Origin of the sequence: Arthrobacter sp. Leaf234 (assembly GCF_001422665.1) — a bacterium.
In the GTDB taxonomy this organism is placed as follows: domain Bacteria; phylum Actinomycetota; class Actinomycetes; order Actinomycetales; family Micrococcaceae; genus Arthrobacter_D.
In genome coordinates this window covers 1-55926 of sequence record NZ_LMLU01000011.1, presented here as the reverse complement: position 1 = coordinate 55926, position 55926 = coordinate 1, and the positions used below count along the sequence as shown (strand labels likewise).

Genomic DNA, 55926 nt, shown 5'->3' with positions numbered 1-55926 from the left:
TCCGACTGCTGGTGCCGGTCGAGGTACGCCTGGACCGAGAGGTAACCGTTCGCGGGGATGGCCGCGAGGAGTGCCTCGAGCGCCTCCGCGAGGGTGCTGGACGACCCCAGCAGTCCGGCGTCGCCGCGCACGTCGACGGCGCCGTCGGTGAAGGCGGCCGGCGTGGGCTCGGGCTGGGCGTCGAGCAGGCCGCGGGCGGCCTTCTTCGCGGCCTCGACGTCCGGCTGGTCGAAGGGGTTGATGCCGAGCAGCCGGCCCGCCACGGCGACCGCGTACTCCCAGACGAACATCTGGCTGCCCAGGTTCCCGCTGACGGTCACCCGCGTCCCGGTCGTCGACTCGTCACTCGGCGCCTCGTCGAACGGGGCGAGGACCACCGGGAGCACGTCGTCGGCGACATCGGCCAGTTCCGGAGCGTCCATCGACGCGACGACGGGCAGGAGTCCCGTGCCGAGCTTGCCGGTGGATTCCGCGATGAGCTGCTCCGCCCAGTCGGCGAAGCCGGGGAGCCCGGAACCTGCATCGGCGAACACGATCTTGTCACGCAGGGGAGCGGTACCCCCGAGGACGGCACCCAGCTGGAGCCCGACGTTGCCGGCGTCGTCGTCACCGAGGAACTCGGCGCTGTCCTCGGCATCGTTGAGCAGCGTCTCGATATCCGCACCTGCGAGCCCCGAGGGCACGAGGCCGAACGCGGTCAGCGCGGAGTACCGGCCGCCCACCTCGGGGTTGGCCGTGAAGACCCTGCGGTATCCGGCAGCCCTCGAGGCCTCCTCCAGGGGCGAGCCCGGGTCGGTGACGACGATGATGCGCGATGCGGCGTCGATACCCGCGTCCGTGAAGGCCTGCTCGAACACGCGGCGCTGGGAGTCGGTTTCCACCGTGGATCCCGACTTGGACGACACGACGATGGCGGTGCGCTGCAGCCCCTCCTCGAGGGCGGCCCGGACCTGCTCCGGATCGGTGGCGTCGAGGACGACGAGCTCGACTCCGGCCTCCTTGGTGATGACCTCGGGCGCGAGTGACGAGCCGCCCATGCCGCACAGGACGATCCGGTCCACGCCCTCGCCGTCGAGGTCCGCGCGCAGCCCGGCGATCTCGGGCAGGAGCGCGCGGGAACCGTCGAACAGATCGATCCAGCCGAGGCGGATCGACGCCTCTGGCTCGGCGTCGGCGCCCCACAGGGTGGCGTCCTTGGCCATCAGCCGGGAGGCGAAACGATCGGCGACGAGCGTGGGTACCGCGGCGTCGACGGCGGCGAGCGCATCGCCGGAGGCGGTCAGAGCGAAGGAGCCCATGGGGGTCAGCCCTTCGCTGCGTCGAGCGCGGTCTGGACGGTCTCGAGGAGCTCCGACCAGCTGGTCACGAACTTGTCGAGGCCTTCTGTCTCCAGCTTCTCGACGACCTCCTGGTAGGACACGCCGAGGGCGTCGAGCGCGTCGAGCACGTCGGCGGCCTCCGCGTAGGAGCCGGTGATGGTGTCGCCCTCGACCACGCCGTGGTCGGCCATCGCGTCGAGCGTCTTCTCGGGCATGGTGTTCACGACGTTCGCAGCGACGAGTCCCGCGACGTAGAGCGTGTCGGGGAGGTTCGGATCCTTGACGCCGGTCGAGGCCCAGAGCGGGCGCTGGGCATTCGCCCCGGCCGCTTCGAGGACCTGCCAGCGCTCGGACGAGAACTGCTCCTGGAAGACCTGGTAGGCGAGGCGTGCATTGGCGAGACCCGCCTTGCCCTTGAGCGCCGTGGCCTCGTCGCTGCCGACGGCGTCGAGCCGCGCGTCGATCTCCGCGTCGACGCGCGAGACGAAGAAGGAGGCGACCGAGTGGATCGTGGCGAGGTCGTGCCCGTTCTCCTTCGCCTGCTCGAGACCGATCATGAAGGCGTTGATCACCGCCCGGTAGCGCTCGAGGGAGAAGATCAGGGTGACGTTGACGCTGATGCCGGCGGCGAGCGTCTCGGAGATGGCCTCCAGGCCCTCGACCGTCGCGGGGATCTTGATGAGCACGTTGGTGCGCTGCACCTTGGCGTGCAGGCGCTTGGCCTCGGCGATGGTTCCCGCCGTGTCGCGGGACAGGCGGGGGTCCACCTCGATGGAGACGCGACCGTCGGCGCCGTCGGTGCGCTTGGCCTCCGCGGCGAAGAGGTCGCAGGCCTGGGCGACGTCGTGGGTCGTGATGTCGAAGACGGCCCGGTCGACGTCGGCTCCGGCCTCGGCGAGGGCGCCGACCTGGGTGGCGTACGAGTCGCCGTTCTTGAGGGCGGCGGCGAAGATGCTCGGGTTCGTGGTCACGCCGACCACGTTCAGGTCCTCGATGAGGCGCTTGAAGCCTCCCGAGTTGAGGCGTTCCCGCGAGAGGTCGTCGAGCCAGATGGAGACGCCGGCGGCCGAGAGGTCGGCGGTGGGTGTTGTGGTCATGATGTGCTCCTTGTCCGCTGCTGCGGATGAGTGCTGGTGGGTGCTGGTGCAGGACGTGCGGTGCGGGCTACTGCTGGTCGCCGGTCTCGGTGGACTGGTGGCCCGAGGCCATGGCGGCGGTGCCGTTCGGTGCGAGGGGGTCGGCGGCGACGGCCTCGAGGGAGTCCTTCGCGGCGGCCACGACGGCGTCGCTGGTGATGCCGAACTCCCGGTACAGCGTCTTGTAGTCGGCGGACGCGCCGAAGTGCTCCAGGGAGACGCTGCGCCCGGCGTCGCCGACGATGCCGTGCCAGCTCTGGGACACCCCGGCTTCGACGGAGACACGGGCACGGACGGTGCGCGGCAGGACGCTGTCGCGGTAGGCGGCATCCTGGGCGTTGAACCACTCGAGGCACGGCATGGAGACGACGCGTGCAGAGATGCCCTGCGACTCGAGCTGCTCGCGCGCCTCGACGGCCAGCTGCACCTCGGAGCCCGTACCGATCAGGATGACGTCGGGGGCGCCGCCCTTTGCTTCCGCGAGGACGTACCCGCCCTTGGCCACACCCTCCGCCGAGCCGAACGTGTCGCCCGATGCGACGCCGTCGCCCCGCTCGTAGGTGGGGATGTTCTGGCGCGTGAGCACGATCCCGGCGGGGTTCTCGGTGTTCTCGAGGATGGTGCGCCAGGCGATGGCGACCTCGTTCGCGTCACCGGGGCGGACGACGTCGAGACCGGGGATGGTGCGCAGCGAGGAGAGCTGCTCCACGGGCTGGTGGGTGGGGCCGTCCTCCCCGAGGCCGATGGAATCGTGGGTCCACACGTAGATCGCGGGGACGCCCATGAGCGCTCCGAGGCGGACGGCGGGCCGCTGGTAGTCGCTGAAGATGAGGAAGGTGCCGGAGAAGGCGCGCGTGCTGCTGTGCATCACGATGCCGTTGACGATCGCGGCCGCCGCGTGCTCGCGGATCCCGAAGTGGAGGACCCGGCCGTACGGGTTCCCCGACCAGGCGTTCGTCTGGCGGCTCTCGGGGATGAACGACGGCGACCCCTCGATGGTCGTGTTGTTCGACTCGGCGAGGTCCGCACTGCCGCCCCAGAGTTCGGGGAGCACGGGACCGATCGCGGTGAGGACCTTGCCCGAGGCTGCGCGGGTCGAGACGTCCTTGCCCGCCTCGAAGCTGGGCAGGCTCGCCTCCCAGCCCTCGGGGAGCGTGCGGGCCTGGATGCGCTCCAGCAGGGCCGCCTGGTCGGCGTTGGCGGCTGCCCACGCGTCGAAGCCCTGCTGCCACTCGGCGTGGGCCTCCGCGCCGCGCTGCACGACGCCACGGGCGTGCTCGAGGACCTCCGGGTCGACGTCGAAGTGCTTCTCCGGGTCGAAGCCGAGGGCTTCCTTCACCGCCGCGACCTCGTCCTTGCCGAGGGCGGACCCGTGGATCTTGCCCGTGTTCTGCTTGTTCGGCGCGGGGTACCCGATGATCGTGCGGAGGGCGACGATCGAGGGCTTGGAGGTCTCGTTCTTGGCCTCGACCAGCGCGGAGTACAGCTCGGCGACGTCCTCGACGTACTCACCGGTCTTCGTCCAGTCGACGCGCTGGACGTGCCAGCCGTAGGCCTCGTACCGCTTGAGGACGTCCTCGGAGAACGCGATGTCGGTGTCGTCCTCGATGGAGATGTGGTTCTGGTCGTAGATGACCACGAGGTTGCCGAGCTCCTGGTGACCGGCGAGCGAGGACGCTTCCGCCGTGACACCCTCCTGGAGGTCACCGTCCGAGGCGATGACCCAGATGGTGTGGTCGAACGGGCTGGCGCCGGCAGGGGCGTCGGCGTCGAACATGCCGCGCTGGCGGCGCTGGCCGTAGGCGAACCCGACGGACGTCGCAAGGCCCTGACCCAGCGGGCCGGTGGTGATCTCCACGCCCTTGGTGTGGCGGTACTCGGGGTGCCCGGGCGTGAGTGAACCCCAGGTGCGCAGCGCCTTGAGGTCGTCGAGCTCCAGTCCGTACCCGGAGAGGAACAGCTGGATGTAGAGGGTCAGTGAGGTGTGGCCGGGGGAGAGGACGAAGCGGTCGCGTCCGGTCCACTCGGGGTCCGAGGGGTCGTGCCGCATGAGCTTCTGGAAGAGGAGGTAGGCCGCCGGTGCGAGGCTCATCGCCGTCCCCGGGTGTCCGTTGCCCACCTTCTCCACGGCGTCCGCCGCGAGAATGCGGACGGTGTCGACCGCCTTCTGGTCCAGCTCGGTCCAGGTCAGTTCCTGCTCTTGCGTCTGTGGCACGTTTCCGGGCCCCTCTCTGTCCGGAACGGCCGCTCAGCTGATGACGGGCATTTCTGCTGGCATGCCGTCGGACTGGCCGTTCACCGTTGAATACTGCATGTAAGGCTCCGCACGGCGACAGCACTGTGCCCCGGCAATCTATTCCGGGCGCGCATCCGCGGCGGGCTTTCGAACCCACACTATCCCTTCAGCTCCGCTCACGTCCGTGGGAGTCCAAGAATGTCGTTGCTCACATCCGACAGTTGCATCCGGCGCCGGAGGAGGGGTCTACGCGGCGAGGACGGTAGGCGTCCGTAACGCCCGACCCGCGGGGAGGATCGCCACGGTCCCGCAACCGCCCGCCGTTCCCACCGCCCACCGATTTCTACACAGCGTAAAAGGGTATGATGGGCCTTGTCTTTTACTCCGGAAGAAACGAAAGTGTTGCCTTGTGAAGACCCAGCAGGCTCCTGCTCCGGCACGTTCCCCGCAGGCCCGTCAGGGTTTCGGTCGCAAAGCGAAGGCCTACCTCGCGCTGACGAAGCCCCGCGTGATCGAGCTGCTCCTGGTCACCACACTTCCCACCATGATCTTCGCCCAGGGCGGGTTCCCTCCCCTCGGGCTGATCCTCGCCACGATGGTCGGCGGGGCCCTCGCAGCCGGTAGCGCCGGCGCCTTCAACTGCTACATCGACCGCGACATCGACAAGCTGATGCACCGCACGGAGAACCGGCCCCTCGTCACGGGGGAGGTCACCCCGCGCGAGGCACTCGTGTTCTCCTGGGTCCTCGGCATCGTGGCGATCGCCGTGCTCTGGTTCGGCGCGAACCCGCTCGCGGGCATGCTCGGTGTCGCAGCCATCTTCCTCTACGTGGTCGTGTACACGCTGGTCCTGAAGCGTCGCACCTCCCAGAACATCGTCTGGGGTGGAGCAGCGGGCTGCATGCCCGTGCTCATCGCGTGGGCCGCGGTCACCGGTTCCGTGGACTGGCCCGCCGTCGTGCTGTTCCTCATCATCTTCCTGTGGACCCCGCCGCACTACTGGCCCCTGTCCATGAAGTACAGCGACGACTACAACGCCGCCAGCGTACCGATGCTCGGAGCCATCGCCGGGGCCCGCACGGTGTCCGTCCAGGTGGTCCTCTACGCCTGGGCCATGGTCGCGTGCTCGCTCCTGCTGATCCCCGCCGGTGCCGGCTGGGTGTACTCGGTCGCGGCCCTCGTCGGCGGTGCCTGGTTCATCCGCGAATCCCACCGCCTCCACTCCCTGGCACAGCAGGGTGAGCTCAGCAACAAGGCCGCGATGAAGGTCTTCCACGGGTCGATCAGCTACCTGACGGTTCTCTTCCTCGCCCTCGCCGTCGATCCGTTCGTCGGATCGGCCGTCCTGCCCTGATCTTCTGCCGGCCGATCCGCCCGCACGGTCGAGGACCGGTGGGGCGAGCCCCTAGGCTGTCGGCATGGACTTCACCGGCCTGATCGCCTACCCACTCACGCCCTTCGACCCGGACGGCGGCGTGGCCCACGCGGACCTCCGCTCCCTCCTCGACGGCCTGGCGGCGTCGGACGTCGACGCGATCACGGTCCTCGGATCCTCGGGGAGCTTCGCCTACCTCGACCGCACCGAACGGGCCGAGGTGGCACGCACCGCCATCGACGCGGTGGGCGGCAGGAGACCCGTCGCCGTGGGCATCAGCTCGGTCGGCACGCGGGAGGTCCTCGAGTCCGCGGTCGACGCCGAGCGGGCCGGTGCCGCCGGACTCGTCCTCTCCCCGGTCTCCTACGTGCCGCTCACGGATGACGAGGTGGTGGCGCAGGTGCATGCGGTGTGCGCAGCCACCGACCTGCCGATCTGCCTCTACAACAACCCCGGTACCACCCAGTTCGACTACTCGCTCGACGTGGTCGCCGAGGTGGCCGCGCTCCCTCAGGTCGTCGCGTTCAAGGACACCGCGCCCGACGCCGCGACCTTCAACGCGCGGCACCGTGCACTGCGGTCGCTGGTCGGCGGATCCTTCAGCCACGGCGTCAGCGGGGATGTCCTGATGATGTCCGGCGAGGTCGCTGCGGACGCGTGGCACAGTGGTCCGGCAGCACTGCTGCCCACCGTCTACGCCCGCCTCAGGTCTGCCGTGGTGGACGGCGAGCAGAGGGAGATCGACCGGGTGCGGCACGTCCTCGCCCCCCTGGTCGACCATGTGGCCGGCCTCCGGAAGATCAGCGGGCTCCACCTCCTGGCACGGGCGTGCGGGGTGGCCGCCGGTGATCCGCGGCCGCCCCTGCTGCCGAGCCCGGGGTCCGAGCTGCGCGAACTCGGCCGGCTGCTCGACGTGCTCGAGGGCGAGTTCGACGACGACTGACGCGGACCGTCCGTCCGGCGTGGCCGCCGACGTGGCCGCCGGACTCGCGCATCACCTCGTGATGGGGGCGGTCGCGCTATGCGACGGGCTGCCGGACCCTCGTCGCCGCGACCGTCCCCGGGAGGGTGCGTCGGGTCGTCCCGGTGTAGTGCGCGTGCACCGCAGCTGCCATCAGCAGCGACGCGCCGAGCATGTGCAGCGCCACGAGCACGACCGGCAGATGCAGGAAGTGCTGGGTGTAGCCGATGGCTCCCTGGACGAGCACGACGGCGGTCAGCAGGACGAGCGCCTTGCGGAGCTTCGCGTGGACGTCCGTGCGGTAGGCGACGACGACGGCGAGTGCCACCGTGGCGACCAGCAGGTACACCGGGACCGCATGGAGACGCGTCATGAGGTCGGAGTCGAGGCCGTTGCGCGCGGCACCGTGGTCCCCCGCGTGCGGCCCCGAACCCGTCACGATCACGCCGAGGACGACGGCTACCGAGGTCAGCACGGTCGAGGTGACGAGGAGCTGCCGCAGGAGTGCCGGGGCTGCCGCGGGCCTGCGGATCGCGTACTGCTCCGTCGTCAGCCGTGCGCGGTTGACGAGGACGGTCGCGAGCGCCACCAGGACCATCGAGACGATGAAGTGCAGTCCCACGATCCAGGGGTTCAGCCCCGTCCATACCGTGATGCCGCCGATCACGGCCTGCGCCGGGATGCCCAGGAACAGTCCCACGGAGAGCCTGAACAGGTCCTTGCGCTCCCGCCGCATCCCGAGCACGGCCACGATCATGGCGACGGCGATGATGACGAGCACGAAGGTCAGGAGGCGGTTGCCGAACTCGATGACCCCGTGGAAGCCCATCTCGGGCGTGGTGACGATCGACTCCGGCGTGCAGCGCGGCCACTCGGGGCACCCGAGCCCCGAGGCCGTCAGGCGGACAGCCCCGCCGGTGACGACGATGGCGATCTGGGACACGAGGGATGCGATCGCGAGGCGGCGCACCAGCGGTGTGGTGGTCCTCGGCAGGCGGCCGGTGAGGCGGGTGAGTGCGGGGAAGGTCATGAGATCAGCTCCATTTGAACCAGCGGATGGCCGCCAGGCCGGCGAGGGTGGCCCAGGCGAGGAGCACCAGGCACGCGAGAGGGTCGAGGGCGCCGTCCACGAGGGCGTTCCGCAGGCCGTCGCCGAGCGCGGAGGACGGCAGGATCGAGACGAACGGTTCGACGGCGGCGGGGAGGCCCGTGGCCGGGATGATCACGCCGCCGGCGGCGGCGAGGAGGATCCAGACGAGATTGGTGACCGCGAGGGTCGCCTCGGGCCGCAGCGTGCCGGCGACGAGGAGTCCGAGGGAGGTGAACGCCGCGGAGCCGACGAGCAGCAGGAGGGCGGCGGGGAGGATCCCCTCCGGCCGGGGAGACCATCCCAGCAGCAGCGCGGCTCCGCCGATCACCACGAGCTGTACGGCGAGGACGGCGGCCACGGCGACGGCTTTGCCGAGGATGAGGCCCGATCGACCGAGCGGAGTGGTCGAGAGGAAGCGGAGCACCCCGTACCGCCGGTCGAAGCCCGTGGCGATTCCCTGGCCCGTGAAGGCCGTCGACATGGTGCAGAGGGCCAGGACTCCCGGGGCGGCGACGTCGATGCGGCTCGGCCCGTAGGCGTCCAGCAGCGGGGTGACGACCAGGGCCACGAGGGCGAGCAGCGGCAGCACGATCGCGAGCACCAGCTGCTCCCCGTTGCGCAGCATCGCCAGCGCCTCGTAGCCGCCGTGCCGGAGCACCCGCGCGGACAGCGGCGCGGCCGTCCCCGACGTCGTCCTGCCGCGGGGGAGGGGCGCGGCAGGAAGGCCGGAGGCCGTGTCGGGGCTGCTCATCGGATGCTCCGTCCGGAGATGTCCAGGAAGACGTCCTCGAGGGATCGGGGCGCCAGGGAGATGGCCGTGGGCATGACGCCGCAGGAGGCCCACCAGGTGGCGAGGTATGCGACGTCCTCCGCCGTGAGCGTGCCCCGGAGGACGTACTGCCCGGGTTCGGATTCGAGCTGGTGCAGATGGGGGAGGAGGCCGGGCGGGAGTGTGAGCCCGGGGACGGTCTCGAAGCGCAGCTCGCGTATCCCGTCCGTCTCGCTGTCGGCCGTGAGCTCCGCGACGGTCCCTTCGGCGACGGTCCGGCCGCCCTCGACGATGTAGACGTAGTCGGCCAGCTTCTGGGCGTCGTCGAGCAGGTGCGTGGTCAGGACGACCGCGAGGCCGTCCGCACGCAGTTCCCTGATGAGATCGAACACGATGGTCCGCGACTGGGGGTCCAGACCTGCACTGGGTTCGTCGAGGAACACCACCTCGGGTCGACCCACCAGGGCGCAGGCGAGGGCCAGGCGCTGCTTCTGCCCGCCCGAGAGCCGGCGGATCGAGACGGCGCCGAATTCGTCGAGCCCGAGGCGCCCGGCGAGGTCGTCGACCGGCAGGGGATCGCTGTACATCGAGGCGACGTGACGGAGCAGTGCCAGCGGCCGCACCGACGGAGGCAATCCGCCGTCCTGCAACATCACGCCGACCCGGGCGCGCAGGTCCGGCGATGCACGGTACGGGTCCTGGCCGAGGAGTCGCACCACGCCGCCGTCGGCGCGCTGGAGTCCCTGCGCGCACTCGAGAGTGGTGGTCTTGCCTGCTCCGTTCGCGCCGAGGAGCACGGTCACCGCCCCGTGCGACGCCCGGAGGTGCACGCCGTCCAGCACGCGGACCATGCGGCCGTCGAGGGAGCCGACCGGACCGAAGTCCTTGATCAGGCCGTCGATCTCGAGGGCGGGGGCAGTAGTCGGCACCCTCATATTCTACGACAGGTAGTAGTGCTGCGGAGGGTCCTCGATGGGTAGCCTCGCCTAAGTGGTCGGCCGGAATACATTAGGTCATGCTTGTGTTGTGTATTTTGTCGCCGACGGGAGGAATGGACTGTGACCGTATCGCCACGCGCCGCCCTCTCCACTCCGGATCCCGCGGCGGCGGCCGGCCCGCGCAGTGCGCAACGGACCGCCCAGATCGTCTCCCCGGATCCCGACGAGCGCACCAGGGACCGGGTCCTGTCCGCGGTCCTCGAGCGCGGCCCCGTGAGCGCCGCCGAACTCGGTGACAGTCTCGGATTCACCCCCGCAGCCATGCGGCGGCACCTGGACGCACTGTCGCAGGACGGCCTGATCGAGGTGAAGCGCGCGCGGAGCTCCGCCACCGGCGCGGGACGCCCCGCACGCCGCTACGTGCTCAGCCGGCGTGGCCAGACCGAGATGGGCGACGACTACCTCGATATCGCCACCGCTGCGCTGGCGCAGCTCGGTGCGGCCGCGGGCCCGGAGGCCATCGAGGAGTTCGCCCGTGCGCGCTTCTCCGGGATGGAGGAGCGTTACCGGCCCGTCGTCGAGGCCGCGGGCCCGGACCTCGAGGCACGGGCGCGGGCGCTGTCCGGTGCGCTGACCGCAGACGGCTTCGTCGGGTCGACCAAGACCGTCGGACGGCCGCAGCTTCGGGGCTCCCGCCCCGTCGCGTCCTCGGCCAGGCCGGTGATGCTGAGCGTGCAGCTCTGCCAGGGCCACTGTCCCATCCAGGGGCTGGCTTCGGCCTTCCCCGCCTTCTGCGAGCAGGAGACCGGCGTGTTCTCCCGGCTGCTCGGTGTCGACGTTCGGCGCCTCTCCACCCTGGCGGCAGGCGGCCACGTCTGCACCACCCACATTCCCCTGGGACGGACGACGGCGGCACCTGCCGCGCCGGCCAGCCCGGATGCTCCCGGCGCCGCCGAATCCACGGCGGCTGCGGAAGCCGCGCCGCCCAGCAATCCAGCAACCCCTTCTATCCATCAGCAAGGAAGGCCGTGATGACGGATCAAGTAGACCGCAAGCCAGCCGCGTCGGCAGTGCCGGAGTCGGTGATCAGCGACATCCTGGAGAAGAACCCGGAGCTCGAGGGCATCGGTACCTACCAGTACGGGTGGGCCGACAAGAACGAAGTGAGCGACAACGCCCGCCGCGGCCTGAGCGAGGAGGTCGTCCGCGACATCTCCGCGAAGAAGAACGAGCCCCAGTGGATGCTCGACCTCCGCCTCAAGGGCCTGAAGTACTTCGACCGCAAGCCCATGCCCGCCTGGGGTGCAGATCTCTCCGGCATCGACTTCGACAACATCAAGTACTTCGTGCGGTCCACGGAGAAGCAGGCGAACACGTGGGAAGACCTCCCCGAGGACATCCGCAACACGTACGAGAAGCTCGGCATCCCCGAGGCGGAGCGTGCACGCCTCGTGTCCGGCGTCGCTGCCCAGTACGAGTCCGAGGTGGTGTACCACCAGCTCCGTGAGGACCTGGAGCGCCAGGGTGTCCTGTTCCTCGACACCGACACCGCGCTGCGCGAGCACCCCGAGATCTTCAAGGAGTACTTCGGCACGATCATCCCCGTCGGGGACAACAAGTTCGCGTCGCTCAACACGGCCGTGTGGTCGGGCGGTTCCTTCGTCTACGTCCCCAAGGGCGTCCACGTGGAGATCCCCCTCCAGGCCTACTTCCGCATCAACACCGAGAACATGGGCCAGTTCGAGCGCACGCTGATCATCGCGGACGAGGACTCCTACGTGCACTACATCGAGGGCTGCACCGCCCCGATCTACACCTCGGACTCCCTGCACTCGGCCGTCGTCGAGATCGTGGTCAAGAAGGGCGCGCGCGTCCGGTACACGACCATCCAGAACTGGTCGAACAACGTGTACAACCTCGTGACCAAGCGCGCCATCGCGCACGAGGGCGCCACCATGGAGTGGATCGACGGCAACATCGGGTCGAAGGTCACCATGAAGTACCCGGCCGTCTACCTGGTCGGCGAGCACGCCAAGGGTGAGACGCTCTCGATTGCCTTCGCCGGCGAGGGCCAGCACCAGGACACCGGGTCGAAGATGGTGCACATCGCGCCGAACACGAAGTCCTCGATCATCTCGAAGTCCGTCGCCCGTGGCGGTGGCCGCGCCGCCTACCGCGGTCTGGTCCAGGTCCGCGAGGGAGCCAAGCACTCCGCGAACACGGTGCGGTGCGACGCCCTCCTGGTGGACACCATCTCGCGGTCGGACACGTACCCGTACGTCGACATCCGCGAGGACGACGTCACCATGGGCCACGAGGCGACGGTGTCGCGCGTCAGCGAGGAGCAGCTGTTCTACCTGATGTCCCGCGGCCTGCCGGAGGACGAGGCCATGGCCATGATCGTGCGCGGGTTCATCGAGCCCATCGCACGCGAGCTGCCCATGGAGTACGCGCTCGAGCTCAACCGGCTGATCGAACTGCAGATGGAAGGGGCTGTAGGCTAGTAATGGCTGAGACCACCCACACGGAATCCACACCCGACACCGCGCCTGACGCCGAGGTCACCGATCTCGGCGACCTCGACGAGAAGGCGCGCCTCGGCGCTCCCGCAGGCGCCGTCGACCGCTCGAGAGCGATCGACGGCTTCACCGAGGAGGGCGAGTCCCTCTCGACCGGGGACACCGGCAGCGAGCAGCTCGGCCTGAAGAAGCACAGCCACGGCAATGCCCCGGTGATCCCGGAGGCGTCTCGCGGTGAGCGTCGCAGGTCCTTCGACATCGCGGACTTCCCGACCCTCACGGGGCTCGAGGAGGACTGGCGTTTCACCCCGCTGAAGCGCCTGCGCGGCCTGCACACGGAGGCGCTGTCCGCCTCTGCGCCGGCGGTCGAGGTCACCGGGGCCGGCAACGTGACCGTCGAGACGGTCGGTCGCGACGACGTCCGGCTCGGCGCCTCGGCGACCCCCGAGGACCGCGTGTCCGCCGCCGCGTGGAACGCCTTCGGTGACGCCACCGTCATCACCGTCCCGCAGGAGACCGTGGCCGACGGCGAGGTCATGGTCAGCGTCCGGGGGACGCACGCCGAAGCCTCGGCGCAGCACATCCTCATCGACGCGAAGGCCTTCTCGAAGGCCGTCGTCGTCCTCGACCACCAGGGCTCGGCGACGCTCGCGCAGAACGTCGAGATCGTGGTCGGCGACGGCGCGGAGCTCACCGTCGTCAGCGTCCAGGAATGGGACGACGACGCCGTGCACGTCTCCTCGCAGCAGGCGAAGGTGGGCCGCGACGCGCGCTACAAGCACGTCGTCGTCAGCCTCGGCGGCGACCTCGTGCGGCTGACGCCGTCGTCGATCTTCACCGCGCCCGGCGCGGAGGTCGAGATGTACGGGCTGTACTTCGCCGACGCCGGCCAGCACCTCGAGCAGCGCCTCCTGGTGGACCACGCCGTACCCAACTGCAAGTCCCGCGTCACCTACAAGGGCGCCCTGCAGGGCGACGACGCGCACACCGTCTGGGTGGGCGACGTCCTCATCCGCAAGGCCGCCGAGGGTACCGACACCTACGAGACCAACCGCAACCTGATCCTCACGGACGGTGCGCGCTCGGATTCCGTGCCGAACCTCGAGATCGAGACCGGCCTGATCGAGGGTGCCGGCCACGCCAGCGCCACCGGCCGCTTCGACGACGAGCACCTGTTCTACCTGATGGCACGCGGCATCCCCGAGAAGGCTGCACGCCGCCTCGTGGTCCGCGGGTTCCTCACCGAGGTCATCCAGCAGATCAAGGTGCCCGCCCTCGAGGAGCGCCTGTCGGAGTCCGTCGAGCGCGAGCTCGCTGCGGGCAACCTCTGATGGCTGCCGAACCCCGCGGCGAGCTGATCTGCAGCGTCGACGACATCCAGGTCAAGCAGGCCCTGAGGGTCCTCATCGACGACTACCCCGTAGCCGTCGTCCGTGACTCCGACGGGGAGATTCACGCGCTGGGGGACACCTGTTCCCACGCGGACATCTCCCTCTCGGAGGGCGATGTCGAGGGGTGCGCCATCGAGTGCTGGGGCCACGGTTCCCAGTTCGACCTGCGCAGCGGCGCCCCCCTGCAGCTCCCGGCGTACGAGCCGGTCCCGGTCTTCGCGCTGGAGATCCACGACGGCAACGTCTACGTCGATGTCACCACCGTCACCAACGGGGCGCCGGCACCGCAGTTCGGCTGACGGAACGCCGTCCCGCACCCCCTACTTCCTGCACTCTTCCTGCACCAGCAGGCGAAGGAGAAAGAACACGATGTCCACACTTGAAATCAAGGACCTGCACGTCAGCATCGACACCGAGCAGGGGAATGTCCCCATCCTCAAGGGCGTCACGCTGACCATCAACACGGGCGAGACCCATGCCATCATGGGGCCCAACGGCTCCGGCAAGTCGACCCTCGCGTCGACCATCGCCGGCCACCCCCGCTACACGGTGGACAGCGGCTCCATCACGCTCGACGGCGAGGACGTCCTGTCCATGAGCGTCGACGAGCGTGCGCGTGCCGGCCTCTTCCTCGCGATGCAGTACCCCGTCGAGGTCCCGGGCGTCACCATGACCAACTTCCTGCGGACCGCGAAGACCGCCCTCGACGGCGAGGCGCCGAGCCTCCGCCACTGGACCAAGGACGTCAAGACCGCCATGGCCCAGCTGCGCATCGATGCGGACTTCGCCCAGCGCAACGTCAACGAGGGCTTCTCCGGTGGTGAGAAGAAGCGCGTGGAGATCCTGCAGCTCGAGCTCTTCCGCCCCAAGTTCGCCATCCTCGACGAGACCGACTCCGGCCTCGACGTCGACGCCCTGAAGGTCGTCTCCGAGGGTGTGAACCGTGAGCACTCGAAGGGCGAGATGGGCACGCTCCTCATCACGCACTACACGCGGATCCTCCGCTACATCAAGCCGGACTTCGTCCACGTGTTCGTCGCCGGTCGCATCGCCGAGCAGGGCGGGCCCGAACTCGCCGACCAGCTCGAGGCCGAGGGCTACGATCGGTTCACGGCCCAGACTCCGGTCGAGGCCTAGGACCACTCCGATCTCCCGACCGCCGTCGGGATACGCGAAAGGAACAGTTCGATGACTGATGTGCAGCAGGCGCAGACCGCGCTGGGCGACGTCGAGGAAGCGCTCCGTGATGTGATCGACCCCGAGCTGGGCGTCAACATCGTCGATCTCGGCCTCCTCTACGGCCTGAAGTACGCGGAGGACGGTGCCCTCCTGATCGACATGACCTTGACGACGGCGGCCTGCCCGCTGACCGACGTGCTCGAGGAGCAGGTCGGCCAGGCGCTGGACGGCGTCGTGGACGAGTGGCGCCTCAACTGGGTGTGGATGCCGCCGTGGGGTCCCGAGAAGATCACCGAGGACGGCCGCGACCAGATGCGGGCACTCGGCTTCAACATCTGATCGTCCGACGCCGGCTGCCGATGTCGGCTGCCGACGGGCGTGATGGCCATGGAGGGCGGTTCCGGCGACGACCGGGACCGCCCTTCTGCGGACCCGCGGTCTCATCCGACGACGCTCCCGTGGTCCTGCCCGCGGTCGTCCTCCTCGTCGTCGTGCTCACCCAGCCCCCGGGCGGCCAGCGCCTCACCCGTCCGGTGCGCGTAGGCGACGGCGCCGAGGACCAGCGGGGTCACCGCGACCCGGGGGCTCCGCTCCAGGCCCCGGGCGCGTGCTGCCTCCCGGACGTCGACGAACAGGCCTGCGAGGTAGGGGATGCTCCGCAGCATGATGGACAGGGCCAGGGCGAAGCGTTCCGGGTCGGCGCCCAAGCGCCGGAACGGGCGGGCGAGCGACGCGGTGCCGTCCAGCAGCACCTGCAGGGGAGTCGTCAGCGTCACCGACCGCGCCGCGAGGAGGCATCCCGCGATCCCGCCCACCACGACGAACGCCTGGACCCAGCCCTGCGAGAAGCCCTGGTAGAGCGCGAGGATCCCGAGCACGGGGGCCGCCGGAAGCAGCATCCGCGCCGTCTGCAGCACGGATTGTCGGGCGCCGATCAGCAGGCCGGCGAGCGCGAGTACCAGGACGGTGCTCGTGGTGGGCAAGGAACCCCACCCGACGACGGCGGTCGCGCACCCGAGTGACGCCGCCGCTTTCGGCGCGAGCGGCAACCGGTACAGGAGGCCCGCTCCGGGACGGTACAGGCCGAGCGTGCTGCCGAATCCCCTCACGGCAGGAGGTGTCCGTCGCCCGCCGGGCCGCCGCCGGGCTGGGCGGACAACGACCGGTAGAAGGACACCGCGTCGGCGGGCCTGCCGTCGAACACCACCCGTCCGCCGTCGATGACGAGGGTACGCTCCGCCTCCCGGGCGAAGTCGAGGTTGTGGGTGGTGAACACCACCTGCTGCCCGAGGCCGGCGAGCAGGGCTCGCACGACCCTGTCGTTCCGCAGGTCGAGCAGCGTGGTCGGTTCGTCGGCCAGGAGGATGGGCGGCTCGACCGCGAGGACCACGGCGAGGGCGAGGATCTGCCGTTCACCGCCGGAGAGGTCGTAGATGCTGCGGTCGGCGAGGTGCTCCAGGCCGAAGCGCCGCAGCACCTCGCCGGCGCGCAGCCGGCGCTCCGCGGCAGGCAGCTTGCGGGTCCGGAGGGACAGCTCGACGTCCTCGCGTCCCGTGGGCATCACCAGCTGCGAGAGGGGATCGGTGAAGACGAACCCCACCGATCTGCGGACGGTGCTGCCGGCCTTCCGGGTGTCCCGACCGAGGACCTCGACCCGCCCCTGCGAGGGCAGCCGCAATCCGTTGACGAGGCGGAGGAGGGTCGACTTGCCCGAGCCGTTGGCGCCGATGACGGAGATCCGTCGTTCCACCAGGGACAGGGTCAGCGGGTGCAGCAGCGTGTGCCGGTCGTCGTCCGACCGCACTGCCGCTTCGATGAACTCGATCATCGTCGGCGGGCTCGGCAGTCGGGGCGCTCAGGCACGGGGTCGGGCGAGGAGCCGCGGGAAGGCGCGATGCACCGATACCGCGAGGAGGGCCGCGATGACGTTCTTGACGACATCGCCCGGCAGGTATGCGGCGTCGACGAGCACGGCGTCACGGAGGGACAGCTCGGCGTTCACCATGAGCCCCGCCACGCCGAGCGGATGGATGGTCGACAGGCTCGCGACGACGCACGCGAGGAAGAGCAGGACGGTGCGGAAACGGGTGGCACTGCGCAGGACCGCCCTGGCGAGCAGCCCTGCGACGAGTGCCGCCGGCGGGAAGGCGATGAGGTAGCCGGCGGACGGTCCGGCGAGGACGCCGAAGCCGCCGCTGAAGCCACTGAACACGGGGAGGCCGATCAGTCCGGCGGCGAGGTACAGGAGGACGGCGGCGGTCCCGCGCCCTGGTCCCAGGACCGCTCCGGCGAGCATGACGCCGAGCGTCTGCAGGGTGATCGGCACGCCGAGCGGGCCGACCGGGATACCGGGTACGATTGCAAGGGCGGCGATGAGGGCGGCGAAGACCGCGACCAGCGAGAGATCGGTGGTGTCCCACCGCTTGCGGGACGACGGACGGCCGTCGGTGACAGGTCCGGGAGAGGTCTTCTCGGTCGGCTGCATGGCACACGCTCCTCCAGCGGGCCGGAGTCGCACCGGTTGCTCCGGTGATTTGTCGACTTCCTCCAGCCGTAACTGCTTCTGTACCGAGACTAGCGCCGGTCACCAGGGGATCCCTTGTGGGATTCCTACAACAAACCGCCGTCTCAGGCACACCATCGAAAGGCCCTGACCGTGATCAACGTATCGAACCTGGAGCTCCGGGCCGGCGCTCGCCTGCTCATGGACGAGGTGTCCTTCCGCGTGGACAAGGGCGACAAGATCGGCCTCGTGGGCCGGAACGGCGCAGGCAAGACGACGCTGACCAAGGTCCTGGCGGGGGAGTCGCTGCCCGCAGGAGGCACTGTCACCCGGTCCGGCGAGATCGGCTACCTCCCCCAGGACCCGCGCACGCCCGACATGGAGCAGCTCGCCCGGGACCGCATCCTCTCCGCCCGGAACCTGGACGCCGTCGTGACCGAACTGCGCCAGGCGCAGGAGGACATGGCGAGCGAGAAGACGTCGGTGCGGAACAAGGCCATGGCCCGCTACGACCGCATCGAGGCGGCATTCCTCGCCGGTGGCGGCTACTCGGCAGAGGCCGAGGCCGCGGCCATCTCCTCCAACCTCGCCCTGCCGGAGCGCATCCTGAACCAGCCGCTGAAGACGCTCTCGGGCGGCCAGCGCCGCCGGGTCGAGCTGGCGCGGATCCTCTTCTCCGGCGCGGAGACGATGCTCCTCGACGAACCCACCAACCACCTCGACGCCGACTCCATCACCTGGCTGCGTGAATTCCTGAAGAACCACCAGGGCGGCCTGATCGTGATCAGCCACGACGTGGAACTGCTGCAGGCGACCGTCAACAAGGTGTTCCAGCTCGACGCGAACCGCGGCACGATCGACATCTACAACATGGGCTGGAAGCGATTCCAGCTGCAGCGCGAGACGGACGAGCGCGCGCGGAAGCGCGAGCGCGCCAACGCGGAGAAGAAGGCGCAGGTCCTCATGGACCAGGCGAACAAGATGCGCGCGAAAGCCTCGAAGGCCGTCGCTGCGCAGAACATGGCCAAGCGGGCCGAGCGGCTGCTCGGCGGGCTGGACGCCGTCCGCGCCTCGGACCGCGTGGCGGCGCTCCGCTTCCCCGAGCCTTCGCCCTGCGGCAAGACCCCGATGACGGCCGAGGGGCTCAGCAAGTCCTACGGGTCGCTCGAGATCTTCACCGACGTCGATCTCGCTATCGATCGCGGTTCCAAGGTGGTCATCCTCGGGCTCAACGGAGCCGGCAAGACGACTTTGCTTCGCATGCTCGCGGGCGTCGACACGCCGGACACCGGCAAGGTCATTGCCGGTCACGGTCTCAAGGTCGGCTACTACGCCCAGGAGCACGAGACGCTCGACACGGAACGCTCCGTGCTCGAGAACATGAAGTCCTCGGCCCCCGACATGCAGGACGCCGAAGTACGCGGCATCCTCGGCTCGTTCCTTTTCTCGGGCGACGATGTCGACAAGCCGGCCGGAGTGCTCTCCGGCGGTGAGAAGACGCGCCTGGCCCTCGCCACGATCGTCGCCTCCTCGGCCAATGTTCTGCTCCTGGACGAGCCCACCAACAACCTCGATCCCGCGAGCCGCGCCGAGATCCTCGGGGCGCTGAAGAACTACAGCGGTGCCGTGGTGATGGTGAGTCACGACGAGGGTGCGGTCGATGCGCTCGACCCCGAGCGGGTGGTGCTGCTGCCCGACGGCGTCGAGGACCTCTGGAACCAGGACTACCTGGAGCTCGTCACCCTGGCCTGATCCGCGTCACCCTGGCCTGATCCGCGTCACCCTGGCCTGATCCGCGTCACCCGACGGTGGTCCGCGGAACGGACGCGCCGGTGACGTGGATCCATCGACCGAGGAACGACCGCCGGGCAACCATCGCCGGGGAACAACAGGTCAGCGGCTGCTCTCGCCGTCACCGGCTGAGCCGAGACGGCGGACCCCCAGGGACGAGGGTGGGCCCGGAGGCCGCACCCTCGCACCGGTGGACAGGTCTGTCCGGGCCGACGTCGACCGACCTGGGGCCGGAGAACAGCCGCGACGCCGGACGGATGATGCGCCCGGTCCGTGGCCCGATGCGAGTCAGTGCCGGCGGTGCGATCGCGCCGTGCGCCTGATTCCCACGTCCTTCAGCGAGCCCAGCGCGGCGACCGCGCACAGCAGGGCAGCGCCGGCGAACATCGGAGTGAATGGCGTCGACGGGCCCGCGACAGTGGCCGAGGTCTGGACGTTCGTCCCGCGATTCATGCCGAGCGACGTGCTGCCGCCGCCGGCCGTATTGTCGGTCGACCCGCTGGAGCCGCCGCCGATACCGCCCGAACCACCGGTGCCGCCGCCCAGACCGCCCGATCCGCCGAAGCCGTCGCCCGTGCCGCCCGAACCACCGGTACCGTCCCCGGTGCCCGGCAGGATCGGTGCGCCGGGCGCGTCGGAGGGACCGGGCGCGTCGGAGGGACCGGTCGTCGGCTGGGGAGCGGTCGGCTGCTGGGAGGGTGTCGGCGTGGCCGTGGCAGTGGGCGTCGGCGTAGGAGTGGCCGTCGGAGTGGCAGTAGGAGTGGCCGTAGGTGTCGGTGTGGCAGTGGGAGTGGCCGTGGGTGTCGGTGTGAGCGTCGGCGTGGCCGTGACCGTCGGCGTGGCCGTGGGGGGCACGGTCGGCGTGGCGGTCGGCGTCGCGCTGGGGCTCCCGGTGGGCTCCGCTGTCGGGACGGCGGCGCACGAGTCGGTGACGAAGACATTGTCGTCGAGGGTGACGGCACCGGTCCGCGCGAGCGCCCGGCCGTCGACGGTGGCGGATGTCGTCACCGCGATCGAGCTGAGGGCGAGGATCGTGCCCGTGAAGGAGGAAGCGGTCCCGAGGGTCGCGGAAGAACCGACCTGCCAGAAGACGTTGCAGGCGCTGGCCCCGCCGATGAGGGCGACGTTGCTCGCGGACGCCGTGATGAGCGTCGACGCGACCTGGAAGATGAAGACGGCATTCGGGTCGCCCTGCGCGTCGAGGGTCACCGTGCCGCTGAGCGCCAGCGGGCCGGTGGAGTTGTAGACGCCCGCAGGGAAGGTGCGCCCCACGAGATCGCCCGCAACGCTTTCGGTGAGGGCCCTGCTCGCGGCGTCGTCGTAGGCGATCCCGACGTCGGACTGCGCCTGAAGTGCTTCGGCATTCGCGGCATTGATCGTTCCGGACGCGACGCCCGGCGGGAAGCCCGTGATCGCGGACCCGGGGCTGACGCCGAGGTTGCCGGTGAGGGTGGTGGGACCGGTGTTGGTGACGGTATCACCGCCGAGGACGGAGTAGGACCCGGCCGTGCCGAGGCCCACGGGGGCTTCGGCGGCGGACGCCGACCAGGGGCCGCTGGCCGTGGCCAGCAGCGTGAAGACGAGCGCCCCCGCCGCCAGGGCGCCGGGCGCCCGTCGGCTCGGGCGGGAGTGGGCATGGCGTGCTGTACTGCTGCTTTTCAAGGTTCGCCTTCCAGCGGAGGGGCGGGGCCGAAAGCGCGATCGCACTGCTGAGTATCCAGAAGGGATGATCTCGGATCAGGTCACGAGGTGATCAGCACGAGGGTGAGGAGACAGGTCACCGTGCTTCCGTCAGCACAACTCCTCAGGGGGCTGTCGAACCGATCAGCTCCGAAGTTTCTCGGACGACTTTCCACCGGTCCGGCGGCGCAGTCACGGACGTCAGGACTAGGGTGGCCGTATGGACGTCGAATGGCTCCGGGCCGCCTGCCTGGGACTCACCGGTGCCTATGAGGACTATCCGTTCGGCCCGGAGATCGCCGTGTTCCGGGTGCGGGTCCCTGGACGGGCCGCACCGCCCGGCCCGGGCAGGATCTTCGCCCTCGTCCGGGTGGAGGTGGAACCGCTCTCCATCTCCCTCAAATGCGACCCCGCCCTCGCCGTGCAGCTCCGCTCCGCCCATCCGGAGATCACCGGCGCATGGCACCTGAACAAGAAGCACTGGAACGGTGTGCGTCTCGACGGCGCCCTGGACGAGGGGATGCTCCGCGACCTGATCGAGGACTCCTACGACCTCGTCGTCTCGTCGCTGCCCGCGGTCCAGCGTGCTGCGCTCGGCTGGCTCCGTCGCTGACGAAAGCCCGGCATCCGGTGCTAGCGGATCCCCTGTGCGTCGAGGATGGTGTCCTCCTCCTCCTCGGACGAGGGACGACGGCGCTGCCGCGTCGGCAGGTCGGGGGCGCTCCCGTCCAGCTCGGCATTGCTGCGTCGCTGCTGCCGGGCTGCGTACCCGAGGCCCACGAAGGCGAGGACCCCGAAGGCGAACCACTGCAGGGAGTAGGACAGATGCGGGCCCTCGTCGATCGACGGTTTGGGGGCCGCGACGGGCGTGACTGCGGCTCCTGGCCGCTCGAGCGCGAGGAGTCCGTAGGCCGCGTCCTGCAGCGGGTAGTCGAGGCGGTCGGACAGCGCGACGAGGTCGATCGACGCCACCTGGCCCTCCGGCGCTCCGCGGTTGACGGCCGGCTCACCCGGCTTCATCCTCGCGGTCACCTCGACCTGCCCGGACGGAGGGGCCGGGATCTCATCGGGCCGGCCGGCCTCGATGTTCCCGATCGGCAGCCAGCCGCGGTCGATGATGACGGCCGTGCCGTCGTCGAGCCGCAACGGCGTGAGCACCTCGTATCCGGGCTGGCCGTTGAGGGGACGGTTCCGTGCCACGACCTGGTTGTCCACGTCATAGGTACCGATGAAGGTCACGGGGGTCCACTCGCGTGCGGGGTCGTACCTGTCGAAGCCGTTCTCGCCCGGGACGTAGCGCTGGGGCGCCGCGTCGTAATTCGCCTCGATGCGCTGGATGTCCTCCACGACGGCCTCCCGCCGGTCGAGCTGCCAGCGGCCGAGCCCCACGCAGCCAGCTGCCAGCACGATCACCATGGCGAGCCAGCCGAACCAGCGTGCGGAGAAGAGGAACCGGTACATCTAGCGGGCTCCCATCGGCCGGCCGGCGGTCAGGGGCAGCGTCTCTTTCCACAGCCCGCGCTCGCGCAGGTACTCCTCGAACCACGTCACGTGCTCGGGACAGGAGGCCCAGGCCTTGCGTCGCCCGGGTGCATGGATCCGCGGATTGTTCCAGAGCAGTTGCCAGATGGCCCGCTCGCGGCATCCCTTGCGGGAGCAGACCGGAGCGTCGCCGGGTGCCGGGTTCACACCGAACAGACCGAGACCCGCGGTCGAGGTGACCGCGGGTCGGGGGAGCGGTGATACGTCAGGCATCCGTGCCCGGTCCTCCGGTGCGCGCCGCGCGTGATCCGTGATGGGCAGGGTCGACGCTGTCGTCGACGATCTCGCCACTCAGGATGTCGTCGTCGTCCTCGGGACCGGCGTCGACCACCTTCGCCTCGATCTCGCGGACCGGCGCACGGTCGATCAGCGCATCGCTGTGCCGGATGTTGCTCGTGTCACCGCCGCCGTTGGCGACCACGACCGCGAAGTACGGCAGGAAGACCGCGCCCGCGATCATGACCCACGACAGCCAGCCGTAGGGAACGACGAAGACCAGGATAAAGCAGACGAGGCGAATGCTCATCGAGACCGTGTAGCGGATCATTCGGGTTCGCATTTCATCGCTGTGTGATTCACGTGCGTCTGAGATGCTGTGGACGTCTGTGTTGTGCTTCGTTTGTTTACTCATCACACTCCAAAGAGACTCCCTCTATTGTCTCACTTCGGGCTTCGTTCCCGAAGTCGAGGGATGCGCCGATAGGATCGTCGGGATAGTTCGACGGACAGGCGCGGACGGGGCCGGCGGGACGCGGTACATCCCCGCCGGATCGCTCGCGACGATCGTCGATACGGACAACGCGGACCCCTTTCCGGCCCGCAGACAGAGGAGTTCTTCCCGTGGCATCTGGTGCAGACAACACGACGACGGCCACCGGCCGCAGCGTCCTCATCACGGGGGGTAACCGTGGGATCGGACTGGCCATCGCCAAGGTATTCGTAGCCAACGGCGACAAGGTTGCCATCACCTACCGAAGTGGTGACATTCCCGAGGGCATGCTGGGCGTCAAGGCCGACGTCACCAGCGAGGAGCAGATCGACGCCGCCTTCACCCGGGTCGAGGCCGAGCACGGTCCGGTGGAGGTCCTCGTGGCCAACGCCGGCATCACGCGGGACACGCTGCTCCTGCGCATGACGGAGAGCGATTTCACCGATGTCATCGACACCAACCTCACCGGTGCCTTCCGTGTGGTCAAGCGCGCCTCCCGTGGCATGATCCGGCTCCGCCGGGGTCGGGTGATCCTCATCTCGAGCGTGACCGGCCTGTACGGCGCGCCCGGACAGATCAACTACTCGGCCTCCAAGTCGGGGCTCATCGGAATCGCCCGCTCCCTCACGCGGGAGCTCGGCTCGCGCGGCATCACGGCCAACGTCGTCGCGCCCGGGTTCATCGACACCGACATGACGGCGGAACTTCCCGAGGACACCCGCAAGAGCTACCTCGCCACCATCCCGGCCGGCCGGTTCGCCTCGCCGGAGGAGGTGGCCGGTGTGGTGTCCTGGCTCGCCGGTGAGGACGCGGGGTACATCTCCGGCGCCGTGATCCCGGTCGACGGCGGCCTCGGCATGGGGCACTGACGCAGAAGGCTCGCCCCGACCACCCGAAGCACTCTTTTCCGCACCAGCCCCCAGAACAAGGAGCACCATGTCCACCCTCGAGGGAACCACTGCAATCGTCACCGGCTCGTCGCGCGGCATCGGCGCCGATGTCGCCCAGCAACTCGCAGCGCAGGGTGCTGCCGTCGTCGTCAACTACCGGCAGAAGGCACCGCGCGCCACGAAGGTCGTCGCCGGCATCGAGGCAGCCGGCGGCAGAGCCGTCGCCGTGGGCGCGGACCTCACCACGCCGGAGGGCCCGGCGGCCCTCGTCGACGCCTCCGTCTCGACGTTCGGTGGGCTCGACCTCCTGGTGCTGAATGCGTCCGGGGGCATGGAGACCTCCATGGGGGAGGATTACGCGCTCCGGCTCAACCGCGACGCGCAGGTGGCCATGCTCACCGCAGCCGTCGAGGTCATGCCGGCCGGCTCCCGCGTGGTCTTCATCACGAGCCACCAGGCACACTTCATCGAGAAGGTCGAGACGATGGATGCCTACGAGCCGGTTGCGCGCAGCAAGCGCGCGGGCGAGGACGCGCTCCGCGCACTCATCCCCGACCTCGAGGCCAGGGGCATCTCGCTCGTCGTCGTGTCCGGCGACATGATCGAGGGGACGGTGACGGCCACACTGCTGGACCGCGCCACCCCCGGCGCCATCGAGGCCCGCCGCCAGGAAGCCGGTCGGCTGTACTCCGTGGCGGAGTTCGCCACGGAGATCGTCCGGATGGCCACGGCCGACGTCGCCACCGGACACACCGAGTACGTCGGCGGTGCGGAGGACTTCCTCGCCAAGAGCTGACGTCCACCCACGGCGGGACGCTGCGGCCGGCTCGGGGCGGGCGGTCGCAGCGTGACCGCGGACCGACGCGGAATGTATATCGCCGGATCGCCGGCAGCGCGGGGCCGAGCAGCACAGGCCGCTGCCCGCGCCGGGCGGGTCGCAGCGGGATCGTTCCGGGCCGCTGTCCGCCGCTGGATCCGGGCCGTCGGCGCCGGTCCGAGGTCCCGCGCTGCAGCCCTGTCAGAGTCCTGACAGGTGGCGGACGACGTCGAGGTCCGGCAGGTCCAGCGCGACATCCGCGGCCGCACGCACGGCCGGCTTGGCATTGAACGCCACGCCGAGTCCCGCGGCCGCGAGCATGTCGAGGTCGTTGGCGCCGTCACCCACCGCGATGGTCGAGGCCAGGGGGACCCCCGCACGCTCCGCCTCCGAGCGCAGGACGCGTTCCTTCTCCGCACGGTCGACGACGGCGCCGGCCACCCGGCCGGTCAGCATCCCGTCGAGAAGCCCCAGCTCGTTGGCGCGCGCGAAGGACAGGCGCAGCCGCTCCGCCAGAGGCGCGAGGACCTGGGAGAACCCGCCGGAGACCACGCCGACCACATGGCCGGCGTCCCGGTAGGCGGCGACGAGCTGCTCCGCGCCGTCGCTCAGCTCGATCCGGGACACCACCTCGTCGATCACGGACATGGGCAGGCCCTCGAGCGCACGGACCCGCTGGTGCAGGGACTGCGAGAAGTCGAGGTCGCCCCGCATCGCTGCCTCCGTCACGGCCCTGACCTCGGCCTCGCGTCCCGCATGGGCCGCGAGCAGTTCGATGACCTCCTGCTTGATGAGCGTGGAATCGACGTCCATGATGAGCAGCTTGCGCGCGGGCGCATAGACGGGTTCCGGTACGAGGGCGGCGCCGATACCGGAGGCCGCGCTCCACGCGGCCAGTCCGGTCCGCAACGACGCGTCCAGGTCTCCGGCCCGCACCTCCAGGGTCAGGACGTCGTACGTCGCGCCGCGGTGCAGGGACCCGACCTCGACGACGGCGCCGGCGCGCTCGAGTCCTGTGGCCAGCCCGTCGCGGTGGGCGTCGTCGAGCCGCGCCGCCCAGGCGACCACCCGTGCCTTGATCACTCCGTACGCTCCTGTCCCGCCACGGTCGGCGCCTCTCCCGAAAGGCCGGTGGTTTCGCCACGAAGCCGCTCCTTAGCCTAGTGTCTAGGACCATGAGTGACGTTCTGGAACTGGCGGGAGTGAGCCTCGTCAGGGGTGGCAAGACTCTGCTCGACGGGATCGACTGGCAGGTCGGCGAGGGTGAGCGCTGGGTCGTCATGGGCCCCAACGGGGCGGGCAAGACCACACTGCTGCAGCTCGCGGGCGCACGGCTGCACCCCACGCGCGGTATCGTCGGGATCCTCGACGAGGTCATGGGTGCCGTCGATGTCTTCGAACTCCGGCCGCGGATCGGACTCGCCTCGGCGGCCCTCGCCTCGCAGGTGCCCGATCACGAGACCGTGCTGGACGTCGTCGTCACCGCCTCCTACGGCGTCACCGGCCGCTGGCGCGAGCAGTACGAGCGCCTCGACGAGCGCAGGGCCTTCCGCCTGCTGGATACGTGGGGCATGTCCCGCTACATGAACCGTTCCTTCGGCTCCCTGAGCGAGGGGGAGCGCAAGCGCGTGCAGATCGCGCGGGCACTCATGGCCGATCCCGAGCTGCTGCTCCTGGACGAACCCGCCGCTGGCCTCGACCTCGCGGGACGCGAGGACCTCGTGCGCCGTCTGACGGACCTGGCACGTGACGAGGACGCGCCGGCGATGGTCCTCGTGACGCACCACCTCGAGGAGGTGCCGCCCGGCTTCACCCATGCCCTCCTCCTGCGCGATGGCAAGGTCGTGTCCGCAGGACCCCTCGCCGACGTCCTCACCGAGGACAACCTGAGCGCCGCGTTCGACGTCGCGCTGAAGGTCACGGAGGAGAACGGCCGCTACAGCGCGGTCGCCCGGGCGTGACCTGCCGCACCGCGGCAGGCTCTCCGTCCCCGGGGTCCTGATGCTGGTCCACCTCGATTCCGTCGATGACCCCCGGCTCGCCGACTACCGGAACCTGACCGACGTCCAGTTGCGGCTCGCCAGGGAACCCGCCGAAGGCCTCTACATCGCGGAGAGCTCGAAGGTCCTGCGCCGGGCGATCGACGCGGGGCATGTTCCCCGGTCCTTCCTGCTGGCCCCCAAGTGGCTGCCTGACCTCGAGCACGTCGCCGGCCGCTTCCCCGCCGCGCCCGCGTTCGTCGCACCGGAAGCGACCCTCGAGGCGATCACGGGCTTCCACCTTCACCGGGGTGCGCTGGCCGCGATGAACCGTCCGCCGGGCCGGACCCTGGGCGACGTGCTCGCGACCGCGCGCCGCGTCGCCATCATCGAGGACATGGTCGACCACACGAACCTCGGAGCGGTGTTCCGTTCGGCGGCGGCCCTCGGGATCGATGCGGTCCTCTTCAGCCCCCGCAGCGCGGACCCGCTGTACCGCAGGGCCGTCCGGGTCAGCATGGGCAGTGTCTTCCAGGTTCCCTGGGTCCGGCTCACCTCCTGGCCCGATGACCTCGCCGAGGTCCGGGCCGCCGGCTTCACCATCGCCGCGCTCGCACTGGTGCCGGGCGCCGTCAGCCTCGACGCCTTCGCCGGCCGCGACCACGAGCGCCTCGCCCTGCTCCTCGGGACGGAGGGAGACGGACTGAGCGCAGCCGCCCTCGGGGCGGCCGACGTCGCCCTCACCATCCCCATGCACGGCGGGGTGGACTCGCTGAACGTCGCCGCCGCGGCCGCCGTCGCCTTCTGGGAGTGCCGCTCCGCGCCGGCAGGGCCGTCGGCGTCCTCCACCGTCTAGCCGCCGTTTAGCCGCCCGCCACGGGCTGCGCTAGTATGGACAGCTGGCGCATCCGCCACCCTTTCGTACGTCCCGTGCCTGGCAAAATCCAGGCAACCAGAGAAGGTAGTCCTGTGAAGTCTGATATCCACCCCAAGTACCAGTCCGTCGTCTTCCGCGACCTGGCCTCCGACAAGGCGTTCCTGACCAAGTCCACGGTCGGCTCCGCGAAGACCATCGAATGGGAGGACGGCAACACCTACCCCCTCATCGAGGTCGAGATCTCGTCCGAGTCGCACCCGTTCTACACGGGCAAGCAGCGCATCATGGACTCCGCCGGTCGCGTCGAGCGCTTCAACGCCCGCTTCAAGGGCTTCGGCGGCAAGAAGTAGGACGTCCCCGACAGGACACGGACCCAGGGCGCATGCCCTGGTCCACCAGCAGGAGCCACGCCGGTCCGGCGCGGCTCCTGCTGCGTTAACCCAGGAGAAGCACCCCGACCGCCGGCCGGTACCGACCGCCGCGGCCGGATCGACACGAGAGGACCAGACCATGGCCCAGCACCCCGACGCCGACGGCCTGCACGGCGAGTTCAAGACACCGGGCGGGAAGCTCACGGCCGTCGACCTCGCGGTCCGAGACGGTCGGCTGTCCGGGGTCTCGGTCAACGGCGACTTCTTCCTGGAACCGGACGAGGCGCTGCTGGACATCAATGCCGCCCTCGAGGGCCTGCCCGCCGACACGGCACCGGGTGAGATCGCCGCAGCCGTCACCGCACGGCTCGACCCGTCGGCGGTCCTGTTCGGGTTCTCGGCCGAGGCCATCGCGACGGCGGTCCGCCGTGCACTCGGGCGGGCCACCGGCTTCGCTGACCACCAGTGGGAGATCATTCCGCCGACGCCCCTGTCCACGGCGATGCACGTCGCCATGGACGAGGTCCTGACGCACGACGTCGGCACGGGCGCGCACAACCCGACCCTGCGCTTCTGGGAGTGGCAGTCCCCGTCGGTGGTGATCGGGAGCTTCCAGTCGATGCGCAACGAGGTGGATCCGGCCGGAGCGGAACGCCACGGCGTGACGGTGGTCCGGAGGATCAGCGGCGGAGGCGCCATGTTCATGGAGCACGGGAACGCCATCACCTACTCGCTGTACGTCCCGCAGTCCCTCGTGGACGGCCTCAGCTTCGCCGAGTCCTACCCCTTCCTCGACGCATGGGTGATGGAGGCGCTGGAGAAGCTGGGCATCACCGCGTGGTACCAGCCCCTGAACGACATCGCGACGGACCTCGGGAAGATCGGGGGAGCCGCGCAGAAGCGCCTGGCCAACGGCGGGATGCTGCACCACGTCACCATGAGCTACGACATCGATGCGGACAAGATGCTCGAGGTGCTGCGGATCGGCAAGGAGAAGATGTCCGACAAGGGCACGCGCAGCGCGAAGAAGCGGGTGGACCCGCTGCGGCGACAGACCGGGATCACCCGCGAGGAGATCATCCAGGTGATGATCTCCACGTTCCGCCGGCGCTACGGAGCCGTGGACACCACCCTGTCCGCCACCGAGCTCCAGCGGGCCGAGGACCTCGTGGAGCGGAAGTTCGGAACCGAGGAGTGGCTCTACCGCGTCCCCTGAGCCTGTGCGCGCAGTGCGCGGAGCAGGTGGTCCCGTTCCTCGACGACGATGCGGCGGAGCGCGGCGGGCGCCTCGGCGTTGGCGGCCAGCCAGTCGTCGGTCCGGACGACGACGGAGTGGTCCGTGGGCTCACCCTCGAGGTCCTGGTGACCCGGGTACAGTCCGCGCACGATCCTGCTGGCCATCTCGATGCCACGGGTCGCCCAGACGTCGCGCAGCGCTGCGAAGTAGGGCTCCTCGTACGCCCCGAGCAGGTCCCGGGACCCCAGCATGAACCCCTCGACGGCGGCGCTGAGGAGGTCGTTGGACAGACGCGTCCCGTGCACGGCCTCGTCCCACGTGGCCTTCTTGATCGCCGCGTCGGGCAGTGCGGCCGACGCGAGCGCGAAGCCCACCCGTCCTGACGCCGTCGGGTCCGCGCTCTTCTCCGCCTCCAGTTCCCCGGGCAGGACGCGCTGCTGCGCGGCGAGGCCCTGGAGGAAGAACCAGCGCAGCTCGGCGTCGAGCCGCAGGCCCGGCACCTTCTCCTCGCCGTCGAGCACCGAACGGAGATGATCCGCCGCCGCGGGGGCTGAGCGCGCCGTGGCAGCCAGCGCCCGCGCCCAGGCGAGCTGGAGGTCCGAGCCCGGCTCCGCGCCACGCAGGCCGTCCCAGAGGAAGGCGCCCACGCGTTCCCACAGCCCGGGTCGTTCGGAAGCGGGTGCGAAGCTGCCGATGGCCGTCCGGACATTGGCGAGGAGGACCTGGAGGACCCCGACGCCGGTCTCAGCCGGTGCGGCGAGCATGACGGCGTCCAGGTAGGACGGCACGGGCAGGGTGGCGTCGCGCGTGCTCGACCACAGAGCGGTGAGGCACGTTGCGCGGGCCAGCGGATCCTGCAGCCGGTCGATCGAGGTCAGGAGCGTGGCGAGTGATCGCTCGTCGAAGGACAGCTTGGCGTAGGTGAGGTCGTCGTCGTTGATCAGCAGCAGGTCCGGCTGCCGGACACCGACCAGTGCGGCGACCCGCGTGCGTCCGCCGTCGACCGTGACCTCCTCGGATCCCGACCGGACGAGGGCGCCGTCGTCGTCGAACGCGTACAGGCCCACGCGCACGAGGTGCGGCCGGTACTCGTCGATGCCGGTCACGGGGTCCACGGCGTCCTGGACCACGGTCACGTCCGTGAGGACACCGTCCTGCACCGCGACCTCGGCGCGCAGCGCGGGGACCCCCGAGGTCTGCAGCCAGGACCGCGACCAGGCGGTCAGGTCGCGGCCCGTGGCTTCCGCCAGCACGTCGAGCAGATCGGCCAGCGTGGTGTTCCCGTACGCGTGCCGGCGGAAGTACCGGCGGGCAGCGTCGGTGAAGGCGTCCCGACCCACGAAGGCGACGAGCTGCTTCAGGACCGAGGCGCCCTTCGCGTAGGTGATGCCGTCGAAGTTCTGCTTGGCGGCTTCGAGGTCGGTGATGTCGGCGACGATGGGGTGCGTCGTCGGCAGCTGGTCCTGCACATAGGCCCAGGACTTGCGGCGATTCGCGAAACTGACCCACGACGTGCTCCACCGGGTCGCCTCCGCCACGGCGAGCGCCCCCATGTAGTCGGCGAAGGACTCCTTCAGCCAGAGATCGTCCCACCACGTCATGGTCACGAGGTCGCCGAACCACATGTGCGCCATCTCGTGCATGATCGTGTTCGCGCGTGCCTCGCGCTGGGCGTCGGTCGCGGCCGACTGGAACACGTAGCTCTCGGTGAAGGTCACCAGCCCGGGGTTCTCCATCGCGCCGAGGTTGTACTCGGGGACGAAGGCCTGGTCGTACTTCCCGAACGGGTAGGGGTAGTCGAAGAGGGTGTGGAAGAAATCGAGCCCGCGCCTGGTGGTGTCGAAGATCTCCGGGGCATCGAACGCGGGGGCGAGGGAGCGGCGGCAGTACAGGGCCAACGGGATGCTGAGGCCCTCTCCCGCCGTGCCGGCCGTACCGGTCCAGACGTCCGTCTCCCGGTGGTACGGTCCCGCCAGCACGGCGGTGATGTAGGTGGAGATGCGCTCGGTCGGCGCGAAGGTCCAGCGCGCCGCGGTGTCCGAGACCTGCTCCCTGGCGCTCTCGCTGCCGTTGGAGGCGACCGTCCAGCCACTCGGGGCTAGCACGGTGAAGGAGAAGGACGCCTTCAGGTCCGGCTGCTCGAAGGTGGCGAAGACGCGGCGCGCGTCGGCCGGCTCGTACTGCGTGTAGAGGTAGGTCTCGCCGTCGGCGGGGTCGACGAAGCGGTGGAGCCCTTCGCCACTGGAGCTGTAGTGCGCCTGGCCGGTGACCGTGACCGTGTTCCGCCCGGCACGTGCCTCGAGGTGGATCCTGGCCCCGTCCAGGACGGAGGAGGGGTCGAGGGCCGTTCCGTTGAGCTCCACGGCGGTGACGTCGCCGATGAAGTCGAGGAAGGTCGAGGCACCCGGCTCCCGGCAGGTGAAGACCACCGTGGTGGTGGTCCGGTAGGTCCGTTCCCGGGCGTCCCGCGCCTCGGAGAGGTCCAGTTCGACGGCGTAGGTCTCGGTCCGCAGCAGCGCCGATCGGGCGGCCGCCTCGTCCCGGCTCAGGTTCTCGTTCTCCATCCGGCCATTCAACCACGCGCCCGGAGGGGGCCCAGCGGCTGTTTCCGGGAGGTTAACGGTGACGGGGGCGGTGTGTACGGCTGTGTCCGGCGGGGTCATCCATGGCACTGTTGACCCATGTCCGAGCTCTTCGCTGACTATGCAGCCGCCGCCCGCAAGACGCCCGCGTTCGACGAGATGTTCAATGTCGGGCAGTCACCGCGTACCGAGTACGGCCAGGTGGCGGCAGCCCTGGATGCCCTGAACCTCGCCGATGTGACGGCCCGCGCGGACTCCATGGCGCGAACCTTCCTCGACCGCGGCGTCACCTTCGATTTCGCCGGGGAGGAGCGGCCCTTCCCCCTGGACATCGTGCCGCGCGTGATCGCCGGGGACGACTGGGACGTCCTCGAGCGCGGTGTCGCCCAGCGGGTACGCGCCCTCGAGGCGTTCCTGGGCGACGTCTACGACAAGATGGCGGTCGTGGCCGACGGTGTCATCCCCCGCCGGCTGATCACCTCGAGCGCCCATTTCCACCGGGAGGTCGCCGGGTTCAGCCCGGCGGGCGGCGTGCGCGTGCACATCTCGGGCATCGACGTCGTCCGCGACCAGCAGGGCACCTTCCGGGTGCTCGAGGACAACGTCCGGGTCCCGAGCGGCGTCAGCTACGTGCTGGAGAATCGCCGGGCCATGGCCAAGGGCCTGCCGGAGGCGTTCGGCCAGCAGCACATCCGCCCCGTGGAGGAGTACCCGCGGCGTCTCCTCGCAGCCCTCCGGAAGACGGCGCCTCCGGGCGTGGACGACCCCACCGTCGTCGTCCTCACCCCTGGAGTGTTCAACTCCGCCTACTTCGAGCACACGCTCCTGGCGGGGCTGATGGGTGTCGAACTCGTCGAGGGCCGCGACCTCATCTGCCGCGGGAACCGTGTGTACATGCGGACGACGGCGGGGGAGCAGCGTGTCGACGTCATCTACAAGCGGATCGACGACGAGTTCCTCGACCCCCTGCAGTTCCGTGCGGACTCCGTGCTCGGCTGCCCCGGCATCGTGAACGCCGCACGTGCCGGGATGGTCACCATCGCCAATGCGGTGGGGAACGGTGTCGCGGACGACAAGCTCGTCTACACCTACGTGCCGGACCTCATCCGCTACTACCTGGGTGAGGACCCGATCATCGCCAACGTGGACACCTACCGCCTCGAGGACGCCCCCGCGCGCGAGGAGGTGCTGGACCGCCTCGACGAACTCGTCGTCAAGCCCGTCGACGGCTCCGGCGGCAAGGGCCTCGTGATCGGGCCGGACGCGACCCGGGCCGAACTCGACGCGCTGCGCGCGAAGGTGCTCGAGGACCCGCGCGGCTGGATCGCCCAGCCGGTCCTGCAGCTCTCGACCGTGCCCACGATGTCCGGCGGCCAGTTCAGCCCGCGCCACGTGGACCTGCGCCCGTTCGCGGTCAACGACGGCGAGGACGTGTGGGTGCTGCCGGGCGGGCTCACGCGCGTCGCCATGAAGGAGGGCTCGCTGATCGTCAACTCGAGCCAGGGCGGCGGCTCGAAGGACACGTGGGTGGTCGACGGCGAGGTGCGGCGCCCCGCGGACGGCAGCGTCCCCGCCGAGCGGCCCTCCGTCAGCGTGCGGGAACGGACCAGCGTGTGGCCGATCGAGACCAACTGGCAGGACAAGCAGTCGGAACAGCAGCAGCAATGACGCGTCCTCCAGCGCCAGACGTCCCAGCACCCCTTCGGAAAGGCAGGACCCATGCTCAGCCGCATCGCTGAATCGCTCTTCTGGATCGGCCGCTACGTGGAGCGGGCCGACGGCACCGCGCGCATCCTCGACGTGCACCTCGAACGGCTCAACCAGATGCCGCTCCCGCAGCAGTGGGAGACGTCGCGCCAGCTGCTCGGCGTCATGGGCAGCCGCCCGGAGAAGCAGGACCTGGAGCTCTCGGACCTCCTCCAGGCACTCGCGTACGACCGCACGAGCGCGACGTCGATCGCCGGCGCGCTCGGTGCCGCACGCGAGAATGCCAGGCGGGCCCGCGAGACCGTCTCCAGCAGCGTCTGGGAGAGCCTGAACACCGCCTGGTACGGCCTCACCCAGCACCGCAAGGACGTCGTCGGGACCTACCGTTTCTGCCACTGGGTGGTGGAGCGCACCGCCATGGTGCGCGGCCTGTCCGACACGACCATGAGCCACGACGAGAGCTGGCAGTTCCTCGTGCTCGGGCGCAGTCTCGAGCGGGCGGACATGACCGCGCGCATGCTCTCGACCCACGACGTCCACGCTGCCGGACTGTCCTGGGTCAACATGCTGCGGTGCGCCGGCGCCTACGAGTCCTTCCTGCGGACCCGGCGGGCGGCCTTCGGCGACCAGCAGGCAGCGGAGTTCCTCCTGCTGGACCGGCTCTTCCCGCGATCGATCGTGTACGCGCTGAGTGACGCGGAGAAGTGCCTGACCCAGCTCAATCCGGCCTATCAGCGTGTCGGCTTCATCAACGACGCCAGCCGGATCGTCGGTCAGGCGAGGACCTTCCTCGAGTTCCACCAGACGCGGGACCTCATGGCGGAGCTGCCCGAGCACATGGACCGCGTGCAGAAGGCCTGCGCCAAGGCGTCCGACGCCGTGTCCCGTACGTACTTTTCCCAGGCCGACGAGCTGTCCTGGGTCGGAGAGGTCTCATGACACGCCTGCTGATCGAACACCGCACCGGCTACGACTACCTCCGCCGGGTGTCCCTGTCCTACAACGAGGCGCGCATGACGCCGCTGACCGATCCCCAGCAGGTGGTGCTCGAGTCGACGCTGAAGGTCACCCCGTCCAGTGCCGCCGTCGCCACCTACCGCGACTACTGGGGCACCAGGGTGACGTCCTTCGACGTGCACGTGCCGCACGAGCATCTCGAGGTCACTGCGGTCTCCACCGTCGAGGTCAGTCGGACGGAGCGCGTCCCGGCCGAGGGCGACATCCTCTCCTGGGAGGACCTTGCTTCACCGGCCCTCACCAACGACTTCGCCGACTGGCTCGGCCAGACGGCGCTCAGCGAGCCCGGGGACGAGCTGCGGGAGCTCGTGGCGGAGACCGCGCGCGGCCTCGACCCGCACGAGGCCGCGCGCGCGGTGTTCGACCGGCTGCGGTCCGAGATCGACTACGTGCAGGGGGCCACGGGCGTCCAGACCAACGCGCAGGACGCGTGGGCCGAGCGGAAGGGTGTGTGTCAGGACCTCGCCCATGTCGCGATCGGAGCGCTCCGCAGCCTCGGCATCCCCGCCCGGTACATCTCCGGCTATCTGCATCCGCGCCGCTCGGCGGCCGTCGGTGAGACGGTCGCCGGACAGTCCCACGCCTGGGTCGAGTGGTACGACGGCGAATGGCGCGGCTGGGATCCGACGAACAGCGGGCCCGTCAGCGATTTCCACGTCTCCGTGGCCCGCGGGCGTGACTACCGGGACGTATCGCCGCTGAAGGGCATCCTGTCCGGCGGCGGCGGATCAACCCTGAACGTCACGGTGGCCATCACGCGCGTCGCGTAGCCGGCCGTCCTACCGGCCGTCGGACCCTGACATTTCGGATCCCGACACAGGGAGAGCCCCGGCTAGGGCCGGGGCTCTCCTCGTGTCGGCGCCTGGGATCAGCGCGTCGGCGGCCCGATCAGGCCGGTTCCACGGCCTGTCCCTTGCTGACGATCGTCAGCCCCGACTCCGTGACGGAGAACCCCCGGCGCCGGTCCAGCTCGGGATCCACGCCGATCGTCGCTCCGGCAGGGATGCGGACGTTCTTGTCGATGATTGCCCGGCGCACCACGGCGCCTGCTCCGACGTTGACCTTGTCGAGGAGCACGCTCCCGGTGACCTCGGCCGATTCCGCGATGAAGACGTCGGTCGCGAGGATGGAGCTCTGGACGGCGCCCCCGGACACCACCACACCGGCGGAGACGATGGAGTCGTGCGCCTCGCCGGACTGGCCCGAGGAGCTGCGCACGAACTTCGCGGGTGGGGAGACGCTCTGCCGCGTGTAGATGGGCCACTGCAGGTTGTACAGGTTGAACAGGGGCAGCGGCGAGATCAGGTCCATGTTGGCGTCGTAGTAGGAGTCCATGGTGCCGACGTCGCGCCAGTACTGGCGGTCCCGGTCGGTGGCGCCCGGGATGTCGTTCTGCGTGAAGTCGTACACCGCAGCGTCGTTGCGCTCGACGAAGTAGGGGATGATGTCCCCGCCCATGTCGTGCTTCGTGTCCAGCCGTGCGGCGTCGTCCTCGAGGGCCTTCACGAGCGCGTCCGTCGTGAAGACGTAGTTGCCCATCGAGGCCAGGAAGCTGTTCGGGTCGTCGGGCAGGCCGGGGGTGGAATCAGGCTTCTCGACGAAGGCCGCGATCCTGCCCGGATCGTCCTGAGCGGTCTCGATCACGCCGAACTGGTCCACGAGGTTCATCGGCTGCCGGACCGCCGCGACGCTCACGGAGGCCCCGCTCCTCACATGGGCGTCGACCATCTGCTCGAAGTCCATGCGGTAGACGTGGTCCGCGCCGATGACGACGACGATGTCGGGCTGCGCGTCGTGGATCAGGTTCAGCGACTGGTAGATGGCGTTGGCGCTGCCGAGGAACCAGCTCTTGCCGCGTCGCTGCTGCGCCGGGACGGACGCGATGTAGTTCTGCAGTTGGGTGGACATGCGCCAGGTCTCGGAGATGTGGCGGTCGAGGCTGTGCGACTTGTACTGCGTCAGCACCACGATCTGCAGGTAGCCGGAATTGACGAGATTGGAGAGGGCGAAGTCGATGAGCCTGTAGCTCCCCGCGAACGGGACGGCCGGCTTGGCCCTGTCCGCGGTGAGCGGCATGAGCCGCTTGCCTTCTCCACCTGCCAAGACCACGGCAAGTACTTTCTTCGGTGCCACTGGTGACCCCCCGCTCTTCCTCGAGTGTTCTGCGTCCACGACCGGTGGTCCATCAAGCGTAGGTCCGCGTTCCGGAACCCCTCCGGTCACTTCACACTAGAGGACTCCGCCGCACTGCACTACGTTGGTTCGGTGCGAATAGACATTGTGACCAAGGAGTTCCCGCCCGAGACCTATGGTGGCGCGGGGGTGCACGTCGCCGAGCTCAGTAGGGTGCTCGCGCCGCAGGTCGACCTGCGGGTGCACGCGTTCGGTAAGCCGCGTCCCGGGGATTACCACGGCGCGGCCGTGTTCTCCTACGGGGTGCCGGAGGGCCTCGCGCAGGCCAACGCGGCGGTGCAGACGCTGGGCACCGACCTGCAGATGCTCGACGGCATCGGTGGGGCGGACCTCGTCCACTCCCACACCTGGTACGCGAACATGGCCGGACACCTCGCCTCGCTGCTGCACGGCATCCCGCACGTGCTGAGCGCCCACAGCCTGGAGCCGCTGCGCCCCTGGAAGGCCGAGCAGCTCGGGGGTGGCTACGCGCTCTCCTCGTGGGCCGAGAAGACGTCCTACGAGGCCGCGGCAGCAGTGATCGCCGTCTCGGCCGGCATGCGCGCCGACATCCTCCGCAGCTACCCGGACGTCGACCCGGCGAAGGTGCACGTGGTGCACAACGGCATCGACGTCGCCACCTGGACGCGGGACGAGGACGACGACGCCCTCCGGGCCCATGGGATCGATCCGGGCCGGCCCAGTGTCGTCTTCGTCGGACGCAACACCCGGCAGAAGGGCGTCCCGTATCTGCTGCGCGCAGCGGTGCACCTGCCCGCCGAGGTCCAGCTGGTGCTCTGCCTCGGCGCCGCGGACACCCCGGAGCTCGCCGCGGAGACCGAGGTGCTCATCCGGACCCTCCGCGAGCAGCGGGGCCGGGAGGACTCCGTGATCCTCATCGAGATGATGCTGCCGCGGCGCGAGGTCGTCCAGATCCTCAGCCACGCCACCGTCTTCGCCTGCCCGTCCATCTACGAGCCGCTCGGGATCGTCAACCTCGAGGCCATGGCGTGCGGCGCAGCCGTCGTCGCCTCGGCCACGGGGGGCATCCCGGAGGTCGTCGACGACGGCGTGACCGGCACCCTGGTGCCGCTGGAGCAGGTGCAGGACGGCACGGGGACCCCCCTTGACGCCGAGCGTTTCGTCGCGGACTTCGCCGCCGCGCTGAACGCCCTGGTCGGTGATCCCGCACGGGCCCGGGCGATGGGCGTAGCGGGACGTGAACGTGCTGAACGCCACTTCGACTGGGGATCCATCGCCGAGACGACCCTCGGGGTGTACCGGAGCGTCCTCTAGCCGTCGCGACCCGGTGATCGCCGCCTGCGTGGTCACCGGTGCGGATCCTTCGACGCCGGGCCGAGCCCGGGAGGCGATGAAGCCCGTGCGCAGCCGGTTCCCGCGGCGGGGCCGACCTGCACCACCCCGTCGCCCGACCCTCGGGGGCCCGATCAGCCCGGCCCGGCGCCTGCGCCGATCAGCCGGCGCGAGCGGCTTTCTTCGCCTTCTTCGCCTTCTTGTCCTTCGCCACGCGGGCGAGGAGGGTCTTCTCGTCGATGGGCGCATCGCCGCCCGCCCGACGGCGGCGCATGTACTCGGCCGCCTCCTCCTGGCGGAGATCCTCGACGCCCGTCGCGATCTCCGACCTGAGGTGCTCCGGTCCGTAGCCGAACGCCTCGACGAGGTCGAGGGCATGCGGGCGGATCTTGGCCAGGAGCCGGTTGATGTACCCGTCCAGCGTGCGCGCACGCTGCGAGGAGAGCCGGCCGTTCATCAGGAACCAGGCCAGGTCCTTCTCGATGAGGCACAGACCGAAGAGATCACGGAGGCGGGTGAGGACCTCCCGCGTCCCGGGATCCTCGATCCTCTCCAGGCCCCGTGTGAAGGCTTCCCACTGGAGCAGTTCGGCGTGGGCGTGGGCCACCTCGATGAGCTCGTTCTGGTGCAGGTTGAAGAGTGCGGCGGACTTCTCCTGGGACATGCCCCTGGCTCCGCGCAGTGCGCCGGCGAGCTCGGCGACACGCGTCTGCACCCGGTCCGAGAGCAGCTCGTGCTGGGTGTCCTCGTCACGCAGCGCGATCGCCGACTTCTTGCCGGATCCCGAGTCGGCCACAGTCTGTGCGACCCGGCGCAGGCCGGAGCGGTGCAGCGTCCTGCCCGCGGCCTGGGACACGGCGTAGCGGGCGAGCACCCCGAAGTCGACGCCCTTGAACTCCTTGGCGTAGTCCGTCAGCAGGCGCTTCGCCACGAGCTGCAGGAGCACCGTGTTGTCACCTTCGAACGTCACGTACACGTCGAGGTCGGCGCGCAGCGACGCGAAGCGGTTCTCGATGAGGAAGCCCTGACCGCCGGTCGCCTCGCGGCATTCCTGCAGGGTGTCGAGGGCGAGCCACGTGGAGAGGGGCTTGAGGGCTGCGGCAAGGGTCTCGAGGTCCTGCCGGTCCTCGTCCGTGTCGTGGGCGCCGGAGAAGACGTCGTCGAACTTCTCGAGGAGCTCCTCGTGGGCGAAGGAGGCCGCGTAGGTCGCCGCGAGGCGGGGGAGCAGGCGGCGCTGGTGCCGCTGGTAGTCCATGAGCACCTCTTCCTTGAGGTCCGACGAGGCGTTGAACTGCCGTCGCTGGGTGGAGTAGGTGACGGCCGCGGTGAGCGCGAGCTTGCTCGCTGCGACGGCGGCACCGTCCAGCGAGACACGGCCCTGCACCAGCGTCCCGAGCATGGTGAAGAACCGGCGACCGGGCGAGGCGATGGGGGAGGTGTACGTACCGTCCTCGGCGACGTCCCCGTAGCGGTTGAGCAGATTGGTGCGCGGCACCCGCACGTCGGTGAAGTGCAGCCGCCCGTTGTCGATCCCGTTCAGGCCACCCTTGATGCCGTCGTCCTCGCCACCCACACCGGGCGTGAAGGAGCCGTCCTCGGTGCGGAGCTCCACGTAGAGGCCGTGCACGCCGTGGTTGACGCCGTTGGTGATGAGCTGGGCGAACACGACGGCGGCGCGTCCGTCGATGGCTCCGTTACCGATGTAGTCCTTCCAGGCGGCCCGGAACGGGGTGTTGATGACGAACTCGTCCGTCGCGGCGTCGAAGGTCGCGGTGGTGGCGATGCTCGCCACGTCGCTGCCGTGTCCGGTCTCCGTCATCGCGAAGCAGCCCGGGATCTCCATGTCCATGATGCCGGGGAGCCACGCCTCGTGGTGGTTCTGCGTCCCGAGGTGCATGACGGCGGAGCCGAAGAGGCCCCACTGCACGCCGGCCTTGATCTGCAGTGACGGGTCGGCGACGACGAGCTCCTCGAAGCCGGCGATGTTGCCGCCGTGGTCGTCGTTGCCGCCGAACGCGACCGGGAAGGCGCGGTGCACGGCCTGCTGCTGCACCAGGTAGTGCAGCTGGTCGAAGCAGCGCAGCCGGTGGTCGTGGTGCGTCAGGCCCTCGATCTTGTGGACCTCGGGGCGTCCGGCCAACTCACGGGCGACGCGGCGTACGTCCGCCCACTTGCCGAGGAGCAGTTCGCCGAGTTCCGCGGTGTCCACCGTGGCTCGCTCGTCGTCGCGGATGTCGACCGTCGCGGGGATCTGCTGCGGCCGGGAGATGGTCTGCGTCATGGTGTGTCCTTCGCTGGTCGGCGGGTGGGTGAACGCGTCGGTGGGACCGGGGGTGGGGAGGGAGCGTCAGGGGAGCGGGGCGGGACGCGGCGGCCGGGGGAAGCCGCCTGCGCGAGGGCTTCGTACCGGGTGATGCCGTCGAAGAGCCAGCCGGTGATGTGGTGGGCCATCTGCTCCTCGGTCGGTCTGTCCGGACCGGCCGGGGTGGCGAGCCAGTGCTCACCTGCTGCGCGCACCATGCCGATGGCTGCCGCCGGCCAGTACTCGGGTGCGGAATCGTCGGGACCGCTCGGCCGGTCGGGGGAGACCAGGTAGGCGCGCATGGGGCGGGACACCATCTCGGTGACGGCTGCGAGGAAGTGGGCGAGGGTATCCTGGGCGCCGTCGTCGTGCGCTCCCGATTCCGCGATCCCGACCCTCGTCACGAAGGCGTAGACGTTGGGAGAGGTCCTGGCCATCTGGAGGTAGGCGAGGACCATGGAGTGGAGGCCTTCGCGTGGGGTCGCGGCGGCCCTCGCCGCGTCGATGACCTTCTGCTGCATCTGCCCGATGACCACCTCCGCGACGGCCCGCTGAAGGCCGGTCTTGTCCCCGAAGTAGCGGTAGTACACGGACTTCGACGTGTCCGCGGCAGCGGCGATGTCCTCCATGGAGGCTCCGGCACCGAGCGAGTCGATGGCCCGCCGAGCCGTCTTGATGAGTTCGCGTCGCCGGGCTGCGCGGTGTTCCTCCCAGCGGCTCGACCGTCCGTCCGGGGCGGTCGGCGCCTCGGCGGACGCCTGACGGGAGGCACCCTTCCGGGCGGCGGCGAGCTTCATGATACTCAGCGTATCAGGTACGCTAGGTATCGGTAACTCACCCCCTCGTACCAGGAGTTCTTCCATGGCAGATCAGGCCGGGGCGCAGAACGCTGCCCAGTCACCCCGCACGGCAGTCGTCATCGGCGGCAACCGCATCCCCTTCGCCCGCGCCGGCGGTGCCTACGCCTACTCGTCCAACCGCGACATGCTCATCGCCGCGCTCGACGGACTCGTGGCCCGCTTCGGCCTGCAGGGCGAGCGCATCGGGGAGGTCGCCGCGGGCGCCGTCCTGAAGCACTCCCGCGACTTCAACCTGACCCGCGAGGCAGTACTCGGATCGGCACTCTCGCCGGAGACTCCCGCCTACGACCTGCAGCAGGCCTGCGCCACCGGACTCGAGACCGTGGTGGGGCTGTCCAACAAGATCAAGCTCGGCCAGATCGAGTCAGGGATCGCCGGCGGCGTCGACTCGGCGTCCGACGCCCCGATCGCCGTCAGCGAGGGGCTGCGCCGCGTCCTGCTGGACCTCTCGCGCGCCAGGACGACCCAGCAGAAGATCCGCATCCTCAGCACGCTCCGGCCGAAGGACCTCTCGCCCAACGCGCCGGGCACGGGCGAACCCCGGACCGGGCTGTCCATGGGGGAGCACCAGGCCATCACCACCGCCGCCTGGCAGATCACCCGCGAGGCCCAGGACGAGCTCGCCTACCGTAGCCACCAGAACCTCGCGGCAGCCTACGACCGGGGCTTCTTCGCCGATCTCCTGACGCCCTACCGTGGACTGATGCGTGACGCGAACCTCCGCGCCGACACCTCGCCGGAGAAACTCGCAACGCTCAAGCCCGTCTTCGGCAAGGGTCTCGACAGCCCGGCGACCATGACGGCCGGCAACTCCACGCCGCTGACCGACGGAGCCGCCGTCGTGCTGCTCGGCAGCGAGGACTACGCGCGTGCCAACAACCTGCCCATGCTCGCGAACGTCGTCGACGCCGAGGCGGCCGCGGTGGACTTCGTGCAGGGCGACGAGGGCCTGCTGATGGCGCCGGTCCACGCGCTGCCCCGCCTGCTGAAGCGCAACGGCCTCACCTTCGCGGACTTCGATTTCTTCGAGATCCACGAGGCGTTCGCCGGGACGGTCCTCAGCTCGCTCGCGGCCTGGGAGGACGAGGAGTACTGCAGGCGAGTGCTCGGCCTGGACGGCGCGCTCGGCAGCATCGACCGTTCGAAGCTCAACGTCAACGGGTCCTCGCTCGCTGCCGGGCACCCGTTCGCCGCGACGGGCGGGCGCATCGTCGCGTCCCTCGCCAAGACCCTCTCCGAGCAGGGCGGACGAGGACTCATCTCCGTCTGCGCCGCGGGTGGCCAGGGCGTCGTCGCGATCCTCGAGGCGAGGAACTGATGGCCGACGCGTACCTGGACCTCGTCAACACGCCCCTGCCCGCGAGGATCGCCAAGGCGCTCGGTCTTCCCCGCCCCTCGGTGCTGCGACGCTGGACGCCCGGTGAGGTGCTCGCGCCCCACCCCGTCCTGGTCGCCGGCGCCGGTGCGGGGGCGGACGCGCTCGCCGACGTGCTGCTCGGCTGGGACATCGAGGTGCGGCGCCACGTCCTGCCCGGCGAGAAGCTGAGCGCCGCCGTCGTCGTCCTGGAGGCAGCGACCGAGCCCGCCGACCTCGCTGCCCCGATGCTCGAACTCGGGCACGCCGTCAGGCTGCTGGTACCGGGCGGACGCGTGATCGGCGTCCTCCGCTCGGCCGCGGACGCCTCCGGACCCGCGCAGGCGGCTGCCCGCCAGGGGATCGACGGCGCCCTCCGCTCGGTCGCGCACGAACTGCGGGGCGGGGCGACGGCGAACGGCATCATCCTGCGCGGCGACGCCACCACGACGGATCCGACGACGCTCGGCGCCCTGCGCTTCTTCCTCTCGGGTCGCAGCGCCTATGTCGACGGCCAGTTCGTCGAGGTGGCTTCCACTCCGTCGGGGAGCATCACCGACCTCGCCGCCGCGACCGCTGCCTCGGGGGAGGGCGTCGCGGACCAGCCCCTCGCCGGGAAGACCGCCGTGGTCACGGGCGCTGCCCGCGGCATCGGTGCGAAGATCGCCGAGGTCCTGGCGCGGGACGGAGCGCGTGTCGTCGCCGTCGACGTCCCGGCCGCGGGGGAGCAGCTCGCCGACGTGGCGAACAGCGTCGGCGGGACGGCGCTGCAGCTGGACATCACCGCGGCGGACGCCGCCGTGCGGATCCTCGACCACGTGCGCCGGCGCTTCGGAACGCTCGACATCGTGGTGCACAACGCCGGGATCACGCGGGACAAGCTCCTGGCCAACATGGATGCGTCCCGCTGGGAGTCCGTCATCGCGGTCAACATCGCCTCGCAGCTGCGGATGAACGAGCAGTTCATCGCCTCCCCGGTCTTCTCGGAGACTGGACGGATCGTCAGCCTGGCCTCGACGAGCGGCATCGCCGGAAACCGCGGGCAGAGCAACTACGCTGCGTCCAAGGCGGGTGTGATCGGCATGGTCCGGGCGCAGGCGGCCGAGTTCGGGGGCGCGGGCCGCAGCATCAACGCCGTCGCCCCCGGCTTCATCGAGACCGACATGACGGCGAAGATCCCGCCGCTCACGCGCCAGGTCGCCCGGCGCCTCAGCAGCCTGCAGCAGGGCGGCCTGCCCGTCGACGTCGCGGAGACCGTCGCGTTCCTCTCCTCCGATGCGGCGGCCGGCATCAACGGCCAGGTGATCCGTGTGTGCGGGCAGAACCTGGTGGGCGCGTGAGCCAGGAGAACGGCCCGGCCCACCTGGTGCAGCTGGAGGCCGTCCCCGCCCTCGCCGGGCTGTACCGCCGGGCGGTGCGGACGACAGTCAGCCGCAGGGTGACGCGGAAGGGTCGGCCGTCGGTCCTGCCCGCCGTGCGGCACCGTGTCGGCGGCGTGCGCGTGGAGCTGCCCGCACTCACGCGCTTCCAGCATCTGCTCGGGTCCGCGGCCCGGGACCAGCTGCCCTCGGCCTACCTGCACACCGTCGCGTTCCCCGTGGCCATGAGCGTGCTCGCACGGCCTGACTTCCCCCTGCCGCTCCTCGGCATGGTGCACCTCAGCAACGAGGTCCGGCAGGAGCGGCAGGTCGTCGCGTCGGAGACGCTCGACGTCGTCGCGTGGAGCGAGTCCCTCAGGCCCCACCCCGCCGGGACGCAGGTCGACCTCGTGACGGAGATCGCCGTCGACGGGCAGCGCGTGTGGTCGGGACGCTCCGTCTACCTCGCCCGCGGCATCCGGTCGGAGGGCGCACCGGAACGCTCATCCGTGGAGCGGCCCGCCTTCGTCCCGCCCGTCCCGACGGGACGCTGGCGTCTCGACGCCGACCTGGGGAGGCGGTACGCGGCCGTGTCGGGAGACTGGAACCCCCTCCACCTGAGCGGTCCCTCCGCCCGGATGCTGGGCATGAAGGGCGCCATCGCCCACGGCATGTACCTCGCGGCACGGATGGTCGACGAAGCGGTTCCTGCTCCGTCGGGTGCGCTCTCGTGGCGCGTGGACTTCGCCACGCCCGTGCAGCTGCCCGGCACGGTGACGCTCTGCTTCGCATCGCCGGCCGGCGGGGACGCTGCTCCCCGCTCCCGGATCGACGTCGTGGGCTGGGACGCGAAGCGCCGCCGGCCGCATTTCACGGGGTGGGTCGGCGCGGAATAGTTCCATGCCCGGCAGGCCCTGTCCAGAGAGCCGGTGGTTTTCACGGGTAATTCCGCCGAAGTCACCGAATCGGCTGGGCAGGGCACGTGGGCGCGGGGCAGACTCCAGGAACCGGCCCCCGAAGGCCGCCCCACTGGATGGAAAGAGGAGTTTCGTGAACTCTAGAGGTCTCAAAGCCGGCATGATCGCCGCGTCGGCCCTGATGGCATCAGCGCTGATGGCAGCAGGTCCGGTCCAGGCAGCGCCGTCGCCCGCCACCGACACGAGCGTCGCCGGCGTCGTGTCCCACGCCCAGAACGAGAGCCAGGCGACGCTGGACGCCTACTGGACCGCGGACAGGATGAAGAACGCCAAGCCGGCGACCGCGATCAACTCCGGATGGGCGGCCGAGGGCCGGTCCATCATGCCGAAGGCAGGCCAGGAGTCGGTGGGCAAGGCGCCGAAGCAGCCCGTCGTCGAACCCCGCGCCGTCGCCCAGACGGCCGTACCGCGCATCGGCAAGGTGTTCTTCACCCAGGGCGGCCAGAACTACGTGTGCTCGGGCAACTCCGTGCAGAGCGGTAACCAGAGTGTCGTCGCCACCGCCGGCCACTGCACGCACGACCTCGCCACGGGCTTCGTCACGAACTTCGTCTTCGTACCCGCCTACAACAACGGTGCAGCGCCCTACGGCAAGTTTACCGCGCGTTCGCTGGTCGCAGCGAGCGAGTGGGTCTCCCGCAACGACATCAACTACGACGGCGCCTTCGCCGCCATGAACACCCTCAACGGCCGGACGCTCTCGGCGACGGTCGGCGCATCGAGCATCGGCTTCAACATGGCCCGCGGGCTGAACTACACCGCGTACGGCTACCCTGCCGCCTCGCCCTTCAACGGTGAGCGCCTCTACAGCTGCACGGGGACCGCAACGGCTGATCGCATCGGCGGCACGCAGTCGCAGGGCATCCCCTGCGACATGACCGGCGGCTCCTCGGGCGGTCCGTGGTTCGTCGGCTCCGGATCCGGCGGCACGCAGAACTCCGTCAACAGCTTCGGCTACAGCACCCAGAAGAACGTCATGTACGGCCCGTACTTCGGCAGTTCCATCCAGGCGGCCTACAGCACGGCATCCAGCCGGTAGTCGTCCCGCGCGCAGTACCCACGCAGTACCCGTGCAGCATCCAAGAGGGCGGTTCCCCAGGGAGCCGCCCTCCTGGACCTCCGCCGTCGCAGGAACGGCAGGGCCCGCCACCTAGACTGGGGCGATGACCAGCTCCACCCTCGCCGACAGGGCGGCCGAGCTCGACGCCGCCGACCCCCTCGCCCGTCACCGCGCACTCTTCCTGGGGACCGCGGATGCATCCGTCCGCTCGTACCTCGACGGCAACTCCCTCGGTCGTCCCCTCGCCGTGACGCCGGACAGCTTCACGGCGTTCGTCGGGGAGCAGTGGGGCGGCCGCCTCATCCGGGGCTGGGACGAGGGCTGGCTGGAGCTGCCGCAGCAGGTGGGCGACAGGATCGGGCGGGTGGCCCTCGGTGCCGCCGAGGGACAGTGCATCGTCGCCGATTCCACGAGCGTCCTCCTCTACAAGCTGGCGCGCGCGGCCGTTGCAGCGCGGCCGGAGCGGACCGAGATCGTCGTGGACCGCGACAACTTCCCGACGGACCGCTTCATCGTGGAGGGCATCGCCCGCGAGCGGAACCTGACGGTGCGCTGGATCGACGTCGCCTACGACGGCGGGGCGACGACGGTGGACGTTGCGGGCGCCGTCGGGCCACAGGCCGCCCTGGTGCTGCTCAGCCACGTGGCCTACCGGTCCGGCCACATCGCCGACGTCGAGGGCATCACGCGGGTGGTCCACGACGCCGGGGCGCTGGTCCTGTGGGACCTCAGCCATTCGGTCGGGTCCGTCCCGGCCGAGCTGGACGCCTGGGACGTGGACTTCGCGGCCGGGTGCAGCTACAAGTACCTCAACGGTGGACCGGGCGCTCCCGCCTGGGCGTACGTCGCGCAGCGGCACCTGGCGACGCTCGACCAGCCGATCCCCGGCTGGCTCGGCAGCGCAGACCCCTTCGCGATGGGTGCCGCGTACCGGCCGGCGGACGGGATCCGCAGGCTCGTCTCGGGAACCCCGCCCATCGTCGGCATGATCGCCATGCGCGACATGCTGGACCTGCTCGAGGTTGTGGGCATGCCCGCCGTCCGGGCGAAGTCCGAGCGGCTCACGGCGTTCGCCGTCGAGGCCGTGGAGGCCGTGCTCGCGCCGCACGGCGTCGTTGTCGCCTCACCGCGCGATCCCGCCCGGCGTGGCGGTCACATCACCATCGATCATCCCGCGTTCGCCGCCATGGTGCCCGATCTGTGGGCGGACGGCATCATTCCCGACTACCGCAATCCGAACGGCATCAGGCTCGGACTGTCGCCCCTGTCGACCTCCTTCGCGGAGGTCGCCGTCGCGATCGGTGCCATCGCCGAGCGGCTCGACCGGGCGGCCGACGCCGATCGGTAGGACGGCCGTGCAGGCCGGGGTGGGACGGGACAGCACATGAGCACGCCGGCGGCCGAGTTCCTGGACCGCATCGTCGGCGGATTCGCGCAAGCCGCTCCGCCGTCGGTGGGGCTCACCGGCATCCTGGTGATCGCGGTCGCTGCCGCCGTGCTGTGCGTCCCGCGGCGTTCCTGGCGCGTCTTCGGACTGTTCGTCACCGTGGTCCACGAACTGGGTCACGTGGGGGCCGCCCTGCTCACCCTGCAGCGCGTCACAGGGATCACTCTCCGCCTCGACCACTCGGGCACCACCACCAGTCTCGGGCGCGGCGGCCGGCGCGCGGCCTTCACCACGTTCTGGGGCTACCCCGTGCCTGCGGTCGTCGGGCTCGGGCTCCTGTGGAGTGCCGCGCACGGGTGGGCGGGGGCTGCGCTCTCAACCGGGGCGCTGCTCCTGGTGGCAGCCCTCGTCCTCGTGCGAAACGCACAGGGCATCCTGATCCTGGGCGGCAGCGCCGCCGTCGCCCTCGCGCTCGTGTGGTTCGGGGGAGGGGAGCCCGCGGGATACGCCTGCCTGGTCCTCGGGATCGCCCTGCTCGTGGGTGCCTGCCGTGACTGGATCAAGGTGGTGCGGGTCCATGCCCGACGGCGGGACCTGGGGTCGTCCGACGCCTACCTGCTGAAGGCCGCCACCGGCATCCCGTCGGCGCTGTGGCTCGGTGGGTTCGCCGTCGTCATCGGCGGGTCGCTGGCACTCGCGTGCGGCCCGCTGGCGCTCATCGCCGTCGCGCCCTGACCGCAGGGCCCCTCGTCAGTCGTCGCAGATCCTCGTACGCCCGGAGCTGTAGGGGGCGCCACGCTGCCGGCAGAGGTCGTCGTACAGCTCGTTGACAGCCTGCGAGATGCAGTCGCGCTCATGTTCCGGCAGGTCGATCAAACCGTGCAGGTAGGCGATCACCTCGTACTCGTCGACGCCTCCGCCCATGCTGAAGTAGTGGAGCCAGAGTTCCCCCGTGGAGATGTTGGTCCGTCTCATGGCGTCGAACGTCAGGGCGAACTGCTCCTGGCCGGGATTCGTCTCGTCCACCGCATCCATTCCCTGTTGCCTTGAATTTCCTCGTCACCACGGCACATGCCGGTCCGTGGTCTGGCCAGCATATGCCGCGCGACGTGTGCGACGGGTCGGGCAGGGGGTGGTTGCCGCGGTCGCGGGCGCCACGGTAGGGGGTCCTCCGTGCTCCGTGCTCCATGTTGTGCCGGTTGTCGTCGGCGGCCCGAGGGCAGGCCGCCGATTCAACTCCTGAGCGGTTCTCGTGGTAGAGTCTTTCTCGTTGCTTTCGCCGGTTTATACGGCGAAAAACCACCCGCGCGGGTGGCGGAATGGCAGACGCGCTAGCTTGAGGTGCTAGTCCTCTTATTGAGGGTGGGGGTTCAAGTCCCCCTCCGCGCACCAAGAGAACCCCGGTTCGCCGGGGTTTTTTTGTGCCCTCGACCACGCGGCGGCTTTCGCCGACCACGTGAGTGCGCCCATCCGCGACCCGTGGCCGCTCGGACCGCCCCGTGAAGTGCATGGCGAGCATAGAGAGAAGAAGCCGCAGGAACGGTCAGACGGCCTCCCTGCGGCAACGGGTCGACAAGCGACCTTCTGAACGGACGTCTCACCGGTTCGAGGACGTCTCTTTGATAGATCGGACAGCCGTGGATCGGTAGGGGCAGCCGCTGGCCCTTCGTCGACTTCGAAGTGATCGAGGGCACCCTCGAACGACTCTCCGGTGACGAACGCCGATTCATACCGGTGATCGCCCCCCTCGACGACGGGGGAGCGCTGGTCGACCTCGGCGACGTCATCCCGGGCCTGGACCGTGGCGTGCTGGCACGTGTCCTCGCCGCGGTCGCGCACGCCGGCGGAAGCCACGAACACTCAGGGTTCGAGTTCACCGAGGACGGTACCCCGACGTCCATCGTGCGCCTCGCCCGGCTCTACGACTGGCCTCAGGGCACTGTCATCCGAGCTGCTGCGCTGCACACCGGCACCCAGTCAGGCAGTACTCGAGGAAAGTGCTCCATGAGAGTGGGACGTCCTGACTAGGATGCACGGTAGGTGGAGTACGACGGACACCCCGGACAGGACTCCACTACAGAGCGTAGAACACGACGCTGACACCCTTCGGCAGCATGGGGTTGGCGGGTGCTGACAGACTGAGCAGATGCCTGCGACCCGCCCCGACAATGACCAAGTGGCCGAATGCGCGGAATGCGGCAGGACCGCCCCGCTGACGCTCACCGGTGATGGAACGCCGAAGGATTGGGCGTACATCGCGGATGCGGGACTGACATTCTGCCCGCTGCACCGGCCGCGGATGCCCGAGGGCTGGCAGGACGTCATCAGGATCTACAAGAAGGGCGAGCTCGACAAGCTCGCCGGCGAGCCCAAGTCTCCGCCCACCGGTTCGTTTGAGGAACAATGACGAAGGCCCCGGGGAGGTTGCGTGGATGGGGGATCAACACACAGACGACCGGGGCCCTCACCGACAGTTCTACTGGGTGAGAGCGCTCCCCACCTAGCCGAAACAGACGCATGACCTGATGAGAACTCCAGCCCTGGCATAGTGCTGCGTCTGCCGCGCGACGACCAAACTTCAGGACGAGGGAAGGCCCTGCCCGAGGGCTGGCTGTACAGGACGATCACCGTCGACGTCGGCCGCTACTACTGCCCCGAGCACGCGCACCGGGCTTGATGCGAGTGCGCTGCATGGACCAGGACACAACACCAGCGAGCAGTCCGGCCCACTGCCACCGCACGAGACCCGGTGGCGGCCGAGTCAAGAGCAAGCTGACGCGGTCAGAGAGCATGTCCACGAGAGACTGTCCTGCATCCCCTCACTGCAGTCGGCCGGTGCGTGAATCGTGCTGGAACAGCCGGACACCTACAACGGGGTTCCAGGAACTCGACGTAGCAGATCTGCATCTGCTCATGAACTGCGCTTTGTCGTCGTCATGATGTGCGGGTTCATTGGCTGGGGGGTTCGTGTTTGGGTAGAGTGCCTGCCAGCGGCTCAGCAGTGGGCTCGACCAACGTCGTGTCTGGAGATGATGATGTGCCCCCACTGCTCAACACCCCGCCTCGAATCACCAACGACGTCGCCCGTAGAGTCGCCGTCCGGACCACTGCGGAATCCTTCTGACGCTCGGCCCCCGAATTACCTGCGGATGCCCTTGCGGGAGCTTCGCGTCCATGCGAACCGGCTCTACGAGGTTCTGGACACATCGGATCCGCCCGAAGACGCTGTGTACGAGTATCGGCTGGTCAATTCCATCCTGACGCTGCGTGCCGAGTACGCCCGGCGCCGCTCACCCTGACCTACGAGCTGACCGGTTCCCGGCATCAGGTGCGAGCACGGTCCCCGCCAGGGGCCCTCCCGGTGCGGTATCGAGGACAGTGATCGGCGGGCTTCCGCGTTGGTCGGAGTGATACCAGATCGCGGTGGAACGTTGTGGAGAAACCAGGACGCGGGCGAGGTGCCATGGCCGGTGACGCTACCGGTATGGTCGCTCAGATCGTCCCGTACCGAGGACGATGTCATGACACGGGTACTTCCGGTAGGCGCTCGAATTCTGAGAGCTCGCCTACAAGGGCCTCAGCTGTGGTGAGGACCATGATGAACAACCGTTCATTCGCGCAAGACAATGCCCCCTAAGGCGCGGACCCTGACACCAAGGGCGGCTCCGAGCACGACCGAGAGATCCCCGAGCTCTTACACCGCTCGGTCACCGATAGCGGGAACCTCGTGGAGCACCTCGAGATCCTGGTGAGCACGGCGGTCGATGTCCTCGAAACCCCAGGAGAGGACGTGTTCTGCGGGGTGACGCTCCTGCTGCCACGCCGCGCAGCGACGGTGTCCAGCAGCAATGACGTTGCCCAGAAGATGGACGAGGTCCAGTGCGGGTCCGATGACGGGCCACGCCTGACAGCGGCCCACGAGGAACGAGAGGTCTACCTCGACGAAGCCCGGCGCCTTCACACCCCGGTCCACGAATCTGGCCCATAGATTCGCGCAGGAGGCATCGAAGTCCCTCCGGATCGCAGTGCGCCTGGCGGACCTGTCCGATACGGGCGCTGACCTACGCGCCGCGATGGAGGGCCGGCACGTCATCGACACCGCAGGAGGAATCATCATGTCCCAGACCCTCTGCAGCCAGGAGGAAGCCTTCGTCACCCTCCGTCAGACCTCCAGCTTCCGCAACATGAAGCTGCTGGTCCTCGCCCAAAGCATCCTCGACAACATCGGCACCACACCCACCCCATAGAGAACTTCCACCCATGAGCCGACTACCCGGTTGAGCGCCCCCGATTTGCTACCCCCGACTGACGACCCCCGACTGACGACCGCACCAGTTGGAGCGGCCGGCTCAGACAGGACAGCCGACAACGCCCCACCGCAGCCCTGCCCGACCGGATGCCGCTGGCTCCACAGCGAAAGCGGGACCCAGCGAATCAGCGATAGGTCAATGGTGGCCGGTGTACTGCTGATATTGAGGGTGATCGGCCAGGAACGCGTGAGCCATCGGGCAACGGGGGATGAGGTTCAACCGCCGCTTGTGGGCGTCGAGGACGATGTCGCGCATCAGGGTTGTAGCAGCGCCTTGGTTCCGGAACCCCGGCAGTTCGTCACCCATGATCAGGGTCAGGTCCCCGCCGGTCATCCGGTACTGCATGTACGCGACCACGTGTCCGTCGATGAACAGCTCGAACCGGGAGGACAGCGAGTTATCGCGGAACTTCTCCCGCGTCGCGCTCACCGGATGCCGTTTCTTCGCTGCCTCGGCTCTGCGCTCGAGCTCGTCGACGAGCATCTCGTACCGGTCCACCGTCCGGCTGGGCGGGAAGCCGGTATCCATCAGCGTGTACGCCTGGTTGACCAGCGTCCTCAACCGGCGGACAGAGAGTGACGCGAGAACAGCTGGGGTCGGTCGTTCATCGTCAGTGAGGGAGTCATCAGGCTCCTGCCGGGATTCCATCCACGCAGTCAGCTGCTCCGTGTCGATCATCCCGAACTGATTCGCCCGGGTGAGCTTTGCCGTCGTCTTGGCCCGATCGGATTCTGTGAGGAGCGTGAGCGATGCTGCAGCGGCAGTGGTGCTCGTGGGTATTGCGGGGTGATTCATCAGTTCGGTCATGGCCGTCTCCGCATTCAATACACATCCCTGGCCTGTGTCTAGACCTATGTGTGATTCGAACACTAGACCTAAAGCCCGCAGAAGCAACCAGCATCAGCTGAACAGTTGGTGACAGCCAACCCGTGAGGGATTGGGAGGTTGAACGGGGCGACAGGGCACGAATTTTGTGCAGTATCGCTACCGCTCCTCTACGCCTTCCTGCCCACTGCTATACAGATGAAGCCGCACGTCCTGGTAGGGACCCCGCGGAGGGGGACTACCGGTGAAGAGATCGCCACCGAAGATACTACTCAATACAGCGGCAACCGTCTCCGCCGGCATCGGGCACACCGATCCTGTACGGCGCTCCTGAGTCGCAGATGGCCGACCTCGACGACGTTCCGAAGCCCGGCTCTATCGAGGACGACGTGCCGCTTGTGAGGCCGTTTTGGACCTTTCAATTCCTCATCTGCGACATCGCAGCCCTCACCGGGCCCGACGCCGATCAGCTGGTAGGGGTTGATTCCGCCGTTTCGGCGAGGCGGCCAGCATCGCGCCCCTGAAGGTGCACTATGTCGTTGCGTGCTGCAAGGGACACGGCGATGACCCGGCCGACGTCGCTCGAAGCTCCGTTGATGAGCGCTGAGCCCTCCATTCGGCAACGTCACCCCGATGACTGATCGTGGTCAAAGGCCCGGTCAACAGCAGACATGCGCATGACGCACCCGCCAGGGGAGTGCGGCTACAGAGAGCGCAGGAACTGACGTGCCCGGTCCTTGCCGTCGATCTGCCGGGGGATGTGGTGCCCGATGGCGTCGACGATGTCCTGTGCGATAAGGCTGACCTTGCGGTTGGTGTCCTGGCTGTGTTGGGAGATGACGTCGAAGGCTTCGCTGGCGCTGATGCCGGTCATGCCGGTGAGGATGCCTTTGGCCTGATCGATGGTGCTGCGCTTCAGGGTGGCCGCGGCGACGGCTTCGTTGGCGAGCCGGTGCGAATCGGTGTGGATTGAGCGCGTGAGATCGATCAGCAGCCCCCACACCCCGACGTGCTGACCGTCCTCGAACAGTGGTCCGCCCACTACGAGAGTCTGATAGTCCTTGCCCCTTCTGTCCTGAAGGGTCAGATACATCGACAATGGGCCGGCGTGGTCTGTCACTTCGACCCAGAATGAAGCGCTGCTCTCCCGCATCGTGGGGTGGACGTGGGACTGGCCGAGCTCGAAGGTCGGCTCGATCTCGCCGGGCTCGTACCCGTGCATGATGAACATCTCGTCGGACCAGTGGAAGGTGCCGGTCGCGAAGTAGTACTGGAAGGTCCCGGTCGGACAGTTATGGAACAGGTGAGAAGGTACACCGAAGCCAGGGGTGGACTTCGGGGCATCATCGAATGACTGCACGAGGAGATGGCTCTCTACGGGTCGTCGCAGAGCTAGCTGCATAACTCTGTTCGCCCTGAATAATAGCAACACGGTCTGACACGGTCCGACATGAACCGGAGGGCAGCCAGGGGCGGACTGATCAGGGAATTCCCGAAGCGTCTGTGGCGAGGTTGAAGATCACGGGGTCCAGCTCCCGCAGAACCTGTTCGAGCATGGATCGATCTACGGCCGGGAGGGTGTTTATCCCGTAGACGTAGGCATCGAGGTCCAAGAGTTCGAGGTTGCCGCCCATTGCGTAGTACTCCAACCACAGGTCAGGCAGGCTGATTCCGAGGAGGTGCACTGTCGAGGAAAGGGCGGTGTACTGTTCAGCGGCAGTCATCGGTCTGCCCATCGCTGTCCCTCCTCACAAGGTTGCGCTACACCCACCGTAGACCTGTCATCTCGTCAACCGGTCGGATTCGGGGTGGCTTTGAGGTAGGCGGCGAGGCGGGCGGCGTTGCGGAACAGCCCGGGGTCGGTGGACGCGACGGGGTCGGGGACCTGGTCGAGGTCCTTGAAGGCGACTATTTGCATGGCTTCGCCAACCCAATAGGTGCCGCCCTGTACGGGGAGGGTGAACCCGACGTCGTTGAGTCCCTGCATGAGGTCCGCGACGGTTTCGTGTGCGCCGTCTTCGTTGCCGACGACAGCGACGGTGGCGACTTTCCCGTACATGCTGCGCCGTCCCTCGTCATCGGTTGCGAACAACTAGGCGTCAAGGCGTTCCATGACCTGCTGGGCGATGCTGCAGGGGTGGCGAATCCAGATCGGGGTGGACAGGACCAGGATGTCTGCGGCGAGGATCAGGGGGGGGTGTCAACGTACAGATCAACGCAAGAGCAGCTGGATCAGCCATGAGGGGCTGCGTTCCCTTCAGTGATCCTGGTAGTCAGGAGGGTGGGGGTGACCATGGAGCTTCACCGCATTGGCGGTGAAGGTCACGTGCGTCCCCTCGCCGATCCTCGGCCTCCCCAGCTAGCAGGCGGCTCACTCGCCACCTGTCGGTCGACTGGTCAACGTCCGTTGACCGACTTCAGTCAGTGATTCAGGCAGCTGACAGGCGTGGATATCAGGGGTGGAGGAGGACTGTGGTCCAGCCGTTCTCGCGCTTGTCGACGTTGGAGTAGGCGTCCACGGCGTCGTCGAGTGAGAGTTCATGGGAGACGATCCAGGACGGGTTCGCCCGTCCGCGGATGATGATGTCCCGTAGCTCCCGGTTGTACTTTTTCACCGGGCATTGGCCGCCGGCGATGCTGATGCCTTCAATGAACGCTTCGCAGTCGTTGAACCCGATGCGCCCCTCATACGGGTGTAGGTCGGACCCGTAGATGTTCGCTGTCGTGATCCGGATGATCGTGTCCAGTGGACCTTGGATCGTGGGGTCATCGACGGTCTCGACGGACAGTTCGTCCGGTGCTTTGAAAACTACTGCCTTCATAGGAGAACCCCCTCTACCGGAGATCGGCCCGATCGCTTAAGGACCCGGGCGGGCCCTGCTCAGTATCCAGCCGCTTCTTGACCAGATGCTGGGCCTACTGATGAGTCAACGCGACCAGCCGCACCGACGTCAAGCAAGCACCGATTGTGGGGCACTGTTTGACGATCCGGCATGGCGCGACCGCTACAGACGATAGGCCCTCCATCTCCGGCGCATCCAGGTCCGACCCTGGGGCCCGGCTGCCCAGCGTGGCATCACGCGTCTTGCGGCAGCGCAACCGGCACCCATCCGAACGACAGCATGCTGACGAATGTCTAGGGTGAAGGACGCGCCCATGGCGCGTCACCGACAGAGAAGCTTCGGTGAAGTATCAGTGAAGCATCAGAAGGAGTTACCCCTATGGCGGAGATCGTCGCGCATCATGGTCTGTTCAAGAACACCAACCTCCACGTCGATGACACCGGTGGTACCGGTCGTCCCGTGGTCCTGATTCATGGGTGGCCCCTGTCGGGGGAGGCGTTTAAGAATCAGGTCCCTGCACTGCAGTCTGCCGGGTACCGGGTGATCACC

At 69.1% G+C, this 55926-nt stretch carries 54 protein-coding genes, 1 tRNA gene and 1 pseudogene (1 of these 56 only partly in view); 32 read left to right on the top strand and 24 right to left on the bottom strand.

What is annotated here, in order from left to right:
• From ASF21_RS15935 to tkt, 3 genes are all read right to left on the bottom strand, one after another.
• A protein-coding gene (locus ASF21_RS15935; protein ID WP_055773514.1) for a glucose-6-phosphate isomerase crosses the window boundary here: on the bottom strand, positions 1-1298 show its 5' portion. It extends 349 nt beyond the left edge of the window; only the first 1298 of its 1647 coding nucleotides appear in the window; it begins with the start codon at positions 1296-1298; its stop codon lies beyond the left edge, outside the window.
• Positions 1299-1303: 5 nt separating this feature from the next.
• Entirely contained in the window at positions 1304-2416 is a 1113-nt protein-coding gene (tal, locus tag ASF21_RS15930; RefSeq protein WP_055773512.1) for a transaldolase, read from the bottom strand.
• Positions 2417-2483: 67 nt separating this feature from the next.
• Complete coding sequence (gene tkt, locus ASF21_RS15925) at positions 2484-4670, bottom strand: transketolase (protein WP_055773510.1); 2187 nt, start codon at positions 4668-4670, stop codon at positions 2484-2486.
• A 430-nt stretch (positions 4671-5100) separates the two neighbouring features.
• Here tkt and ASF21_RS15920 point away from each other — a divergent pair, with 430 nt between their 5' ends.
• Positions 5101-6045, top strand: a complete 945-nt coding sequence (locus ASF21_RS15920) for a heme o synthase (protein ID WP_055773508.1) — start codon at positions 5101-5103, stop codon at positions 6043-6045.
• 64 nt (positions 6046-6109) lie between these two features.
• Positions 6110-7009 (top strand): dihydrodipicolinate synthase family protein, encoded by a 900-nt coding sequence (locus ASF21_RS15915; RefSeq protein WP_055773506.1) that lies wholly within the window; start codon positions 6110-6112, stop codon positions 7007-7009.
• Between the two features lie 76 nt (positions 7010-7085).
• Here ASF21_RS15915 and ASF21_RS15910 read toward each other — a convergent pair whose 3' ends face one another.
• The 3 genes from ASF21_RS15910 to ASF21_RS15900 are packed head-to-tail and all read right to left on the bottom strand — an operon-like array spanning position 7086 to position 9821.
• Complete coding sequence (locus tag ASF21_RS15910; RefSeq protein ID WP_055773504.1) at positions 7086-8057, bottom strand: COX15/CtaA family protein; 972 nt, start codon at positions 8055-8057, stop codon at positions 7086-7088.
• Between the two features lie 4 nt (positions 8058-8061).
• Positions 8062-8868, bottom strand: coding sequence for an ABC transporter permease (locus ASF21_RS15905; protein WP_082471655.1), 807 nt, complete (start codon positions 8866-8868; stop codon positions 8062-8064).
• Positions 8865-9821, bottom strand: coding sequence for an ABC transporter ATP-binding protein (locus ASF21_RS15900; RefSeq protein WP_055773502.1), 957 nt, complete (start codon positions 9819-9821; stop codon positions 8865-8867). The genes ASF21_RS15905 and ASF21_RS15900 overlap by 4 nt, the downstream gene beginning before the upstream one ends.
• A 123-nt stretch (positions 9822-9944) precedes the next feature.
• Between ASF21_RS15900 and ASF21_RS15895 the strand changes: the two genes are divergently transcribed.
• The 6 genes from ASF21_RS15895 (at position 9945) to ASF21_RS15870 (ending at position 15252) form a co-directional block, all read left to right on the top strand.
• A complete protein-coding gene (locus ASF21_RS15895) occupies positions 9945-10856 on the top strand; it encodes a helix-turn-helix domain-containing protein (RefSeq protein ID WP_082471654.1) in 912 nt (303 codons plus the stop codon).
• Positions 10856-12328: a Fe-S cluster assembly protein SufB gene (sufB, locus tag ASF21_RS15890; RefSeq protein ID WP_055773500.1), complete on the top strand. Its 1473-nt coding sequence runs from the start codon at positions 10856-10858 to the stop codon at positions 12326-12328. Before ASF21_RS15895 ends, sufB begins: the two co-directional genes overlap by 1 nt.
• A gap of 2 nt (positions 12329-12330) precedes the next feature.
• Positions 12331-13674, top strand: coding sequence for a Fe-S cluster assembly protein SufD (sufD, locus tag ASF21_RS15885; protein WP_082471653.1), 1344 nt, complete (start codon positions 12331-12333; stop codon positions 13672-13674).
• Entirely contained in the window at positions 13674-14033 is a 360-nt protein-coding gene (locus ASF21_RS15880) for a non-heme iron oxygenase ferredoxin subunit (protein WP_055773499.1), read from the top strand. The genes sufD and ASF21_RS15880 overlap by 1 nt, the downstream gene beginning before the upstream one ends.
• A gap of 70 nt (positions 14034-14103) precedes the next feature.
• The gene (gene sufC / locus ASF21_RS15875; protein ID WP_055773496.1) at positions 14104-14871 is read left to right on the top strand and encodes a Fe-S cluster assembly ATPase SufC; all 768 of its coding nucleotides are present in this window, start codon (positions 14104-14106) and stop codon (positions 14869-14871) included.
• Between the two features lie 51 nt (positions 14872-14922).
• Complete coding sequence (locus tag ASF21_RS15870; RefSeq protein WP_055773495.1) at positions 14923-15252, top strand: metal-sulfur cluster assembly factor; 330 nt, start codon at positions 14923-14925, stop codon at positions 15250-15252.
• A 101-nt stretch (positions 15253-15353) separates the two neighbouring features.
• On the opposite strand, the gene ASF21_RS15865 is transcribed toward ASF21_RS15870, so the two are convergent.
• Genes ASF21_RS15865 through ASF21_RS15855 form a run of 3 tightly spaced genes read right to left on the bottom strand, consistent with a single transcriptional unit; the run spans position 15354 to position 17398 of the window.
• Positions 15354-16022: an energy-coupling factor transporter transmembrane component T family protein gene (locus ASF21_RS15865; RefSeq protein WP_055773493.1), complete on the bottom strand. Its 669-nt coding sequence runs from the start codon at positions 16020-16022 to the stop codon at positions 15354-15356.
• Positions 16019-16741 (bottom strand): energy-coupling factor ABC transporter ATP-binding protein, encoded by a 723-nt coding sequence (locus tag ASF21_RS15860; protein ID WP_055773491.1) that lies wholly within the window; start codon positions 16739-16741, stop codon positions 16019-16021. The genes ASF21_RS15865 and ASF21_RS15860 overlap by 4 nt, the downstream gene beginning before the upstream one ends.
• Before the next feature lie 27 nt (positions 16742-16768).
• Positions 16769-17398 carry a biotin transporter BioY gene (locus ASF21_RS15855; protein ID WP_055773489.1) on the bottom strand — a complete coding sequence of 210 codons (630 nt, stop codon included), beginning with the start codon at positions 17396-17398 and terminating at the stop codon, positions 16769-16771.
• Between the two features lie 171 nt (positions 17399-17569).
• Here ASF21_RS15855 and ASF21_RS15850 point away from each other — a divergent pair, with 171 nt between their 5' ends.
• A complete protein-coding gene (locus ASF21_RS15850; RefSeq protein WP_055773488.1) occupies positions 17570-19168 on the top strand; it encodes an ABC-F family ATP-binding cassette domain-containing protein in 1599 nt (532 codons plus the stop codon).
• 327 nt (positions 19169-19495) lie between these two features.
• On the opposite strand, the gene ASF21_RS17465 is transcribed toward ASF21_RS15850, so the two are convergent.
• Entirely contained in the window at positions 19496-20869 is a 1374-nt protein-coding gene (locus ASF21_RS17465) for an ice-binding family protein (protein ID WP_157365958.1), read from the bottom strand.
• 238 nt (positions 20870-21107) lie between these two features.
• Here ASF21_RS17465 and ASF21_RS15835 point away from each other — a divergent pair, with 238 nt between their 5' ends.
• Entirely contained in the window at positions 21108-21500 is a 393-nt protein-coding gene (locus ASF21_RS15835) for an MmcQ/YjbR family DNA-binding protein (RefSeq protein WP_055773482.1), read from the top strand.
• A 20-nt stretch (positions 21501-21520) separates the two neighbouring features.
• Here ASF21_RS15835 and ASF21_RS15830 read toward each other — a convergent pair whose 3' ends face one another.
• Genes ASF21_RS15830 through ASF21_RS15820 form a run of 3 tightly spaced genes read right to left on the bottom strand, consistent with a single transcriptional unit; the run spans position 21521 to position 23060 of the window.
• Positions 21521-22348, bottom strand: coding sequence for an SURF1 family protein (locus ASF21_RS15830; protein ID WP_055773480.1), 828 nt, complete (start codon positions 22346-22348; stop codon positions 21521-21523).
• On the bottom strand, positions 22349-22642 hold the full coding sequence (locus ASF21_RS15825) for a hypothetical protein (protein WP_235499058.1): 294 nt from the start codon (positions 22640-22642) through the stop codon (positions 22349-22351).
• A complete protein-coding gene (locus ASF21_RS15820; RefSeq protein WP_055773478.1) occupies positions 22635-23060 on the bottom strand; it encodes a DUF3099 domain-containing protein in 426 nt (141 codons plus the stop codon). The genes ASF21_RS15825 and ASF21_RS15820 overlap by 8 nt, the downstream gene beginning before the upstream one ends.
• 209 nt (positions 23061-23269) lie before the next feature.
• Between ASF21_RS15820 and ASF21_RS15815 the strand changes: the two genes are divergently transcribed.
• Positions 23270-24007 (top strand): beta-ketoacyl-ACP reductase, encoded by a 738-nt coding sequence (locus ASF21_RS15815; RefSeq protein WP_055773476.1) that lies wholly within the window; start codon positions 23270-23272, stop codon positions 24005-24007.
• Between the two features lie 67 nt (positions 24008-24074).
• Entirely contained in the window at positions 24075-24824 is a 750-nt protein-coding gene (locus ASF21_RS15810; RefSeq protein ID WP_055773474.1) for an SDR family oxidoreductase, read from the top strand.
• A 222-nt stretch (positions 24825-25046) separates the two neighbouring features.
• On the opposite strand, the gene serB is transcribed toward ASF21_RS15810, so the two are convergent.
• Positions 25047-25928: a phosphoserine phosphatase SerB gene (gene serB, locus ASF21_RS15805; protein ID WP_055773471.1), complete on the bottom strand. Its 882-nt coding sequence runs from the start codon at positions 25926-25928 to the stop codon at positions 25047-25049.
• A gap of 92 nt (positions 25929-26020) precedes the next feature.
• On the opposite strand from serB, the gene ASF21_RS15800 reads away from it, so the two are divergent.
• From ASF21_RS15800 to ASF21_RS15785, 4 genes are all read left to right on the top strand, one after another.
• Positions 26021-26806 carry an ABC transporter ATP-binding protein gene (locus ASF21_RS15800; RefSeq protein ID WP_055773469.1) on the top strand — a complete coding sequence of 262 codons (786 nt, stop codon included), beginning with the start codon at positions 26021-26023 and terminating at the stop codon, positions 26804-26806.
• Positions 26807-26846: 40 nt separating this feature from the next.
• Positions 26847-27680, top strand: coding sequence for a TrmH family RNA methyltransferase (locus ASF21_RS15795; RefSeq protein WP_055773467.1), 834 nt, complete (start codon positions 26847-26849; stop codon positions 27678-27680).
• A gap of 113 nt (positions 27681-27793) precedes the next feature.
• The gene (locus tag ASF21_RS15790) at positions 27794-28051 is read left to right on the top strand and encodes a type B 50S ribosomal protein L31 (RefSeq protein WP_055773464.1); all 258 of its coding nucleotides are present in this window, start codon (positions 27794-27796) and stop codon (positions 28049-28051) included.
• Between the two features lie 160 nt (positions 28052-28211).
• Positions 28212-29288 carry a biotin/lipoate A/B protein ligase family protein gene (locus ASF21_RS15785; protein WP_055773462.1) on the top strand — a complete coding sequence of 359 codons (1077 nt, stop codon included), beginning with the start codon at positions 28212-28214 and terminating at the stop codon, positions 29286-29288.
• On the opposite strand, the gene pepN is transcribed toward ASF21_RS15785, so the two are convergent.
• Positions 29273-31873, bottom strand: coding sequence for an aminopeptidase N (pepN, locus tag ASF21_RS15780; RefSeq protein ID WP_055773460.1), 2601 nt, complete (start codon positions 31871-31873; stop codon positions 29273-29275). The genes ASF21_RS15785 and pepN overlap by 16 nt on opposite strands.
• A gap of 117 nt (positions 31874-31990) precedes the next feature.
• Between pepN and ASF21_RS15775 the strand changes: the two genes are divergently transcribed.
• From ASF21_RS15775 to ASF21_RS15765, 3 genes are read left to right on the top strand one after another with little or no spacing between them, the layout of a single operon-like run.
• Positions 31991-33559 (top strand): circularly permuted type 2 ATP-grasp protein, encoded by a 1569-nt coding sequence (locus ASF21_RS15775; RefSeq protein WP_055773458.1) that lies wholly within the window; start codon positions 31991-31993, stop codon positions 33557-33559.
• A 51-nt stretch (positions 33560-33610) separates the two neighbouring features.
• Complete coding sequence (locus ASF21_RS15770; RefSeq protein WP_055773456.1) at positions 33611-34537, top strand: alpha-E domain-containing protein; 927 nt, start codon at positions 33611-33613, stop codon at positions 34535-34537.
• Positions 34534-35385 carry a transglutaminase family protein gene (locus tag ASF21_RS15765; protein ID WP_055773454.1) on the top strand — a complete coding sequence of 284 codons (852 nt, stop codon included), beginning with the start codon at positions 34534-34536 and terminating at the stop codon, positions 35383-35385. Before ASF21_RS15770 ends, ASF21_RS15765 begins: the two co-directional genes overlap by 4 nt.
• A 118-nt stretch (positions 35386-35503) precedes the next feature.
• Here ASF21_RS15765 and glgC read toward each other — a convergent pair whose 3' ends face one another.
• Positions 35504-36748: a glucose-1-phosphate adenylyltransferase gene (glgC, locus tag ASF21_RS15760; protein ID WP_157365956.1), complete on the bottom strand. Its 1245-nt coding sequence runs from the start codon at positions 36746-36748 to the stop codon at positions 35504-35506.
• Positions 36749-36880: 132 nt separating this feature from the next.
• Between glgC and glgA the strand changes: the two genes are divergently transcribed.
• The gene (gene glgA / locus ASF21_RS15755; RefSeq protein ID WP_055773449.1) at positions 36881-38083 is read left to right on the top strand and encodes a glycogen synthase; all 1203 of its coding nucleotides are present in this window, start codon (positions 36881-36883) and stop codon (positions 38081-38083) included.
• Positions 38084-38261: 178 nt separating this feature from the next.
• Here glgA and ASF21_RS15750 read toward each other — a convergent pair whose 3' ends face one another.
• Complete coding sequence (locus ASF21_RS15750) at positions 38262-40382, bottom strand: acyl-CoA dehydrogenase (RefSeq protein WP_055773447.1); 2121 nt, start codon at positions 40380-40382, stop codon at positions 38262-38264.
• A complete protein-coding gene (locus ASF21_RS15745) occupies positions 40379-41200 on the bottom strand; it encodes a TetR/AcrR family transcriptional regulator (protein WP_082471651.1) in 822 nt (273 codons plus the stop codon). The genes ASF21_RS15750 and ASF21_RS15745 overlap by 4 nt, the downstream gene beginning before the upstream one ends.
• 64 nt (positions 41201-41264) lie before the next feature.
• On the opposite strand from ASF21_RS15745, the gene ASF21_RS15740 reads away from it, so the two are divergent.
• From ASF21_RS15740 to ASF21_RS15715, 6 genes are all read left to right on the top strand, one after another.
• A complete protein-coding gene (locus ASF21_RS15740) occupies positions 41265-42581 on the top strand; it encodes an acetyl-CoA C-acetyltransferase (RefSeq protein WP_055773445.1) in 1317 nt (438 codons plus the stop codon).
• The gene (locus ASF21_RS15735) at positions 42581-43957 is read left to right on the top strand and encodes a 3-oxoacyl-ACP reductase (protein ID WP_055773443.1); all 1377 of its coding nucleotides are present in this window, start codon (positions 42581-42583) and stop codon (positions 43955-43957) included. Before ASF21_RS15740 ends, ASF21_RS15735 begins: the two co-directional genes overlap by 1 nt.
• On the top strand, positions 43954-44871 hold the full coding sequence (locus ASF21_RS15730; RefSeq protein ID WP_055773442.1) for a MaoC family dehydratase: 918 nt from the start codon (positions 43954-43956) through the stop codon (positions 44869-44871). Before ASF21_RS15735 ends, ASF21_RS15730 begins: the two co-directional genes overlap by 4 nt.
• Positions 44872-45025: 154 nt before the next feature.
• On the top strand, positions 45026-45991 hold the full coding sequence (locus ASF21_RS15725) for a trypsin-like serine peptidase (RefSeq protein WP_235499056.1): 966 nt from the start codon (positions 45026-45028) through the stop codon (positions 45989-45991).
• 124 nt (positions 45992-46115) lie between these two features.
• A complete protein-coding gene (locus ASF21_RS15720; RefSeq protein ID WP_055773438.1) occupies positions 46116-47360 on the top strand; it encodes a kynureninase in 1245 nt (414 codons plus the stop codon).
• Between the two features lie 36 nt (positions 47361-47396).
• Positions 47397-48134 carry a M50 family metallopeptidase gene (locus tag ASF21_RS15715; protein WP_055773437.1) on the top strand — a complete coding sequence of 246 codons (738 nt, stop codon included), beginning with the start codon at positions 47397-47399 and terminating at the stop codon, positions 48132-48134.
• 15 nt (positions 48135-48149) lie between these two features.
• On the opposite strand, the gene ASF21_RS15710 is transcribed toward ASF21_RS15715, so the two are convergent.
• Positions 48150-48425 carry a hypothetical protein gene (locus tag ASF21_RS15710; protein WP_157365955.1) on the bottom strand — a complete coding sequence of 92 codons (276 nt, stop codon included), beginning with the start codon at positions 48423-48425 and terminating at the stop codon, positions 48150-48152.
• A gap of 279 nt (positions 48426-48704) precedes the next feature.
• Between ASF21_RS15710 and ASF21_RS15705 the strand changes: the two genes are divergently transcribed.
• The 5 genes from ASF21_RS15705 (at position 48705) to ASF21_RS17460 (ending at position 51646) form a co-directional block, all read left to right on the top strand.
• Positions 48705-48791 (top strand) — tRNA-Leu (locus ASF21_RS15705).
• Positions 48792-49079: 288 nt separating this feature from the next.
• Positions 49080-49427, top strand: coding sequence for a hypothetical protein (locus ASF21_RS15700; RefSeq protein ID WP_055773433.1), 348 nt, complete (start codon positions 49080-49082; stop codon positions 49425-49427).
• A gap of 118 nt (positions 49428-49545) precedes the next feature.
• Positions 49546-49806: a hypothetical protein gene (locus tag ASF21_RS15695; RefSeq protein WP_157365954.1), complete on the top strand. Its 261-nt coding sequence runs from the start codon at positions 49546-49548 to the stop codon at positions 49804-49806.
• Positions 49807-51126: 1320 nt separating this feature from the next.
• Positions 51127-51387, top strand: a complete 261-nt coding sequence (locus ASF21_RS17005) for a hypothetical protein (RefSeq protein WP_157365953.1) — start codon at positions 51127-51129, stop codon at positions 51385-51387.
• A gap of 37 nt (positions 51388-51424) precedes the next feature.
• A complete protein-coding gene (locus tag ASF21_RS17460) occupies positions 51425-51646 on the top strand; it encodes an ANTAR domain-containing protein (RefSeq protein ID WP_055773427.1) in 222 nt (73 codons plus the stop codon).
• Positions 51647-51844: 198 nt separating this feature from the next.
• Here ASF21_RS17460 and ASF21_RS15680 read toward each other — a convergent pair whose 3' ends face one another.
• From ASF21_RS15680 to ASF21_RS15655, 5 genes are all read right to left on the bottom strand, one after another.
• Positions 51845-52516: a GNAT family N-acetyltransferase gene (locus ASF21_RS15680; RefSeq protein ID WP_055773425.1), complete on the bottom strand. Its 672-nt coding sequence runs from the start codon at positions 52514-52516 to the stop codon at positions 51845-51847.
• A gap of 721 nt (positions 52517-53237) precedes the next feature.
• Entirely contained in the window at positions 53238-53936 is a 699-nt protein-coding gene (locus ASF21_RS15670) for an ANTAR domain-containing protein (RefSeq protein WP_055773421.1), read from the bottom strand.
• A 79-nt stretch (positions 53937-54015) separates the two neighbouring features.
• Complete coding sequence (locus ASF21_RS15665; RefSeq protein ID WP_157365952.1) at positions 54016-54258, bottom strand: hypothetical protein; 243 nt, start codon at positions 54256-54258, stop codon at positions 54016-54018.
• 65 nt (positions 54259-54323) lie between these two features.
• Entirely contained in the window at positions 54324-54593 is a 270-nt protein-coding gene (locus ASF21_RS15660) for a hypothetical protein (protein WP_200914857.1), read from the bottom strand.
• Between the two features lie 394 nt (positions 54594-54987).
• Positions 54988-55356 (bottom strand): hypothetical protein, encoded by a 369-nt coding sequence (locus tag ASF21_RS15655; protein WP_055773417.1) that lies wholly within the window; start codon positions 55354-55356, stop codon positions 54988-54990.
• A 399-nt stretch (positions 55357-55755) separates the two neighbouring features.
• On the opposite strand from ASF21_RS15655, the pseudogene ASF21_RS15650 reads away from it, so the two are divergent.
• Positions 55756-55926: pseudogene (locus ASF21_RS15650) on the top strand (alpha/beta hydrolase); the annotation flags it as partial.

Excerpts from the sequence above, each read along its gene's own strand:
- ASF21_RS15830 (WP_055773480.1), bottom strand. The coding sequence starts at position 22,348 with ATGTACCGGTTCCTCTTCTCCGCACGCTGGTTCGGCTGGCTCGCCATG.
- ASF21_RS15720 (WP_055773438.1), top strand. The coding sequence starts at position 46,116 with ATGACCAGCTCCACCCTCGCCGACAGGGCGGCCGAGCTCGACGCCGCC.
- sufC (WP_055773496.1), top strand. The coding sequence starts at position 14,104 with ATGTCCACACTTGAAATCAAGGACCTGCACGTCAGCATCGACACCGAG.
- ASF21_RS15795 (WP_055773467.1), top strand. The coding sequence starts at position 26,847 with ATGCTGGTCCACCTCGATTCCGTCGATGACCCCCGGCTCGCCGACTAC.
- ASF21_RS15880 (WP_055773499.1), top strand. The coding sequence starts at position 13,674 with ATGGCTGCCGAACCCCGCGGCGAGCTGATCTGCAGCGTCGACGACATC.
- ASF21_RS15670 (WP_055773421.1), bottom strand. The coding sequence starts at position 53,936 with ATGCAGCTAGCTCTGCGACGACCCGTAGAGAGCCATCTCCTCGTGCAG.
- ASF21_RS15695 (WP_157365954.1), top strand. The coding sequence starts at position 49,546 with ATGCCTGCGACCCGCCCCGACAATGACCAAGTGGCCGAATGCGCGGAA.
- ASF21_RS15770 (WP_055773456.1), top strand. The coding sequence starts at position 33,611 with ATGCTCAGCCGCATCGCTGAATCGCTCTTCTGGATCGGCCGCTACGTG.
- ASF21_RS15825 (WP_235499058.1), bottom strand. The coding sequence starts at position 22,642 with ATGCCTGACGTATCACCGCTCCCCCGACCCGCGGTCACCTCGACCGCG.
- ASF21_RS15745 (WP_082471651.1), bottom strand. The coding sequence starts at position 41,200 with ATGAAGCTCGCCGCCGCCCGGAAGGGTGCCTCCCGTCAGGCGTCCGCC.
- ASF21_RS15765 (WP_055773454.1), top strand. The coding sequence starts at position 34,534 with ATGACACGCCTGCTGATCGAACACCGCACCGGCTACGACTACCTCCGC.
- ASF21_RS15900 (WP_055773502.1), bottom strand. The coding sequence starts at position 9,821 with ATGAGGGTGCCGACTACTGCCCCCGCCCTCGAGATCGACGGCCTGATC.
- ASF21_RS15810 (WP_055773474.1), top strand. The coding sequence starts at position 24,075 with ATGTCCACCCTCGAGGGAACCACTGCAATCGTCACCGGCTCGTCGCGC.
- pepN (WP_055773460.1), bottom strand. The coding sequence starts at position 31,873 with ATGGAGAACGAGAACCTGAGCCGGGACGAGGCGGCCGCCCGATCGGCG.
- ASF21_RS15785 (WP_055773462.1), top strand. The coding sequence starts at position 28,212 with ATGGCCCAGCACCCCGACGCCGACGGCCTGCACGGCGAGTTCAAGACA.
- ASF21_RS15905 (WP_082471655.1), bottom strand. The coding sequence starts at position 8,868 with ATGAGCAGCCCCGACACGGCCTCCGGCCTTCCTGCCGCGCCCCTCCCC.
- ASF21_RS15820 (WP_055773478.1), bottom strand. The coding sequence starts at position 23,060 with ATGAGTAAACAAACGAAGCACAACACAGACGTCCACAGCATCTCAGAC.
- ASF21_RS15860 (WP_055773491.1), bottom strand. The coding sequence starts at position 16,741 with ATGATCGAGTTCATCGAAGCGGCAGTGCGGTCGGACGACGACCGGCAC.
- ASF21_RS15855 (WP_055773489.1), bottom strand. The coding sequence starts at position 17,398 with ATGCAGCCGACCGAGAAGACCTCTCCCGGACCTGTCACCGACGGCCGT.
- ASF21_RS15665 (WP_157365952.1), bottom strand. The coding sequence starts at position 54,258 with ATGACTGCCGCTGAACAGTACACCGCCCTTTCCTCGACAGTGCACCTC.
- sufD (WP_082471653.1), top strand. The coding sequence starts at position 12,331 with ATGGCTGAGACCACCCACACGGAATCCACACCCGACACCGCGCCTGAC.
- sufB (WP_055773500.1), top strand. The coding sequence starts at position 10,856 with ATGACGGATCAAGTAGACCGCAAGCCAGCCGCGTCGGCAGTGCCGGAG.
- ASF21_RS15715 (WP_055773437.1), top strand. The coding sequence starts at position 47,397 with ATGAGCACGCCGGCGGCCGAGTTCCTGGACCGCATCGTCGGCGGATTC.
- ASF21_RS15775 (WP_055773458.1), top strand. The coding sequence starts at position 31,991 with ATGTCCGAGCTCTTCGCTGACTATGCAGCCGCCGCCCGCAAGACGCCC.
- ASF21_RS15740 (WP_055773445.1), top strand. The coding sequence starts at position 41,265 with ATGGCAGATCAGGCCGGGGCGCAGAACGCTGCCCAGTCACCCCGCACG.
- ASF21_RS15735 (WP_055773443.1), top strand. The coding sequence starts at position 42,581 with ATGGCCGACGCGTACCTGGACCTCGTCAACACGCCCCTGCCCGCGAGG.
- ASF21_RS15800 (WP_055773469.1), top strand. The coding sequence starts at position 26,021 with ATGAGTGACGTTCTGGAACTGGCGGGAGTGAGCCTCGTCAGGGGTGGC.
- ASF21_RS15680 (WP_055773425.1), bottom strand. The coding sequence starts at position 52,516 with ATGACCGAACTGATGAATCACCCCGCAATACCCACGAGCACCACTGCC.
- ASF21_RS15870 (WP_055773495.1), top strand. The coding sequence starts at position 14,923 with ATGACTGATGTGCAGCAGGCGCAGACCGCGCTGGGCGACGTCGAGGAA.
- ASF21_RS15910 (WP_055773504.1), bottom strand. The coding sequence starts at position 8,057 with ATGACCTTCCCCGCACTCACCCGCCTCACCGGCCGCCTGCCGAGGACC.
- ASF21_RS15835 (WP_055773482.1), top strand. The coding sequence starts at position 21,108 with ATGGACGTCGAATGGCTCCGGGCCGCCTGCCTGGGACTCACCGGTGCC.
- ASF21_RS15655 (WP_055773417.1), bottom strand. The coding sequence starts at position 55,356 with ATGAAGGCAGTAGTTTTCAAAGCACCGGACGAACTGTCCGTCGAGACC.
- ASF21_RS15750 (WP_055773447.1), bottom strand. The coding sequence starts at position 40,382 with ATGACGCAGACCATCTCCCGGCCGCAGCAGATCCCCGCGACGGTCGAC.
- ASF21_RS15660 (WP_200914857.1), bottom strand. The coding sequence starts at position 54,593 with ATGTACGGGAAAGTCGCCACCGTCGCTGTCGTCGGCAACGAAGACGGC.
- ASF21_RS15915 (WP_055773506.1), top strand. The coding sequence starts at position 6,110 with ATGGACTTCACCGGCCTGATCGCCTACCCACTCACGCCCTTCGACCCG.
- tal (WP_055773512.1), bottom strand. The coding sequence starts at position 2,416 with ATGACCACAACACCCACCGCCGACCTCTCGGCCGCCGGCGTCTCCATC.